The organism is Duganella qianjiadongensis (genome assembly GCF_009857915.1).
GTDB lineage: Bacteria > Pseudomonadota > Gammaproteobacteria > Burkholderiales > Burkholderiaceae_D > Rugamonas > Rugamonas qianjiadongensis.
Genome location: NZ_WWCM01000001.1, coordinates 169,266 through 226,936, shown reverse-complemented (window position 1 = coordinate 226,936; position 57,671 = coordinate 169,266). Strand labels below are relative to the sequence as shown.

Genomic DNA, 57,671 nt, shown 5'->3' with positions numbered 1-57,671 from the left:
GGCGCATGCGCGAGGTGTTCCAGCAGCACCGCAGCGCCGTAGAGAAAATCGTCAATCTGGCCAATAGCCGCGCCGCAGCGGACGAGAGCGATGCCCTGCAGATTTCCGCATCACGCGAACGGGTGCTGTGGCTGGTGTTCGTGCTGACGCTGATGGTCAGCATCGGCCTCGGGGTAGCTGTCAGCCGTGGCATTACCCGCCCGCTCAGTGCTGCCGTGAAGATTATCCGTGAAGTGTCCGTTGGCGATCTGACCCGGGTGATCGAAGTGCGTTCGAAAGATGAAACCGGACAGCTGCTGCATGCCATGGGCGAAATGTCTACCAGCCTGAAACAGACGGTCAATAAAATTCATCTCGCCGCCGATACGATAGAGCGCGGCGTGGCCGAAATCGCCTGCGGCAATCAGGACCTGTCCGACCGCACGGAAAATCAGGCCAGTGCACTGGAGGAAACGGCCGCTTCGCTGGAAGAACTGACGGCCGCAGTCCGCAAGAATGCCGATAGTGCGCTGCAGGCCGATGCCTATGCCGGTTCGGCCTCGGAGATTGCCGAGCGGGGCGGCGCCGAAGTCACCCAGGTGGTCGAGATGATGAAGTCGATTACCGAGTCGTCCGGCCGTATCGTCGAAATTATTTCCGTCATCGACGGCATCGCCTTCCAGACCAATATTCTGGCGCTGAATGCCGCCGTGGAAGCGGCGCGGGCGGGCGAGCAGGGACGCGGCTTTGCCGTGGTGGCAACCGAGGTGCGTAATCTGGCCCAGCGTTCGGCTGCCGCGGCCAAGGAAATCAAGACTTTGATCGACGATTCCGTGAGCAAGATCAAGGCAGGCAGCAATGCAGTCGATGCTGCCGGGGACACCATGAAGGCGATTGTTGCTAGCGTACATCAGGTGAGTCAAGTTATCGGTGACATTTCCAACTCTGGCAGGGAGCAGTCGCAGGGCATCGAGCAAGTGAGCCAGGCCATTATCGACATGGATCAGGTGACCCAGCAAAACGCTGCGCTGGTAGAGCAAGCCGCCGCCGCTGCGGCCAGTCTGCGCGAGCAGGCGGCGCTGCTAGTGGACGCCGTGGATATCTTCAAGACGGGCGAACCTGCTGCCAGCGCTACAGCGGGCGCATCGCCCGTGCAGCGCACATCGGCCTTGCTCGGCTACACGGCCGCCTGATGCCGCGCACTTGCGGCTGCCGCCCGGTCTGGCCAGTCCTAGAATTCCAGCGCCTGCTGCTGCATGGCGGGCGGCACTGCCGGCTGACGGCGCCGGGCGGGGCCGCTGCCCTGATGGCTGCTGCCGTCGCGCATCAGGCGCGATCCGTGCTGGTCCACGATGGCAGCGCGCGCTGCGCGGATTTCCGCCTGGGCGCGTAGCGCATGCACGCGCTGTTTGGCGCTGCGCGTGGCCTGTTCCAGCTCCACTACGGGCAGGGGAATCTGTTCACCCACCCTTACGCCGCAACGCTGCTGCAGGGCGGGTGGCATCAGCCATGGCTGCAGCAGGTAGGCATCCGGTACGCGGCGCATGGCGGGTAGCCAGCGGCGCACGAACAAGCCCTGCGGATCATGATCCTGCGCCTGTTTGATCGGGTTGTAGACGCGAGTGGTGTTGATACCGGTGGTACCCGCCTGCATCTGCATCTGGCTCCAGTGTATGCCCGGCTCGTAATCGAGAAACTGGCGCGCCAGCCACAGGCCTACCGGCCGCCAGTGCAGCCACAGCGGATAGCTGGCCACCGAAACCAGCATGGCGCGCATACGGAAGTTGATCCAGCCGGTTTCGCGCAGCATTGCTACGCAGGCATCGACCATGGGCCAGCCGCTGCGGCCCTGGGTGAGCGCCTCGAAGTGCATGGCATTCCATTCGTGCTCGCGCAAACCGTCGTAGCCGCGGTGCAGATTGCGCCATTCCAGCTCCGGTTCCGACTCCAGTTTCTGGATGAAGTGGCAGTGCCAGTGCAGCCGGCTGGCAAATGCTGCCAGTCCCTTGCGCTGCCACCCCGCCTGTGCGGACGGATGGTCTGCGAGTGCTTCGATCTGCGCCATGGTGGCCTGCACCACCTCGCGCATGCTCAGACAGCCCAGCGCCAGATACGGCGACAGGCGCGAACAGGCTGTCGGTGCGCTCAGCGGCGAGGACATGCCGCTACGGTAATGCTGGCAGCGCCGGTCCAGAAACTGGTCGAAAATCTGCCGCCCTGCGCTGCGGCCACCGCGCTGGCGTTGCGGCGGGTCGAGCGGATCGAGGCCCAGTTCGCGCGCTTCGGGCCAGCGCATCAGCGGCCATGGCAGGCTCGGGCCGTGCAGGCTGGCGGGCGCAGGCGGCGGCAGGCAGGGCGCCTGCATATGGGTTTCCCACAGAGCGTGCCAGATATCGCGCGAGGGCAGGCGGCGTGTTACGCCGTGCTGCGGCCACTCCTGCCACTGCACGCCGTTTTCCTGGCACCAGCGGCCCACCGCCAGATCGCGCGCATAGGTGTGGCCGTTGCCGGTTTCCTCGTGCGCCAGCAGGCGCGCGAACGGCGCAGCGGCGTGCAGGCGGCCCAGTACTTCAGGCAGCTCACCTACTGCCAGCTGCAGCCGCGCGCCGCACTGGCGCAGCTGATAGGTCAGGTCACGCAGGCTCTCCTGCAGGAACAGCAGATGCTGGGTGGCGCAATCGGGCTGGGCCCATAAGCTGGGTTCCAGCACATACAGGCAGAGCAGCGGCCCGCGGCTGGCGGCATAGCGCAGCGGCGCATGGTCGTGCACGCGCAGGTCGCGCTTGAACCAGACTACCGAGTAGCTCATGGCGCGCCCTGGTAGGCCGGGTCCTGCCGCTGCTGGCTGACCCAGATCAGGGCGGCGGTATCGATGCCCAGTTGGCGCGCGCTGGCCAGTATGGCGCTGCGCTGCTGCGGTGTGAGCTGGCGCTCGCGGGCCAGTATCCAGCAGTAGCTGCGGTCCGGACCGATCACCAGCGACCAGCGGTAGTCCTGATCCATTGCGGCGACATGGTAGCCGCCGTAGAACGGCCCGAAGAAGGAAACCTTGAGCGAGCCGGTGCTGGCGGCGCCGGTAAATACGGCATGCCCGATCGCTTCGCGCCAGCGTCCCTGTTCGCCGTCGTAGCCGCGATTGAGCACGCGCACACTGCCGTCGGGCTGCGGCGTATAGGTGGCGGAAACATCGCTCATGCCGCGCTCGAAACTGTGGTCCATGCGGGCGATTTCATACCAGCGGCCCTGATATCGTGCCAGTTCGAATGGCGTGACGGCCTGCACACCGGCTGGTGGCTGGGTAGAAGCGCAACCGCCCAGAGTGCCCAGCAGAACGAGCGCCAGAGCGGCCACACCTAGGCTGCGGCGTGCCGGCGTGGATGGTAGGCGGGCAGCGGCCTTGCTGCCATGGTTGCTATTCATGTTGGTGCTTTCTGTTGCGGGTTGGTGTTGCCGTCCAGCGTAATGCCTTTCAGCTCGGCTAAGCGGACCAATGCAGTTTCGAACATCGTGCGCGCACTAGCGGCGATGCGCTGCAGTTCGCCATGCAGGGCTGCATCGGCGGGGCTGTCGTGGGCGCAGCCGGCGCTATAGATTTCAAAGTCCGCCAGCTGGCGCAACAGGCCGGCGATGTGCTGCGGGCACTCGCATTCGAGGATGGGGGCCATGCCGGCAATCGCCACCAGCACCGCATTGTCGAACTGGCGCGGGGTGATGGGCAGGGGGAGCCGGCTACCGGTGGCGCTGGCAATGGCCTGACGGGCGGCTGTCTTAATCGCATGGTCGGCTGCTGGCCCGGCCGGTAGCAGGTCAAGCAGCCAGCGCGCCAGTTCCGTATCGTCGGCCGATTCGGGCAGCACGGCAACGCCAGCCGCAGCGTAGCTGGCTAGTGCGCTGGGACTGGCATAGCGGTACACCACTGCGTGCTGGCAATCGGGCCAGGTGTGCTGCGCTGCGCGCAGGTCGATGGGAAGGGTGTGCTGTAGTGCCGGCATCTGCCAGAGCATGAGCTGGTAGCCGCCAGCAGTGGCGCCGAGCAGTGCTTCGGCCAGCGTTTCGACCGGCGCCAGCAGACCCAGAGTAGGGGGCAGCTTGGCGTTAATGGGCGGGGCGCTCAGGCGCATGTGCAGCGCGCCGCCCACCACCAGTGTACGGGGCGCCACGTGCTGTTCGGGGGCGCTGGCAGCGTACTGCTGCAGCAGGGCTTGTAGCTGCGGGTCGGACAGGGCTGCGATGCTGCCGATCGCATGGCCCTGCTGGGTAAGCTGGCGCAGCATGACCACACGGCGCACATCGGTGGCGCTGTATAGCCGGTGGCCGGATGGGGCGGCGGACGGCTGTATGGCCTGATAGCGCTGTTCCCAGATGCGCAAAGTAGCAACAGGCATGGCCGCCAGCTGGGCAACCGCGCTGCTACGCAAGAGTGCAGGTTTCTCGGCTGGTGAATTGGATTTCTTCACGATTTTGAGTTGGTTATTGGGCATTATTAGCGCTATTTTACGCAATTTTGCTGATGTGAGTTGGTTTTTGAGTTGGCTTTGATGTGTGCTACCGGCTCATACTCGGCGGGTATCCAAGAGATACTCAATCGGTCTTGGACGCTGCTGCCCAAGTTCTCTACCCTGCCTCTGCGGTCCTGACAGGCTCAGTGCACCTCGCTCCGCTTGCCTGCGGCAAGCGCCACACCATGCAAAAAAAACCAAGACAGGGAGACTTCTATCATGCAGCAGATCGACATTCACAAACTGGCCGATCACGCCCGTTTCAACCGCTTCCATGCCGGCATACTGGCATGGTGCGCCATCATCATCATCTGCGATGGCTATGATCTGGCCGTGGCCGGCATCGCCCTGCCAGCCATCATGAAAAGCATGGGTGTGACTGCCCAGAATGCCGGTTTCATGGTCAGTTCGGCGCTGTTCGGCATGATGTTCGGTGCCATCTTCCTCGGCACGCTGGCCGACCGCATAGGCCGGCCGCGCACCATTGCCATCTGTCTGGCGCTGTTCAGCGTATTCACGGCCGCTGCCGGTCTGACGCACGATCCGGTGAGCTTCAGCGTGATGCGCTTTCTGGCCGGTCTCGGCATCGGTGGCGTGATGCCGAATGTAGTGGCGCAGATGACGGAATATTCGCCCCGCAAAATCCGCGCCACCATGGTCACGCTGATGTTCAGCGGCTACGCCGTGGGCGGCATGCTGGCCGCCTTGCTGGGTAAGGGGCTGCTGGAATCGTATGGCTGGTCCTCGGTGTTTCTGGCGGCAGGCGTGCCGGTGCTGCTGATACCCTTCGTGCTCAAGTCGCTGCCGGAATCCATGCCTTTCCTGCTGCGCCGCCAGCGCGTGGCCGAAGTGCAGGCGATTCTGCAGCAGGTAGATCCATCCTACTGCGCCAGTGCCGGCGACGATTTTTCGCTGGCCGCGCAGGAGCGCAGCAGCGGTGCGCCGATTAGCCAGCTGTTCAAGGACGGCCGCGGCTTCAGTACCGTGATGTTCTGGATCGCTTTCTTCATGTGCCTGTTCATGGTGTACGCCCTGAGCTCGTGGCTGGCCAAGCTGATGGCCGGTGCCGGCTACAGTCTGGGCTCGGCGCTGAACTTTGTGCTGATGCTGAACTTTGGCGCGGTGCTGGGGGCGGTGGGCGGCGGCTGGCTGGCCGACCGTTTCCACATCAAATACGTGCTGGTGGGGATGTATGCGCTGGCCGCTGTCTCGATTACCCTGCTTGGCTATAAAGTGCCGATGCCGCTGCTGTATCTGCTGGTCGGGCTGGCAGGCGCTTCTACCATCGGCACCCAGATCGTGACCTATGCCTATGCAGGCCAGTTCTATCCTGCCAGCGTACGCTCGACCGGCATAGGCTGGGCTTCCGGCGTGGGCCGCAGCGGCGCCATCCTGGCGCCTATCGTGATCGGCACGCTGGTCGGCATGGCGCTGCCGCTGGAACAGAATTTTGTCGCCATTGCCATTCCCGCGGTGATCGCCGTGCTGGCCGTGTCGATGATACGCCATGGCCGCTCTGCCACAGCGCAGGCACAAGCGGAACTGGCCAAGCCGGTAGTGGCATAGGGCGGCATAGCGCGGCAGATGAGCCTTGCGGGCGCAGCCTGCAGCGCGCAAGGCTGGCGGGGGACGCCGGATTACAGCGTCTCGCGGATATAGCTGATGCCGCTGGCGTCGTAGATCGCGTAGATCGCCGCCAGCATATCCTGCAGTTCCTCGCTCTGATCGAGCTTGCGCACGCTGAACATCACCGGCGACACCGCCTGCCGGTCGGTGAGGGGGCGGTAGACCACATCGTCGCGCCGCATCCCCTGTACGCTCTCCGGCACCACCGCCATGCCATGCCCGGCTGCCACCAGGCCGATGGCGATCTGCAGTTCTCGCACTTCGATGATCTTGTGCGGCACTATCGCCCGCTCCGACAGCACGGACAGCACCAGATCGGCGAAGCTGGGGCGCGGCGTTTTGGGATACACCAGCAGGGTTTCCGATTGCAGGTCCAGCAGACTCATAGGGTCTGAACTGGCGGCGCGCGGATGGGATGCCGGCAGTGCTATCACCAGCCGCTCGTCGCGCAGCACGATGCGGCGGATGTTGGGGTCTTCGCTTTTAACGCGGCCAAAGCCGACGTCGATCACGCCATCCTTGAGCGCCTGTATCTGCTGCATGGTGGTCATTTCGTGCAGCGCTACGTCCACTTCCGGATGCTGCTCGCGGTATTCGCGGATGATGCGCGGCAGCAGGCCGTACAGCGTGGAAGCGACAAAACCGATGGACAGGCTGCGCTCGATTTTGCCCACCCGCCGCGTCATCGATTTGAGTTCGGCCACCTTGGCTAGCAGCTCCTGCGCGTGCACGTGGAAGAAGGCGCCGGCTTCGGTCAGTTTGACGGGGCGGGTGCCTTTTTCGATCAGTTCCACCTCCAGTTCCTCCTCCAGTTGCTGGATCTGGCGGCTTAGCGGCGGCTGGGCGATGTGCAGCCGCTGCGCCGCGCGGGTGAAATTCTTCTCGTCGGCCACGGCGACGAAGTAGCGTAGGTGTCGTAGTTCCATTGCATACCTTTCAGGTATGGAAATCATGCGAAATCGGTGTTGGACGGGGTTTGTTGCGGGGGATATTGTGTATCCATCTGCCCAATTATACAAACTAAATATGATCGAACATATCGAAGTGATACTGGCCGAGGTCCCTACCATCCGTCCGCACAAGCTATCCGTCGCCACCATGAATACCCAGACGCTGGTGCTGGTACGGGTGCAGTGTGCCGATGGCATCGAAGGCTGGGGCGAGGCCACCACCATCGGTGGCCTCAACTACGGCGAGGAAAGCCCGGACAGCATCAAGGTGAATATCGAGCGCCATATCGCGCCGCTGCTGCTGGGAATGGAAGCGAGTGCCGTGGCGCAGGCCATGTCCCGCGTACGCAACACTATTCAGGGCAACCGTTTTGCCAAGTGCGCGCTGGAGACGGCGCTGCTGGACGCACAGGCGCGCCGCCTGAATCTGCCGCTGAGCGAACTGCTGGGCGGCCGGGTACGCGACGCGCTGCCGGTTGCCTGGACGCTGGCCAGTGGCGACACCGCCAAGGATATCGCCGAAGCGGAGCGCATGCTGGAACTGCGCCGTCACCGCATCTTCAAGCTCAAGATCGGTGCGCGCGCCGTGGCCGACGATGTGGCCCACGTGCTGGCAATCAAGCGTGCGTTGGGTGATGCCGTCAGCGTGCGGGTCGATGTGAATCAGGCCTGGAGCGAACTGGAAGCCATGCGCGGCATCGCCGCGCTGGAAGCGGGCGGCATCGACCTGATCGAGCAGCCGGTGCGGGCCGAAGACAGGGCCGCCATGGCCCGGCTGGCGCAGCGCTTTGCCGTGCCGCTGATGGCCGACGAGGCGCTGCATGGTCCGCAGGACGCCATGACCATGGCGCAGGCCGAAGCGGCCGATGTATTCGCCGTCAAGATCACCCAGTCCGGCGGCCTGATGCCGGCGGCACAGGTGGCCACGGTGGCCCAGTTGTCCGGCATTGCCCTGTACGGCGGCACCATGCTCGAAGGCGGGGTAGGCACGGCGGCATCGGCCCAGCTGTTCTCCACCTTCGGCGAACTGGCATTCGGCACCGAACTGTTCGGCCCTTTGCTGCTGACGGAAGAAGTGCTGCGCACCCCGCTGGTGTACCGCGACTTCATGCTGCAGCTGCCCACCGGCCCCGGCACCGGCGTTGTCGTCGATCTGGAAAAACTGCAGCGCCTGCGGCGCAAATAGCCCAACCGGATTGATTCCGCAAACAAGAGGAGACCACCATGTTATTTCACGTCCGTATGGATGTCCGCCTGCCGCTCGATATGCCGCCCGCGCAGGCCGAACAGCTCAAACAGAGCGAACGCGAACTGGCGCAAAGCCTGCAGCGCAGCGGCACCTGGCGCCATCTGTGGCGCCTGGCCGGCCAGTACGCCAACTTCAGCATCTTCGATGTGGCCAGTGTCGAGGAGCTGCATAACCTGCTGATGTCGCTGCCACTGTTCCCGTATATGCAGATCGAGGTGACGCCGCTATGCCGCCATCCATCTTCGATCCGCGAGAGCGACGCCTGAGCGCAGGCCGCCAGCCTGCACTGTTGCACCTTACATCTTTCAGCTTTAACCCAAGCCCACACCACAAGGAGACTAGCATGACCCATAATGAAATCGACACCCTCGTCAAGAGCTGGATTATCGACAGCGCCACCGGCCCGGTCAATCCGCGCGTGCAGCAGATCGTCACCGGTCTGGTGGGCGCACTGTGCAAGACCATCGAAGATCTGGACATTTCCTCCAGCGAGTTCTGGAGCGGTCTGGAATACCTGCGCGAAGCCGGCGTGCGCAATGAACTGGGCCTGCTGGCGCCCGGCCTCGGTCTGGAACGCTTCCTCGATATCCGTGCCGACGAAGCGGAAGCGCGCGCCGGTCTGGCCGGCGGCACGCCGCGCACCATCGAAGGCCCGCTATACGTGGCCGGTGCGCCCGAGAGTGTAGGCTTTGCCCGTCTCGATGACGGTACCGAAGCCGACCGCGCCGAGGTATTGTTCATGCAGGGCACGGTGCGCGACGAACAGGGCAAGCCGCTGGCCAACGCCAAAGTCGAAGTCTGGCACTGCAATCTGATGGGCGGCTATTCCTACTTCGACAAGACCCAGAGCCCGTTCAATCTGCGCCGCACCATCTTCACCGATGCCGAAGGCCGCTACCAGTTCCGCAGCTTCCTGCCGGTTGGCTACAGCTGCCCGCCGCAAGGTACTACCCAGCGCCTGCTGGACCAGCTGGGCCGCCACGGCAACCGGCCTGCCCACATCCACTTCTTCGTCACTGCCGAAGGCCAGCGCAAGCTGACCACCCAGATCAACATCGAAGGCGATAAATACCTGTGGGATGACTTTGCCTTCGCCAGCCGCGAAGGTCTGGTACCGGCCGTGCGCCACATCACCGATGCGGCCGCGATCAGCGCCAAAGGACTCGACAAGCCCTACGCCGAAATCGACTTCGACTTCAACCTGTATGCCGAACGTGCTGCTGCACCGGCGGCCGAAGTGACGCGCATCCGCGCCGCTGCCTGATAGACGCGGAGTTTGCCATGATCCCGATTCACGCTGTCAAAACCGGAAGCAAGCCAGATCTGGAGCAGTATCTGGTGGAGGACCACGCGCAGGGCGACTACCGCCTGCACCGTAGCGCTTTCACCGATCCTGCGCTGTTCGAACTGGAGATGAAATACATCTTCGAGGGGAACTGGATCTATCTGGCGCACGAAAGCCAGATCCCGCAGAACAACGATTACTACACCACGCATATCGGCCGCCAGCCGATATTCATTGCACGTAATCGTCAGGGCGAGCTGAACGCCTTCATCAATGCCTGTACCCACCGTGGCGCGCAGCTGTGCCGCCACAAACGCGGCAACAAGGCCACCTACACCTGCCCGTTCCACGGCTGGACCTTCAACAATAGCGGCAAGCTGCTCAAGGTGAAGGATCCGGAAGATGCCGGCTATCCGGACTGCTTCAACAAGGAAGGTTCGCACGATCTGAAAAAAGTGGCGCGCTTCGAGAGCTACAAGGGCTTCCTGTTCGGCAGCCTGAATCCGGACGTGGCACCGCTGGCCGAGTTCCTCGGCGAAGCGGGCAAGATCATCGACATGATCGTCAACCAGTCGGAGCAGGGGCTGGAAGTGCTGCGCGGTTCTTCCACCTACACTTTCGAGGGCAACTGGAAGCTGCAGGCGGAAAACGGCGCGGATGGTTACCACGTCTCGGCAGTGCACTGGAACTACGCGGCTACCACCAATCACCGCAAGGAGCAGATTGCGCGCGAAGACAATATCAAGGCCATGGATGCCGGCAACTGGGGCAAGCAGGGCGGCGGTTTCTACGCTTTCGAACATGGTCACATGCTGCTGTGGACCCAGTGGGCCAATCCGCAGGACCGGCCCAACTATCCGCGCCGCGAGGAGTATAGCCAGAAGTTCGGTGCCGCCACGGCAGACTGGATGATCTCGCGTTCGCGCAATCTGTGCCTGTACCCGAATGTGTATCTGATGGACCAGTTCGGTTCGCAGATCCGTCTGCTGCGCCCCATCTCGGTGGATAAAACCGAAGTGACGATTTACTGCATCGCGCCGAAAGGCGAGTCCGATGAAGCCCGCGCCCGCCGTATCCGCCAGTACGAAGACTTCTTCAACGTCAGCGGCATGGCGACGCCGGACGATCTGGAAGAGTTCCGCGCCTGCCAGCAGGGTTACAACGCCAGTGCACTGGAATGGAACGATATGTGCCGCGGTGCCAAGCACTGGGTGCAGGGAGCCGACGAGGCAGCGCGCGAAATCGGCCTGCAACCGGTGATGAGCGGCCTTAAGACCGAAGACGAAGGGCTGTACACCATCCAGCACCGCTACTGGCTCGATGTGATGAAGCAGGCTATCCGCAGCGAAGGAGGTGCAGCATGATCGAACAGATCCGCGCATTCCTGTACCGCGAAGGCCGTTTGCTGGACGACGAGCAGTGGGATGCATGGCTGGAGTGCTACCACCCCGAGGCGAGCTTCTGGATGCCTACCTGGGATGACGACGACCGGCTGGTGACGGACCCGCAGCGCGAAATCTCGCTGATCTACTACCCCTCGCGCCAGGGGCTGGAAGACCGGGTATTCCGCATCAAGACCGAGCGTTCCAGCGCCACCATGCCCGATACCCGTACCAGCCATAACGTCAGCAACGTCGAGATCGAACAACAGGATGGCCAGCTGGTCACGGTGCGTTTCAACTGGCACACGCTGAGCCACCGCTACAAGACCGACTTCAGCTACTTCGGCATGGCCCGCTATGTGATCGATTTTTCCGGCCCGCGTCCGCTGATCCGCAATAAATACGTGGTACTGAAAAACGATTACATCCATCAGGTCATCGATATCTACCACATCTAATTACCCGTAACAGGAGACCATCATGAGCTACCGGATTGCCTTGCAATTTGAAGATGGCGTAACCCGCTTCATCTCGTGCAACGAGAACGAGAAACTGGCCGACGCGGCCTACCGGCAGAAAGTCAATATTCCGCTCGACTGCCGCGACGGCGCCTGCGGCACCTGCCGTGGCCTGTGCGAATCCGGCAGCTACAGCATGCCCGCTTCGAGTTACATCGAGGATGCCTTGTCGGCAGAAGAGGCGGCGCGCGGTGAAATTCTGGCCTGCCAGATGAAGCCCACGTCCGATTGCGTGGTGCGCATTCCGGCCACCTCGGCGGCCTGCAAGAGCGGCGTGCAGCGCTATAGCGGCAATCTGGCCGAAGTGCGCCAGCTCACGCCGACTACGCTGGGCTTTGCGGTGGAACTGGAGGAAGGCTGTGATATCGGTTTCCTGTCGGGGCAGTACGTCAATGTGGAAGTGCCGGGCACCGGGCAATCGCGCTCGTATTCGTTCAGCTCCATGCCCGGCACGCGGCGCTGCGAATTTGTGGTGCGTAATGTGCCGCAAGGCCGGATGAGCAGCTATCTGGCGCAGCAGGCCAGAGTGGGCGAAGCGATCAGCTTCTGCGGCCCTTACGGCAGCTTCTACCTGCGCGAAGTCAGGCGTCCGCTGCTACTTCTGGCCGGCGGCACCGGCATAGCGCCCTTCCTGTCCATGCTGCAGGTGCTGGCGGCAAGCGGCTTCCGCCAGCCGGTGCGGCTGGTGTTCGGCGTGACTAACGACGCCGATCTGGTGGCGATCGAACATCTGCAGCGCATTGCAGCAGCCCATCCGCAGTTCAGCTTCCGTACTTGCGTGGCTTCCGACGACAGTGCCCATCCCCGTAAAGGCTACGTCACCCAGCATGTGGACGAGGCGTGGCTCAATGGCGGCGATGTCGATATCTATCTGTGCGGTCCGGTACCGATGGTGGATGCCGTGCGGCGCTGGCTGAACTCCTGTGGCGTAACGCCTGCCAATTTCTACTTCGAGAAATTCTCGGCCAGTAGCGAAGCGGGAGTGGCAGCATGAGCGCCGGCCGCTTTGCCGGACAGGCGGTAGTGGTAACGGGCGCAGGGCAGGGCATAGGGCGCGGTGTCGCGCTGGCGCTGGCGCGCGAAGGCGCGCAGCTGGTGCTGGCTGACCGTGCCGCCATCGTGGAGGAAGTCGCGGCGGAAGTGGCGGCGCTCGGTGCGCTGGTCACGGTGGCCCGGGGCGATCTGGAAACCTGGGAAGGCGCCGAGCAGCTCAATGCTGCTGCGCTGGCCGCGTTCGGCCGGGTCGATGTGCTGATCAACAACGTGGGTGGCACCATCTGGGTACAGCCGTTTCAGGAGTATGGCCCCGCCCAGATCGAGGCCGAAATCCGTCGTTCGCTGTTTCCCACGCTGTGGTGCTGCCGCGCTGTGCTGCCGGATATGCTGCAGCGCCAGCAGGGTGTGATTGTGAACGTCTCGTCGGTGGCAACCCGTGGCATTTACCGCATTCCGTATTCGGCCGCCAAAGGCGGGGTGAATGCGCTGACCGCCAGCCTGGCGATGGAACATGCGCAGCACGGTATCCGGGTGAATGCCGTAGCAACGGGCGGCACCGAGGCGCCGCCACGCAAGGTGCCGCGCAACGAACAGCCGCTCAATGCGCAGGAACATCAGTGGTATCAGGGCATTGTCGATCAGACCAAAAACAGTAGCCTGATGCAGCGCTACGGCACGATCGATGAACAGGTCGCCGCGATTCTGTTCCTGGCGTCGAAGGACGCTTCCTACATCACCGGCAGCGTGCTACCGGTTGGTGGCGGCGATCAGGGGTAAGCGCCATGCCAGTGATGCAACTCGACGGCCACGCCGTCAGCTATCAGCTTGATGGCAATCCGGCCGCACCGTGTCTGACGTTCTCCAACTCGCTGGGCACCGATTTCTCCATGTGGCAGGGGCAGATCGCCCTGCTACAGCGCGACTTCCGCATTCTGCGCTACGACACGCGCGGACATGGCGCTTCGGCATGCCATTCCGGTCCTGTCACGCTGGAACTGCTCGGGCAGGATGTGCTGAAGCTGCTCGATGCGCTGGCGATCGAGCGCACCCATTTCTGCGGCCTGTCCATGGGGGGCATGATCGCCCAGTGGCTGGCCATCCATGCACCGCAGCGGCTTGACAGGCTGGTGCTGGCAAATACGGCGGCGCGCATCGGCCAGCAACAGGCATGGCTGGAGCGTGCCGCGCTGGTGCGTGCCGGCGGCCTGAATGCGGTTGCGGACGGTGCGGCAGGGCGCTGGTTCACGCCGGCTTTTGCGCAGCGCGCGCCGCAGCGGGTGGCAGCACTGGTGGCGGGTCTGCGCCATGCCAATGCGGAGGGCTATGCAGCGTGCTGCGAAGCGCTGGCCGCAGCAGATTTGCGGGGCCGGATCGCAGACATAAAACTAGCAAGCTTGCTGATCGCAGGGGAGAGCGACCCTGTGACCACCACGGCGGATGCGCGTGCGATGCAGCAGTCCATCGCCGGCGCGGAGCTGGTCACGCTGCCTGCTTCGCATATTTCCAACATCGAGGCCGAAACGGCCTTCAATCAGGCACTGAGGGAGTTTCTGCTGCGCTGAAGCTCTCCGTTTGCACTACCACCATAACGATAATCATGGAGACACAATTGAATCAGACTCAATCACCATCGTTCCGCCCGCGCGCGCTGGCCTTGCTGCTGGCCTGTCCGGCGGCCAGCGTGCTGGCACAGAGTAATGTCGCTGTGTATGGCGTGCTCGATTCCGGCATCGCCTACACCACCAACACCAATGCCGCAGGCGCTGGCGTCACCAAAATCCCCACGCTGACAGGCTCGCTGCCTTCGCGGCTGGGCTTTCGCGGCACGGAAGATCTGGGCGACGGCCTGCAGGCCATCTTCACGCTGGAGACAGGGCTGGGTGTCGACACGGGCAATATGGGGCAGAACCGGCTGTTCGGCCGGCAGGCTTCCGTCGGTCTGAAAGGCAGCTACGGCCAGATTGCGCTGGGCCGTCAGGTGAATATGACTTTTCTCGCCACCCAGAAGGCCGATGTGATGGGGCCTAACCTGTTCTCCATCAGTTCCATCGACCTGTATCTGCCCAATGCCCGCAGCGATAACAGCATCTTCTATTTCGGCCGTTTCCGGAATGTGTCGGTGGGTGCGACCTATAGTCTGGGGCGCGACAGCTCGGCGGCAGGTGGCCCGGCCGGCACCAATTGCGCCGGCGAAGTGGCGGGCAATGCCAAAGCCTGCCGTCAGGTGACGGGATTGCTGGCATATGAAACGGAACCCTATGGCGTCAGTGCTTCCTACGACATCATGTACGGCAATGCCGGTGCTGCCGGTGGCTTGACTAGCGCCGATAATAGCGACAAGCGGGTGACGCTGAACGGCTACGTCAAACTGGGCGAGGCGCGGCTGGGCGCAGGTGTTATCGAACGCAGCACCCGTGCGGCAACGGGGCTGCAGCAGTCGGACCTGTATTACTGCGGCATCAGCTATCCGCTCCAGCCTTTGCTGACGCTCGACGCGCAGCTAGCCCGCAAGGACCAGAAGGGGAGCGATGCCGACGCGACGCTGCTGGTAGCGCGTCTGACCTATCATCTGTCCAAGCGCACGGCCACCTATGCCTCGCTGGGCCGCATGCAGAATAGCGGCGCCTCGGCGATCGCGCTCGATGCTGGCGGTACGGTAGGTGCCGGCAAAACCCAGAACGGCCTTTCGCTTGGCCTGCGCCATTTCTTCTAAAAAGTGGCTGCAAAAAAAAGCGGAGTGGCATTGCCCTCCGCTTTTTTCCATCTGGCGCCAGGCTATTTCTGTTTGGCCTGGCACCGGACGGCTTACACCCGCTCGATGATCACCGCTATGCCCTGACCCACGCCTATGCACATGGTGCACAGCGCATAGCGCCCGCCGGTGCGCTGCAGCTGGTAGGTGGCGGTGGTCAGCAGACGCGCACCGCTCATGCCCAGCGGGTGGCCTAGTGCAATGGCGCCGCCATTCGGGTTGACGCGGGCATCGTCGTCGCGCAGGCCCAGCATGCGCAGCACGGCCAGTCCCTGTGCTGCAAATGCTTCATTGAGTTCGATCAGATCCATCTGCTCCAGCGTCAGCCCGGTCTGGCGCAATACCTTCTGCACCGCCGGCACGGGGCCTATGCCCATCACGCGCGGGGTGACGCCTGCCGTGGCCATGCCGACGATGCGGGCCAGCGGCCTGAGAGCGTGCTGCTGTGCGGCGCTGCCACTGGCCAGCAGTAGCGCGCAGGCGCCATCATTAATGCCGGAGGCATTGCCAGCGGTGACCGAGCCGTCTGCCCGTACCACACCTTTCAGGTTGCCCAGTGCTTCCAGCGTGGTGGCGCGCGGGTGCTCGTCCTGGCGGAACTGCAAGGGTTCGCCGCGCTTCTGCGCAATTTCAACGGTGATGATCTCCTGCTCGAAACGGCCGGCGGCGATGGCGGCAGCCGTCTTGTTCTGGCTGGCCAGCGCAAAGGCATCCTGATCGGCGCGGCTGATGCTGTAATCCTGTGCCACGTTCTCGGCCGTTTCCGGCATGGTCTCGACGCCGTAGGCCGCTTTCAGGGCCGGATTGATGAAGCGCCAGCCCATGGTGGTGTCCTGTAGCGAGGCGCTACGGCTGTAGGGCGATTCCGCCTTGCCCATGACGAAGGGCGCGCGCGTCATGGATTCCACGCCGCCGGCGATCAGCAGTTGCGCTTCGCCAGCCATGATGGCACGGGCTGCCGAACCCACGGCGTCCATGCCGGAGCCGCACAGGCGGTTAATGGTGACACCCGGTACGGCGGCAGGCAGGCCGGCCAGCAGGGCCGACATGCGCGCCACGTTGCGGTTGTCTTCACCGGCCTGATTGGCGCAGCCGTAGTACACATCGTCCAGCTGATCCCACGGCAGTTGCGGGTGGCGCTGCAGCAGGGCGCGGATGGGCAGGGCGCCCAGATCGTCGGCGCGCAGGTCTTTCAGAGCGCCGCCGTAGCGGCCTATGGGCGTGCGTACGGCATCGCAGATAAATGCTTGATACATAGTTGTCTCTCGAAGTGAAGTGAAAAGGGCGCCCGATTGCGGCTGCAAGCGGGCGCCGTGGCAGGTTTAATCGAACAGTAGCGGCGCCGCAGTGGCCGCTTGCAGGGTCTGGGGCGTGAGGCCGGGTGCCATTTCCAGCACGCGCAAGCCTTGCGGGCCCACTTCCAGCACGGCCAGATCGGTGTAGATGCGGTCCACGCAGCCCACGCCGGTAAGCGGGTAGGTGCAGGCGGCGACGATCTTGCTTTCACCCGTCTTGGTCTGGTGCTCCATCATCACGAACACCTGTTTTGCACCGATGGCCAGATCCATGGCGCCGCCCACGGCGGGGATGGCATCGGCCGCGCCGGTATGCCAGTTGGCCAGATCGCCATTGGCAGCTACCTGAAAGGCGCCCAGCACGCAGATATCCAGATGGCCGCCGCGCATCATGGCAAACGAATCGCCGTGATGGAAATAGGCGCCACCGGTCAGCAGCGTTACGGGCTGTTTGCCGGCATTGATCAGGTCTTCGTCTTCTGCACCGGGCGCTGGTGCCGGGCCCATGCCCAGCAGGCCGTTTTCGCTATGCAGGAACACTTCGCGCTCGGGCGGCAGATAGTTGGCCACGCGGGTAGGCAGGCCGATGCCGAGGTTGACGTATGCCCCTTCGGGAATATCCTGTGCCACGCGGGCGGCGATTTCATCGCGGCTGTAGCGCTGAGTCATGCTGCCTCCTTGACGACGCGCTGGACGAAGATGCCGGGCGTGATGATGTGTTCCGGATCAAGTTCGCCCAGTTCCACCACTTCGGCTACCTGTGCGACGGTGGTGCGGGCGGCCATGGCCATGATGGGGCCGAAATTGCGCGCCGCCTTGCGGTACACCAGATTGCCCCAGCGGTCGCCGCGCAGCGCCTTGATGAGGGCGAAGTCGGCATGGATGGGCGACTCCAGCACGTACTGGCGGCCGTTGATGGCGCGGGTTTCCTTGCCCTCGGCCAGCAGCGTGCCGTAGCCGGTGGGGGTGAAGAAGCCGCCGATGCCGGCACCGGCAGCGCGGATGCGTTCGGCCAGATTGCCTTGCGGCGTCAGTTCCAGTTCTACCTTGCCGGCGCGGTACAGCGCGTCGAAGTGGTGCGAATCGGCCTGGCGGGGGAAGGAGCAGATGATCTTGCGCACGCGCCCTGCGGCCAGCAGGGCGGCCAGTCCCGTATCGCCATTGCCGGCGTTGTTGTTGACGATGGTGAGTTCGCGCGCGCCCTGTTCGATCAGTGCGTCGATCAGCGCAGACGGCATGCCGGCATTGCCGAAGCCGCCGATCATGATGGTGGCGCCATCGCGGATGTCGGCCACGGCGCTGCCTAAGGTGGAAGAAATTTTGTTAATCACGGCTCTCTTTCGGGCAGCCAGTGGCTGCATGGTGAGGATGAAGAAAGCTGTGCGATAATCGCACAACGCTTTCCGATCTGACGCTGATTCAGCGCCAATTCAGTGTAGCGGTGGCGAATTTGCTGGACAATGCTGCAAAATCGAAGTTGTGCGATTATCGAACGTTATTTGACAGAGCGGATTATATGGATAATATTTCCGAAGAAATCGACGCCCTGACGGGGCCGGATTTCATGACCTCGCTGGCCCGCGGACTGGCCGTGCTGCGCGCATTCAGCGATCAGCGGCGCAGCCTGACCATCGCCCAGATCAGCCACCGCACCGGCATTTCGCGGGCTGCCGTGCGGCGCTGCCTGCATACCCTGTGCGCGCTCGGTTATGCCGAAGCGGACGGCACGCTGTTCACGCTGCAGTCCAAGGTGCTGACGCTGGGGTATTCCTATCTGTCGTCCACCCCGCTGACCGTATCGACGGCGCCGTATCTGAATAGCCTGAGCCGCAAGCTCAATGAATCGTGCTCGCTGGCCGTGCTGCAGGACGATGAGATTCTGTATGTGGCACGCTCCGCTACGGCGCGCATCATGTCGGTTTCGCTCAATACGGGCAGCCGCCTGCCCGCCTACTGCACGTCGATGGGACGGGTGCTGCTGGCCCAGCTGGACGAGGCGGCGCTCGACGCCTATCTGGCCCGGGTCAAATTGCAGGCCTTTACAGAAAAGACCGTGGTGTCGGCCAGCCGGCTGCGCGCCATACTGGCCGAGGTGCGCCACAGCGGCTACGCCCTCAACGACGAGGAGCTGGAAACGGGCTTGCGTTCGCTGGCGGTGCCGGTGCGCGGCGCGGCGGGCAATGTGCTGGCGGCGCTCAACGTCGGGGTGCAGGCCAGCCGGGTCAGTGCGGCCTATATGCTGGAGGTGTTCCTGCCCATGCTGCAGGAAGGTGCGCAGGAGCTGTCGGTACTACTACCCTAGACCCAGGTTGCGCTTATCGTAATTGCAACAGCATCGCATGGCAGATCTTCCCGAATGCTTACATAAACGGGATTTCTGTTCATAATAGCAACTACTCATCCTCGCAGGAGTAGCAATGCCGGTATTCTCGGGAAATCCGTTTTCGTTTGCCTCTGCCGCCGAACTGGCCATGCGCCAGATCGGCTCCAGTTACGATGGCGCAGGGATTGCAGCCTCCGTGATGATCGCGATTTTTGCTTCCTTCTGCGCCTTCGAAATGGCGCGCCGGCGCCAGCAGGGGCGCTACTGGGTGTCGCTAGGCGCTGTCATGCTGGGACTGGGCATCTGGGCGATGCACTTTATCGGCATGTCCTCGTTCCGGCTTAACTGCAGCGTTGCTTATGATCCCTGGCTGACCCTGTTGTCAGCCTTGCCCGGCGTGGCGGCTGCGGCGATAGCCTTGCGCGCCACTGCGTCGCAGCGCATAGGCCACACCAAACTGCTGCTGGCCGGTGCCGTCATGGGCAGCGGGGTAGGGCTGATGCATTACACCGGCATGGCCGCTTTCCAGTTTCAGGGACGCTTGCTGTACGAACCGCAGGTATTCGTGTTCTCGCTGCTGGCGGCGGTGCTCACCGCTACGCTGGCACTGCTGCTGAACCGGCGCATCGCCAGCAGCGGCTTGCGGCGCATCCCGTATCTGGCCTCGCTGGCCGCTGCCGTGGTGCTGGGGCTGGCGATCTCCAGCATGCACTACATCGCCATGGAATCGGCCCGCTTCCTGCCGCTGGAAGGCGTGGTGATCACGTCCCCCATCAGCCAGACCATGCTGGGTATGCTCGCTGGCTGCGCTACGCTGATGCTGCTGTGTTTTGGCCTGCTGTATGTATTCCTGTATTCGAAGACGCTCAGCGCGCGCACGCGTTACGAGTCCATCCTCAGCACTACCCAGCAGGGCTTTGTCCTGATCGACGATACGGGGGCCATTGTGCAGACCAATGCTGCCATGGTGGCTCTGCTCAAGCTGCCGTCCGGCCAGATACTGGGCAAGCGGCTGGCCGATGTGCTCGACCATGTGCGCCAGGATGACCATGGCGCTTACCAGATGCAGGCCAATCTGCGCTGTGCCGATGGCAGCCTGCTGCCCTGCATGGCCTATGTGAATACCTTCGTCGACAATTCGGACGGGCGGCAGATCAGCTTTGCCCTGTTCAGCGACATCAGCAAGCGGGTAGCGGCCGAAGCGCGCGCCCATGCGCGCGAAGAACAGTTCCGCGCGCTGCTCGACTCTACGCCAGATCCGATGGTGATTACCAATGCCGAGGGTTGCATCGTCATGGTCAATCGTCAGGCCGAAGCCTTCTTTGGCTATGCCCACGCCGACTTTGTCGGCCAGCCAGTGGAAATGCTGATGCCGGCCGCGCTGACGGAACTGCATGGCCAGCTGCGGCAGGACTATATGCAGCACGCCGCGCCGCGCCGCGTAGGCAGCGACGGCATGCTGCATGCGCGCACCAGCGCAGGGAAAGAAATTCCCGTGGAAGTGAGCCTGAGCCCCATCGTCACGGCCGAAGGTCTGCTGATCGCCAGTTCCTTGCGCGATGTAACGGAGCGTCTGCGCATCGAATCGGCGCTGGTGGCGGCCAATCAGGAGCAGGAGGCGATACTGGGCACGGCATCGGTCGGTATCGCACTGTTGCAGCAGCGCGTGATCCGCCAGTGTAATCACGGGCTGGATGAATTGTTCGGCTATGCCGTCGGCGAGCTCAAAGGACAGCCCGTGCGCTGCTGGTTCCATCGTCAGGAAGACTATGACCGGGTGGGTAGCGTCGGCTATGCGCAGATACTGATGGGGAATACCTATACGCAGGACCTGCAGTTCCAGCGCAAGGATGGCAGTCTGTTCTGGGCCCGTACGGTCACCCGTGCCATCGACCAGCAGCAACCGGAGCGAGGCGTGGTGGTGATCGTGTGGGATATCACCGCCGAGCGCCATGCGCAGGAACTGATACAGCTGGCCAACGACGAGCAGCGCGCGATACTCGATACCGCTACATCCGGCATTGCCCTGATCCGCGAACGGACCCTGCACCGCTGCAACCGCCGCCTGCACGAGATGTTCGGCTGGCCGCTGTGGGAAATGGTGGGCCAGCAGACGGCGATCTGGTATGCCGACGAGGAGGCTAACCGCATCGGCGGCCTGCCCTATGAAACCATCTGGTCGGGCCAGCCGCATGTGCGCGAACAGCAGCTGATGCGCAAGGACGGCAGCCTGTTCTGGGCCCGTCTGCAGGGCAATGCAGTCGATCCGGCCGATCATTCCAAGGGCACGGTGTGGATCATCGATGATATTACGGCCGACCGCGAACTAAGCGACGCGCTGCGCATGGCCAAGGAAAAGGCCGAAAGCGCCACCCGCGCCAAGTCGGACTTCCTGTCGAATATGAGCCACGAAATCCGCACGCCGATGAATGCCATCATCGGCATGTCGCGGCTGGCGCTGCAGACCGAGCTCGATCGCAAGCAGCGCAACTACATCGAAAAAGTGGTACAGGCCGGGAACAATCTGCTCGGTATCATCAACGATATTCTGGATTTCTCCAAGATCGAAGCGGGCAAGCTGTCGATGGAACGCATCGATTTCCGGCTGGAAGATGTGGTCGACAATCTGGGCAACCTGCTGTCGATGAAAACCGATGAAAAAGGGCTGGAGCTGATCTTCGATGCGTCGGCCAATGTGCCGACGGCGCTGGTGGGCGACCCGCTGCGGCTGGGGCAGGTGCTGATCAATCTGGGCAATAACGCCGTCAAGTTTACCGAAAAAGGTGAAATCGTGGTGGGCGTCAGCTGCCTGCGGCAGGAGGCGGACGAAGTCGAGCTGCACTTCTGGGTGCGCGATACCGGTATCGGCATGACGGCAGAGCAGACCGGACGCATGTTCCAGTCCTTCACCCAGGCCGATTCATCCACCACCCGCAAATATGGTGGTACCGGGCTGGGGCTGGCCATTTCCAAGACGCTGGTGGAGATGATGGGTGGCCGCATCTGGGTGGAAAGCGTAGCGGGACAAGGTTCCGTGTTCCACTTCACGGCGCGCTTCGGGCTGCAGAGCAGCATACAGCTCAACCGCATGTTTACGGCCGACGAGCTGCGCGGCATCCGCGTGCTGGTGGTGGATGACAACGCGGCGGCGCGCGACATCCTGCAGGATATGGCGCGATCGTTCGGCTTGCGCGCCGCCACGGCCAGTGGCGGACGGCAGGCGCTGGACATGGTGGCTGCGGCACAGGCCGAAGGTGCACCGTTTGATCTGCTGCTGTCGGACTGGCGCATGCCGGAAATGGATGGCGTGCAGCTGGTGGGCGAACTACAGCGCAGCACCCGCTCGCAGGCGCCGGCAGTGATCATGGTGACGGCCTACGGACGCGAGGAGGCACTGGCGGCGGCGCGCGCGCAGCAGGTGGAGCTGAGTACCGTACTGACCAAACCCGCCACACCCTCCTCGCTGCTGGAGGCTATCGGCGCATCGCTGAAGAAGTACTCGCTGCGCCGTGCCCCGGTAGTGCAACTGGGGCAGGGTGTGCAGGATGCCATGGCGCGCCTGCAGGGGGCGCGCGTGCTGCTGGTGGAGGATAACGACCTGAATCAGGAACTGGCGCTGGAACTGCTGAGCGATGCGGGCTTGCAGGTGGTGCTGGCCAACAATGGCCGCGAGGCGCTGGATATCCTGGCTGGCGACAGCGCTTTTGACGGGATATTGATGGATTGCCAGATGCCGGTGATGGATGGCTATGAAGCGACCCGTATCATCTGCCGGACGCCGGCGCTGCAGCAGATTCCCGTGATCGCCATGACGGCCAACGCGATGGCGGGCGATCGCGAGCTGGTGCTGGAGGCGGGCATGTGCGACCACATCGCCAAGCCGCTCGACGTGGATGTGATGTTCGAGACCATGGCACGCTGGATACGGCCTAGTGGCATGGCCGCAACGCCGGTGGCGCCGCTGCGGCGTGCCTATCCCAATACGTTCGGCAGCGTGCCGGCCAGTTTGCCCGGCATCGACGTGGCAGCAGGCCTGGCGACCACTATGAACAGCGAAAAACTGTACCGCAAGCTGCTCAGCAAATTCGAAAAGAACCAGAGCCAGTTTCTGCTCCACTTCAAAGCGGCGCGGCAAAGTGATGATGCGCGCGCAGCCGAGCGCTGCGCCCATACCCTGCGTGGTAATGCCGGCAATATCGGTGCGCGCACCCTGCAGCAGCATGCCGCTCTGCTGGAGCAGGACTGCCGCGCCGGTGTGGCACAGGATCAGATCGATGCAGCTTTGCAGGCCGTGCTGGCCGAACTGGAGCTCGTGCTGAACAGCCTGCGCAGCATGGACGGTGCCCGCGCCGATGCCCAGCCCGAGCCGCCAGCTGCCCTGGCGGTGGATGAAGCGGCGCTGCTGGCTGCCTGTGAACAGCTGCTGCCCATGCTGGAAGATGGTGATCCGGAAGCCTGCCAGCTGTGGGAAAGTCAGCGCGAGCTATTCCGCGCTGCCTATCCTGCACGCTGGGCGGAGCTGGAAGCGCTGCTGGGGGACTTTGATTTCGAAGGGGCGCAACAGAGCCTGCGTCAGGCGATGGAAGCGCGTAAGATGACAAGCGGAACTCAGCCTAACTGACTGGAGTAGCGAGCATGGAAACTAGTCTGGAACTGCCAGCCAAGCCCATAGTCCTGATTGTGGACGACACGCCGGAAAACCTTGCGCTGATGAGCGAGCTGCTGCGTAACGATTACAAACTGAAGATCGCCAATAGCGGCGCGCGCGCGCTGAAACTGGCCACTACCGGCGATGTGCCGGACCTTATCCTGCTCGATATCATGATGCCGGAAATGGATGGCTACCAAGTCTGCCAGATACTCAAGGCGCATCCGGCTACACGCGATATTCCCGTGATCTTCCTCACTGCCAAGGCCGATATCGCCGACGAGGAAAAAGGCCTGCAGATCGGTGCGGTCGATTACATTACCAAGCCGGTCAGCCCGCCGATCCTGATGGCGCGCCTGAAAATCCATCTGGCGCTGAAAGCTCACGCCGATTTCCTGCGCGACAAAAGCGCGTTTCTGGAGCAGGAAGTGGCCAAGCGTACGCGCGAGGTCACTGCCATCCAGGATGTGACGATACTGGCCATGGCTTCGCTGGCCGAAACCCGCGATGCCGATACGGGCAACCATATCCGCCGCACCCAGTACTATGTGCAGGCGCTGGCCCGGAAGCTGAGCAGCCACCCGCGCTTTGCCGCTTTGCTGACGGACGAATATATCCGCATGCTGTTCAAGTCGGCGCCGCTGCACGATATCGGCAAGGTGGGCATACCGGACCGCATACTGCTCAAGCCCGGCAAGTTCGACGCGGCCGAATTCGAGATCATGAAGACCCATACCACACTGGGACGCGACGCTATCGACCACGCGGAGAAGCAATTGGGAACGCAAGTGAGTTTCCTGTCCATGGCCAAGGACATCGCCTACAGCCACCAGGAAAAATGGGATGGCTCGGGTTACCCGCAAGGTCTGTCTGGTGTAGCGATTCCGCTGGCGGCGCGGCTGATGGCGGTGGCCGACGTGTATGATGCGCTGATCTGCCGCCGCGTCTACAAGGAAGGCATGGGCCACGATCTGGCCGTGCAGCTGATCGTGCAGGGGCGCGGCAGCCATTTCGATCCCGACGTGGTGGATGCCTTCCTGAGTCTGCAGGACGAATTCCGCGCTATTGCCGCGCGCTTTGCCGACAGCGATGAAGACCTTGAGCAGAAGCGCGAGCAGCTGAACCGGATCAGCGCTCAGTGACGCTAGTCCAGTTCGAACCTGCCCGCATACGGCAGCGCCACGCATACAGACGCACGACGGACTCGCCTACAGAATCAGGCTGCTAATCTTTCAGCTTGCGGCTTCCGTCTAGACTGATTTTGATCTCGCGTCCCACCACGCTGCCAACCCACTGGGGCTGGTCCGCCAGAACATAGGTGGATAGGGCCGGGTAAAAAATCAGCTTTCCTTCCATGGCCCATTTGTTCATCTTATTGGAAAAAGCCGCCGGATACTGGTCGATAGTGCACGCTAGATTAGCCCAGGGATCGCAGACGGCAATATCAGCGGGCCAGTCGCAAATTTTTTCCGGCAGTGCAGCGGGGTGAGTAATGCCTATCACTGCAAAGGCATGGGTCGCCGTATAGGCCTTAAATGCGGGAATGTCGGCAGACCGAAGATGGTAGACAGCCGCCTCGGCGAGCTCGCCGCAGTTATGGGCCTGGGATTTGTATGACACGACGTACCCTGCACCTTTCGAGCGAGCCGTTCGAGTTTTTAATAAAGCCGGATGCGCTTTCTTTCTTCGTCCGCTAACCTGCACGTATTTGGGGCGATGTTTCTGATAGGTTTTGTTATAGGATTTATGGTTCGCTTTGTAAACCTCCGTACGTATATGCTGCAGAGTTTCTTTAGCTATGTCGAGATTGGACATACTCCCATTGCTTTCCTTTAAATCATTACTCTGCCTCAAAATGGCGAGAGAGTTCAGACGTGCGTGCAAGCTGTGTGTCTGAGTCGTAAAGTCGCGTTTGGCAAATATATTTTTTGTAGCCGCCCGCAAGCGCGCAGCGATGCCTGTCTGCAGACAGCGCGCCATAGCTGGCCTTACCTGGTTGGCGACAATTGAACCTACCGCCTCGCCATATAGGCTGCCGGTAGATTGGCCTGGCTTTAATTTTTGCGATTCAAAGAAGCTATCCCGATTCATACTAAGTGAATTCATTGCTGGTGTTTTCTGGCAGTTTTTAAAAGAATGCCTATTTTGTAACGACTGGGACCATGTTGGTTCCATGCTGCGGCATCCGCGCAATTGCGCGAAGCGCGAGCAGCAGAACCGGATCAGCGCTCAGCGACGCTTGACCAGTTCGAACCAGCCCACGCACAGCAGCGCCACGGCTACGCTGCCCAGCAGGATATCTGCCGCCGGCAGGGCAAAGGCAAACAGCGTGCGGATGGCCGGTACGCCGAGCACGGCGGCGAGCAGCAGCAGCGCAATGGCGCTGATCCAGTAGAACGGCCGGTTGGACTGGTGGCTGCGCTGCCATGCGGGCAGGCGCCAGCTCAGATTGCTGAATATGAGGCCCAGATTGGCTAGTACCAGCGCTACGAAGGTGCTGGTACGCGCAGCGTTGTGCGGCACGCCCTGCCGGCGCAGCAGCGCATGCCATATCAGCAGTATCAGCAGCAGCGCACCGCCCTGCAGCAGGCCGCGCTGGAGGATGCTGCGGTCGAATAGATGCTGCTGCGGCGAACGGGGCGGGCTTTGCATGGCGCCCGGTTCGATCGCTTCCGCCTCGAACACCAGCGAACAGGCCGGGTCGATGACCAGCTGCAGAAACAGTATATGGACGGGCATCAGCAGCATGGGCCAGCCGAACAGCACCGGCAGTATCGACAGCCCGACGATGGGCACGTGCACGGCGACGATGAACACGATGGCCTTGCGCAGGTTGGCAAACAGGCGGCGGCCATGCTGCACGGCCAGCAGCAGCGAAGAAAAATCATCCTGCAGCAGCACCAGTGCTGCCGCTTCGCGTGCCACATCGGTGCCGCGCGCGCCCATGGCCACGCCGATATGCGCCGCTTTCAGTGCCGGTGCATCGTTGACGCCATCGCCCGTCATGGCGACGATCTCGCCGCGCTGGCGGAACGCCTGCACCAGCCGCAGCTTCTGCTCGGGTGCGATGCGGCAGAATACCCGGCAGTCCTGCAGCCGGCGCGACAGCTCTGCATCATCGAGCGTCGCCAGTTCCGGGCCAGCCAGCACGGCGCCATGTATGCCCGCCTGAGTAGCAATGGCGCTGGCCGTCGCGGGGTGGTCGCCGGTAATCATCACTACCTGCATGCCGGCGGCATGGCACTGCGCTACTGCCCCGGGTACTTCGGGCCGTATCGGGTCCTGCAGGGCCACCAGACCGAGGAATTCGAATTCGAACACATGCTGGTTGTCCGGCAGCGGCGGCGCGGCAAAGCTGGCACTGGCCACGGCAATCACGCGCAGGCCCTGTGCTGCCATCAGGCTGACCTGTGCAGCGATACTGGCGCTACCGGCTGCATCCAGATGGCATAGATCGATGATGGCCTCGGGGGCGCCTTTGGCAGCCACCAGATAGGCGTCGCGGCGCGGCGATTGCCACACGCGCGACATGGCCAGCAGCTGGCGCGACAGCGGATAGTCGTCGATCAGCTGCCAGTCGCTATGCAGGTGTTCGGTGTTGGCGAGCCAGCTGGCACCCGCGCTGGTGATGGCCTGCTCCATGGGGTCGAAGGCTTGCCGGTGGCTGGCCAGTACGGCATATTCGAGCAGGCCGTGCAGCTGGTCCGGCATGGTGCTGGCACTGGCCGCATCAAAACTGGCCTGCCGGCTCCACAGCCCGCGCACTTCCATGCGGTTGGCCGTGAGCGTGCCGGTCTTGTCGACGCACAGGACGGTGGTGGCGCCCAGCAGTTCGATGGCAGGAATGCTGCGCGCCAGGATGCGCGCGCGCCCCAGCCGCCATGCGCCCAGGCCGAGAAACAGGGTGAGAATGACCGGCAATTCCTCCGGCAGGATGGCCATGGCCAGCGTCAGTCCGGCCAGCACGCCTTGCAGCCATGCGCCGTTCAGGTACCAGTAGGCCAGCGCCAGTGCCAGCGCCAGCAGGGCGCCGCAGCTGGCCACGGTCTTGACCACGCCGCGCGTCTCCTGCTGGATAGGGGTAAGTTCGCCGCCCAGTGCGGCCAGACTGGCACCTATCCGCCCCAGTGCGCTGGCTGCGCCGGTGGCCACGACGAGTCCGCGTGCCGTGCCTTGCGTGATCAGGGTGCCGGAGTAGATGCGGCCCTGTTCCGGCGTGGCAGCCTGATCACCGGGGAGTTTGCTGACGGGGACGGATTCGCCGGTCAGCAGCGATTCGTCCACCATCAGGTTGGAGCAGTTCAGCAGATCGATGTCGGCCGGTACGCGGTCGCCCTCTGCCAGCAGCACCACGTCGCCGGGCACCAGTTCGCGCCCCGCAATGCGCATCTGCTGGCCGTCGCGCAGCACCAGTGCGCGTGGCGAAGACAGGTCGCGCAGCGCATGCAGCGAGCGCTCGGTGCGGCGCTGCTGGAAAAAAGTCATGATCACGACGATGGCCACAAAGCCCAGCAGCATCAGCGCTTCGTCCGGATCGCCTAGTAGCAGGTAGATGGCGCCGCAGGCTACCAGCAGCAGAAACATGGGTTCGGCCACCACATCCACCAGCAGGCGGACGTTGCTGCGCGGGCGCGAGACGGGTAGTTCGTTAGCGCCCACCTGCTGCAGCAATTGCTGCGCTGCCTGGCTGGAAAGCCCCGGATAGGTCGACGGCGATGGCGTGTTTTCCATAAGTGGGAGTGGCTCGCAACAATCAGTGGAAAGCTTAGGGTCTGCCTCGAGTGTATTACATCCGGCTGCCGATTTTGCGGACTGCCGGGGGAACAGAAAAAATAGTCAGGTCAGTGCGCAATTTTCCGCTTTGCTCAGAATTTCTTAATAACTGCGCGCCACCATCAGGGCGAGATCACCCACAGCAGGAGCCTGATATGCCATCGAGCCAAGCCAAGATTGCGCCAGCCACAGGCGCTATTGCACCTATCCGTGTTTGGGATATGCCGCTGCGAGTGTTTCACTGGCTGCTGGCACTATGTTTCGGTGGCGCCTATCTGAGCGCCGAGCTGGATGACTGGCGCCTGCTGCACGTGACACTCGGTTATACCGTGGCGGGACTGGTGCTGTTCCGTCTGCTATGGGGCGTATTCGGCACACGCTATGCCCGCTTCAGCAGCTTTGTGCGAGGGCCGCAAGCGGTACTGACCTATCTGCGCGGTCTGGCGACAGGCCGGCCGCAGCACTACACCGGCCATAATCCCGCCGGTGCGCTAGCCATCGTGCTGATGCTGGCACTGGCCTTGCTGCTGACGGCGGCAGGATGGCTGCTGTACGCGGAACTGGTGGGCGACTGGATGGAAGAAATACATGAGACGCTGGCCAACCTGCTGCTGCTGGTGGTGCTGGTGCACATCGCTGCGGTGCTGCTGGCTAGCCGCCTGCATGGCGAAAATCTGATACGGGCGATGTGGAGCGGAATGAAGGCCGGGGCTGCAGGTGATGCCAGCCAGCCGGCGTGTGTGCTGGCCGCGCTGCTGCTATTGCTGGCCGTGGCGGGATTCTGGTGGATCCAGCTGGGTTAATGGGCGCAAAGCGGCGCCAGGCAGGACGGAAAATTAACTTTAAAATTGAAAGTTTCTACAACGAAAGTTAATCTGGACGATATTTCAGTTGCCAATGGCCTAGTACAATTGCATTTTGGAAATTTGATCCATCGCAGGCTATGGTCGGCGCACGCTAGGTGGATAAGTAACAAGAAGGAGTGAGCATGCGCCAGAATCTGCCCGTCACGGGCCATGAATACGTTTTACCGCCCCAGCGTCCGCTGGTCTCCAAGACCGATCTGGCCGGGCGCATCACCTACGCCAATCCCGCCTTTATCGAAGCCAGCGGCTACAGTCAGGAAGAATTGCTGGGCGCGCCCCATAATCTGGTGCGCCACCCTGACATGCCGCCGGCGGCGTTTGCCGATCTGTGGCAGACCATACAGCGCGGCATGCCGTGGACCGGTCTGGTCAAGAACCGCCGCAAGAATGGCGATTTCTACTGGGTCGTGGCGAATGTAACGCCCACCATGGAAGGTGGCCGCGTGAATGGCTACCTCTCCGTGCGCACCGTGCCGGAACGCCATCAGATCACCCGCGCCGAGCAGCTATACCGGCAACTGGCCCGTGGTGGCGCGGCTGCCGGCGTGCTGCATCAGGGGCGCCATGTGGCGCCCGGCATGGCCGGCTGGCTGACGCGCTTGCGGCGCGTGCCGGCGCGTCTGTGGTGCCACAGCCTGCTGATGCTGCTGGCACTGCTGCTGGCCACGCTGGGTGTGGCTGGCTGGAGTAGCCATAGCGACGGCGCGGCGACGGCTTACGCGCTGGCCGGTAGCGCCGGTGTCGCCATCACGCTGGCACTGGCACTGGTACTGGAGCGCAGCGTGCTGGCGCCTTTGCGCGCTGCGCTGTATAGCGCCCGGGCGCTGGCGGCGGGCGACCTGAGTGTGTCGATCGAAGTGGCTGGTGACGAAGAAGTGGCCCAGTTGCTACGCGCTTTGCGCCAGATGAGCATCAATCTGGTGGCCATCATCGGCGATGTACGCAGCAGTGTGGAATCGATCAATACGGCCACACGCGAAATCGCCGCCGGTAATCAGGATCTGTCGCTGCGCACGGAAGCCCAGGCCGCCAGCAATGCCCAGCAAACCAGCGCGCTGGTGGCCGAGGCCTGTACGGTAGCGAGCGAAGGCGGTGCCGTGGTGACGCAGGTGGGGCTGACGCTGGCCGACATCAGCCAGTCGGCGCAGAAGATCTTCGACATTATCGGCCTGATCGACGGTATCGCTTTCCAGACCAATATACTGGCCCTTAATGCCGCTGTGGAAGCCGCACGCGCCGGAGAGCAGGGGCGCAGTTTTGCGGTGGTAGCGACGGAAGTGCGCCAGCTGGCCCAGCGCGCTACGGCGGCGGCCGGCGAAATCAAGCAGCTGATCAGTGCCTCGGTGGAGAAGATCGCCCATGGCGACCAGCTGGGCCGCACGGCTGGCGCTACCATGACGGGTGTGGTGGCATCGGTGCAGAGCGTGGCAGACATCGTCAGCGACATCGCGCGTGACAACCTGCAGCAAAGTAGCGGTGTGGACCAGATTAACCGCACCGTGCTGGAGATCGATGCCGGTACCCAGCAGAATGCCGCGATGGTGGAGCAGGCCGCCGCTGCAGCAGCCCAGCTGGACGAGCAGGCTGCCCATCTGGCGCAGGCGGTGGGGCTGTTCAAATTTTCGTCGCGCCGCGGCCGGCTGGAAGGCGCGGGTCCGCCGGCATTGCCGCAGCGCCGTGCAGCCGGCTAGCGCAGGGCAGCAGTTGGCGTAGCTGATAAGCGCACCACAGGTGTTGCAGCAAGCTTGATAACGTTAACGATTTTCTGTCTGCCGTGGTGGAAAATCTGTACAATCAGCCGCTGATATGCATCTCTGTGAGTGGATAGGCAATGGCAAATAAAAAGGCCAGCGTTACGCTGGTGGATGTGGCGCGCGAAGCGGGCGTCTCGGTGATGACGGCGTCGCGCGCGCTGAGCGGCGAAGGCTACGCTTCGGAAGAAACCCGCAGCAAGGTGCAGGCGGCGGCCAAGCAGCTGGGCTATGCGCCCAACGCGCTGGCGCGCATGATGAAGGGCGGTAAAACCAATGTGATCGGCATCGTCGTCAACGATCTGTCCTCGCAGGTGGTGAATGCCTTCGTGACGGCGCTCAGCGTGGAAGTGCGCAAGGTGGAGATGGATATGTTCATCTACAGCACCATGGGCACGCTGGGCGAGGGGCGCGGCGCCGCTGTCAGCCAGATGCTGCACGGCCTGTGGGATGGCCTGATCTACGTGCTGCCCTGCATGACCGACGACTTCCTCAAATCGCTGGAGAATGCCAGCAGTCCGGTACTGCTGCTGAACTACTTCCGCCACGAGACGCCGTTGCCGGTGGTGCGCGGCGATAACTATAACGGTGCGCAGGACGCCGTATCGCATCTGATCGAACTGGGGCACCGCCGCATTGCCTTTGTTGGCGGCACAGCTTTCACGGGGCAGAGCGATCTGCGCGAGCGCGGCTATCTGGCGGCGCTGGCCGATGCCGGTATCGCCGCCGATCCATCGTTAATCTATCAGGGTAATTTTCAGGAACTGTCCGGGCTGGAAGCGGGGCGCCATCTGCTGGCGCTGGAGCAGCCGCCAACGGCGATTTTTGCGGCCAGCGATACCATGGCGCTGGGCTGCATGAACGCCATCCGCGAACGCGGGCTGGCCATACCGCAGGATATCTCCGTAGTGGGCTTCGATGATATTCCCGCTGCTTCGCTGGCCCAGCCGCCGCTCACCACGCTGCGCCACCCGTTTCAGGCGATGGCGCAGGCCGCTGTGCAGGAACTGCTGCGGCGTATCCGCAGCGAGCCGGGGCGGCGCCAGCGGGTTGAATTCCCCAGCGAATTCGTGATCCGCGAGAGTACGGGGCCCGCGCCCCGTACGGCTGCCGCGACGCCGCGCAAACGTGCGGCGGCACGTAAAGCCGATAGCGCGTAAGCGATGCACGGCATGCCCGGCGTAGCGCCGCGCCAGCGCTGGTTCAGTGCCGGCCTGCTGGCCGTGTACGTCTTGCTGCTGCTGGGCGGGCTGGGCTGGTCGCTCAAGGAGCGCGCCATTCCCGATCTGTTCAAGGTGCAGCTGCGCCAGTTCAGCGACAACCCCGTTCTGCTCAATAGCCTGCTCGGTGCGCTGCCGGCTTTGATCAGCATGCTGGCAGGGCCGCTGATCGGTGCATGGAGCGACCGTACCCGCAGCGCGCTGGGACGGCATATTCCGTTTCTGCTGGCTTGCGCACCGCTGATTGCCCTCAGTCTGGTGGGGCTGGCCTACAGCCATACACTGGGCGTGTTGCTGTGGCAGTTGTCCGGCGCGGTGCCGGACGAGCAGAATTATTTTGTACTGGCCTGCATGTGCGTCTGCTGGACCAGCTATTCACTGTTCACCATCATCGGCAACGCCCTGTTTATCGGCCTGATTAACGATCTGGTGCCGCATGCAATCATCGGCCGTTTTTTTGGCGTACTGCGCATCGTCAGTCTGGCGGTGGGGGTGCTGTTCTTCTACTACTACTTCGGCAACGAGCTGACCGAAGTGGCGCAATCCATCGTGCTGACGATAGCCGCGCTTTACCTGCTGTGCTTTCTGCTGGTCTGCTACGGCATTGTCCGGCTGCGCGCGCGCGGAGTGGTGCACGAGGCGGCGCGGCAGGCGCTGGATGCGGCCGGCGTAGCGCAAGGCGGCGCCGATGGCTGGACCTATACGCTGCTGTTTCTGTCCATTGCGATGGGCGCCATCTGCGTGCTGCCGGCGAATATCAACAGCTATCATGCCATCGGCCAGTTCGCGGTGGACTTCCGTGCCTATGGCCGGGCCACTGCCGCTGGCTACAGTGTGTCCATACTGCTGGCGTGGCCGATAGGCTGGCTGGCCGACCGCTACCATCCGGTGCGCATCGGTTTTGCTGCCATGCTGGTGTATGCCTGCTGCATGCTGGCCGCGTGGTGGCTGGTGACGGGGCCTACCTCGTATCTGATCTGGCTATTCGTGCATGTGGTAGTGGCCGGGGTGTTCCTGACTGGTACGGCATCGCTGCTGCCGCTGACTTTGCCGCGCCAGCAGTTTTCCTCGCTGGCGGCGCTGTCGGCGGCGCTTACCGCGCTGCTGACCGTATTTTTCTCTATCCTGCTGGGCTATCTGCTGGGCCGCAATGGCCACGATTACCGTCTCGTGTTTCTGGCGGCGGGACTGGTGGCGCTAGCTGGCGCAGGCTGCTGGTACCGTCTGCTGCGGGCTTTGCGCCGCCGCTGAGGCGTGTGCGCGCAAGGGGCGGCTATCGTAGCTTTGCCAGCCGTGCTGCCAGCGTGCCAGCGCTTCCAGATAATAGTAGTCGCCCCATAACGTGCATTCATCCACGCCCAGTCCGATTTGGCGGTGGTAAGTACCATGCAGCAGCAGGCCGCCGGCCTGCGGCATGCGTGCTGCGCACAGCTTCTGCAAGGCGCCCAGCAGATCGATGGCAGCCTGACGGTAGTGCTGCTGGCGCGGGCCGGCCGGTAGCTGCGCGGCCAGATCGAACAGGCCGCAGGCGGCAATCGCACAGGCCGAGCTGTCGCGCGGTTCGTTGCTGTCGACCGGCAGGCTCAGGTCCCACAGGGCGATGCGGTCTGGCGGCAGGCGCGCGAGGAAGTAGTCGGCGATGTGGCAGGCCGTGTCGAGCAGATCCAGATCGGGCAGGTGGCGGTGGTTGAGCGCGAAGCCGTACAGTGCCCACGCCTGACCGCGCGCCCAGCACGAATCGTCCGACCAGCCCTGATGGGTGCTGGGCCGCAGTGGCGTGCCGCGCAGCGTGTCGAAGAAATAGGTGTGGTAGGTGGCGCCGTCGGTCCGCACCAGATGCTCGCGCGTGCGCAGCGTGTGGATGCGCGCAACCTCGGTGTAGCGGCGCTCGCCGCTGACGCGCGCCGCCCAGTGCAGCAGCGGCAGATTCATCAGGCAGTCGATGATGGTGCGGCCATGCTCGTGCGGATCATCGAGCCTGCCCCAGGCCTGTATCACGCCGGCGCCCGGCAGAAAGCGGCCCAGCAGCCGATCTGCTGCTGCCAGCGCGGTGCTGCGGGCGCCGGGCAGGGCGCACAACTGATCGGCGGCGACATGGCTGAGCAGGTAGAGAAAGCCCAGATCATGGTGGTCAAGATCGCGTCCGGCCTGCAGGCGGTGGGCAAAACTGGCGGTCTGCGCACGTGCCGCCTGGGCGAACTGCGGCTGGCCGCTCAGTTCATAGGCCAGCCACATCAGGCCGGTCCAGAAGCCGGTAGTCCAGCCCACGTTGGCGCCTAGCGCGGTCCCCTCGACCTGCCGTGGCAGGTAATGCTGCTGCTCGCTGGTATCGGCAGGGAAGTGCTGGCCGAGACGGCGCAGGGTGGCCGCTAGTTGTTGCAGGGCTAAATCCAAAGGGGTATCCATCTTATAAGAACAATAAGGGAACGTTACCATTGTAACTACCGATAAGCAAGAAAATTCACTAAGCTGACGCCGGAAAACTGGCTAAACAGGGCAGGAATCCCTCTTCATCAGGAATTCTGCAGATCTGCAGGGCACGGTTCAGGGCGATGGCTAGCCCGGAGCGGGGTGCAGCGTGTGCCCATTACGACACGGCGCAAGTTTTTTTGGCGCTTACAAGTAGCCATTTCGTAATTTTGTGTGGTATCGTTAACTCACTTGATCGCCGTACTTACTGTTCCATCACCTGTCAGGATCTTTGATGCCCACTACCCGTCGGACTTACGCTACGCTGGCCGCACTGTGTGCCGCTGCCTATCTCACTTCGGCCAGCCCGTGGCTGGCTACGCTGGCGCTTGCCGGCGAACCTGCGGCGCAATTGGCGGTAGCGGCGCAGCAGCCTGCCGTGGTGTTGCGCACCATGGAGCGCGTGGCGGACTGGCAGCTGGCGCACCCCACCGGCTATCCGCTGGAGGACTGGACCGAAGCCGTTGGCGATGCCGGCATGATGGCGCTGGCCGGTATCTCCGGCAGTGACAGATATCTGCTGGCCATGCGCAGCGCTGCCGAGAAAAACGCGTGGCGGCTGGGCCCCAGCATGTACCACGCTGATGATTATGCGGTGGGCCAGACTTACGCCGAGCTGTATCAGCACTTCCGCGAACCGCACATGCTGGCGCCCATGCGCGCCCAGTTCGACTTCATGCTCGAGCATCCCCGTGCCGGTTCGCTTAACTGGAAAACCCCGGGGGTGCAGCACCGCTGGTCGTGGTGCGATGCGCTGTTCATGGGCCCGCCGGCATGGGCGCGCCTGAGCGCCGTGACGGGTGATGCCCGCTATCTGGACTTCGCTATCCGTAACTGGTGGCTCACTTCCGACTATCTGTATGACCGCGATGAACATCTGTACTTCCGCGACAGCCGCTACTTCGGTCAGCGCGAAGCCAATGGCGCCAAGGTGTTCTGGGGCCGTGGCAATGGCTGGGTGATGGGCGGGCTGGTACGCATGCTGCAGTACATCCCGCAGCAGCACCCCGAGCGTGTGCGCTTTGTGGCGCAATACCGCGCAATGGCGCAGCGTTTGCTGGGCTTGCAGCAGGCCGATGGCCTGTGGCGTTCCAGTCTGCTCGATCCGGCCAGCTACCCTAGCCGCGAGAGCAGCGGCACCGCGTTGTACACCTACGCGCTGGCGTGGGGGCTGAATCAGGGTCTGCTGCCGCGGGGCGAATTCGAGCCCGCCGTGCGCAAGGCCTGGCAGGCGCTGAATAGCCATGTAACGGCGGAAGGCAAGCTGGTACACGTGCAGCCGATAGGCGAAGACCCGCGCAAATTCGATCCGCAGTCGACCGACGTATTTGCGGTAGGCGCTTTCCTGCTGGCCGGTAGCGAGCTGTATCGCCTGGGGCTGGCCGATAGCGGCGTGCACGAAATCAGCGTGACCAACCCGTCCGCCGAAGCGCGGCTGGAACAGTCGGTGGAGTGGCCGCAGACGCAGGACGTGCTGGTGATGGATGCGCTGACCTCGCGCATCCTGCCTAGCCAGCGGCTGGCGCAGCGTGTGCTGTTCCAGACCGATCTGGCTGGCGGCGATACGCGCCGCTTCCTGCTGCTGCCGCGCCAGCGCGTGCCGGCCGCGCCGCCAGTGCGGGCGCGCGCCCATGCCCGCTTCGTGCCCGAACGGCTCGACGATTTCGCCTGGGAGAATGACCTTGTAGCGCACCGTACCTATGGCCCCGCCGTGATGCGCGACCCCAAGGAATTGCTGGTTTCCAGCGGCATCGATGTGTGGTCCAAATCGGTGCGCAAGCTGGTGCTCGATGACTGGTACCGCCGGGGCAACTACCATATGGATCAGGGCGAGGGGCTGGACTTCTACCATGTAGGGACTAGCCGTGGCTGCGGCGGGCTGGGCATCTATGCGGGCAAGCAGCTCTACACCTCGCAGAACTTCAGCCAGTGGAAAGTGCTGGCCGATGGGCCGCTGCGCGCCGAGTTCGAATTGCGTTTCGAACGCTGGGATGTGGCAGGCCGGCCGGTGGCGGAGGTGCGCCGCGTGCAGCTTGATGCGGGCAGCCACTTCAGCCGGGTGGAGAGCCGCTTCAGTAGTCCGCAACCGGAGCCGCTAGAGGTGGGCGTGGGCATCGCCCAGCGCGAAGGGCAGGGCCAGTATCAGCAGAGCGCCAGCAGCATGAGTTACTGGGAGCCGGCGCTGGGAGCCAATGGCAGCAATGCCTGCGCGGTGATCCTGCCGCAGGCCAGCGGTTTTGTCAGCCAGCAGGGCCATTATCTGGCGCTGGCCAGCACACCGCCGCAGGCGCCGTTTGTGTATTACCTTGGCTCGGCCTGGAGCAAGGGCGGAGATGTGGCCGATGCTGCCGCGTGGCAGGCAATGGTGGCCGCCGCAGCGCGGCGCTATGCGCAGCCGGTGAGTGTGCAGCAGCTGCGCTAGCGGCCCGCTGCGCGGCTGGGGAATCGAGGCGGGCGGCTGGCCGTGTTCCGCTTAGTGCCTGTGGCAGCAAGCGATGTGGTTTTTTGGCGGTAGAGGTGAAAAGGGCGTGACAGTCTTGAAATGTGGGTGTTATCCTTACCACATTGATAGTCGCCAAGCAGGGCGGTTTTTTTTAAGGGTTGTGAGATAACGTTATCATTTAGTCGAATCTAAATTCTACGAGGAGAGGTAGTAATGAGCAGTCATAACAACGAAAGCAAAAATATGATGCTGGCGGTGCGTCCGCTGACACTGGCCGTAGCGCTGGCCATGGCCAGTCTGGCCCACGCCGACGATGCGGCCCAGAGCGCCGCCAGCACGGATAACGCTCCGCTGCAGGTCGAGAAGGTTGTGGTGACCGCCAACAAGCGCGCCCAGAATCTGCAGGATGTGCCGATGGCGATTACGGTACTCAACGACGCCACCCTGCAGCGTAACAATGTGCGCGGCATGGATGATCTGCCTTCGCTGTCGCCGGCGCTGACGCTGAGCTACGGCACCCAGCCGGCCAACTTCAGCATCAATATGCGCGGCATCGGCACCTTCTCGCTCGGTATCGGCGTCGAGGCCGATGTGGCCGTGGTGGTGGACGATGTGCCCTACGCCATGCAGGCCAATGCCTTCAAGGATCTGGCCGACGTGGCCCGGATCGAAGTGCTGAAAGGCCCGCAGAGCACCATGCTGGGCAAGAGCTCGATCGCCGGTGCGGTGAATATTAGCACCAAGCCGATCGAAGCAGGCTGGAAAGGCCGTGCGTCCACCTATCTGAGTAACGATGGCGAATGGCGTGCCAGCGCCGCCATGTCCGGCGCGCTGAGCGATACCGTGCGCATGCGCCTGTCGGCCAGCAAATCCGATTTCGACGGCGTGGTCAAGAATCTGGCGGACGGCGGCCACCTCAACGGCCAGCGCAACAGCAGCGTGAACGCCAAGATCGAATGGAGCCCCAGCGACAATCTGCAGCTGGTGCTGACCCCGCGTGCGGCCAACTTCGTCAACAACTGCTGCGTTTCGCCATTCAACTCGATGACGTCGGGTGGCCTGTATCAGAACATCGCCAGCCTGCCGGCCTCGCAGCTGCTGAAGGGGATTAACCCCGGCCCCGGCAATGTCAGCGTGCGCAACGACTATCCGGCCGGCGGCAAGGCGGAAGACCGCGGCACCGGCCTGAAACTGGTGTACAACTTCGACGACGACAGCCTACTGGCCAAACACACTTTCACCTCCGTCAGCTCGTGGTCGCACTACAAGATGAGCGACTTCCAGGATGGCGACGCTACCGACAGCGATGTGCTGAGCGCTACGCTGGTCAATGGCAAACCTAGCGGCTTTAGCGGCGGCCTGTATCAGTACGGTAAATTCGATGTGCGCTCCAAGACCCAGGAATTCCGCCTGACTTCGCCGGAAAAAACCAGCCTGCGCTACGTGGCTGGCCTGTTCTATGCCGATAACCGTCTGGGCCGCGAACTGACCCGCGCGCCGATCACCACCTACGTCACCGACTGGGCCTCGACCGCCTACAACACCAACTACGCCGTGTTCGGTCAGGCCAACTACGATCTGACTGCACAGACCAGCGTGCTGCTGGGGCTGCGCTACAACAAGGAAGACATCGGCTATACCTTCAGCCGCTACAACCCGCCACCTGCCACCAGCCGTGTACTGACCGAATATCTGCAGGGCGATAACAGCGAAACCAAGGCGACCGGCAAAGTCGGGCTGGAACACCGCCTCGATGCGGCCACCATGGGCTATGTGAGCTATTCGACCGGCCATAAGGGTCTGGCTTACGACCTGACCAGTTCCTTCACGGGCGCGGTGGCCAAGAGCCAGCCGGTACCGGGCGAGGATGCGCGCAATATCGAAGCGGGCCTGAAACTGAGTCTGCTCGACAACCGCATGGCGCTTGATCTGGCAGCCTTCCGCACCACCTTTACCGGTTTCCAGCAATCGGCCGGTTTCTATGATCCGGACGGTACTTTCCGCACCACGCTGCACAGCATCGGCGCGCTGCGCACCAGCGGCATCGAGGCGGATCTGAACTGGCGCGTATCGCGTCCACTGAGCGTGAATGGCGCGTTTGCCTACACCAAGGCCGTGATCACAGATTTCGAAAACGGCCCTTGCTACAGCGTGCTCAATGCTGCCGGTACCGCTGCCGTGCCGGGCGGGAACTGCGCGGTCAATCCGAAGTTCAACAACACGGCGGTGCAGAATATGTCGGGCAAGACCATGCCGAATGCACCCAAGTTCAAGCTCAACCTCGGTGGCCAGTATGACATCGTCACCGGCCGTAGCTACGACGCTTTCGTCACGGCGGCCTATCGCTGGCAGAGCGCCACCCAGTTCAACCTGAATCAGGATCCGATGACGGAGCAGGGTGCTTTCGGCATTCTCAATCTGGGCGCAGGCATCAAGGACCGTGGCGATGGTTTCAAGCTGTCCTTCATGGTGAACAATGTGTTCAACAAATCGTATGCGGTCGGTCTGGGCAACAACTGGGCGAACGGCACGTGGAGCAGCCGCGCACCCAATCCGGTGCTGGCGGTGAACACCACCAGCTGGACGCCTGCCCGCGACTACCAGCGTTACTTCGCCGTGCGTGCCGATATGGCGTTCTGAGCGCAAGGACTGCGTTGATCTGAAGTTCCAGTGCCGAGGCTCCCCCTCGGCTTGCGTTCAGGGCCACGCTCTGAACGCTTTTTTTGCTTGTAACGGGAAGGATGAGTTGATGAAGACACTGCGCATAGCGCTGGGCTGGCTGGCATTGCTGGCAAGTCCGGCATGGGCCGCGAACGGGACGGGCAGCAAGGCGGCGCTCATCCATGTCGATTGCAGCGTTGCTGGTGATGTCGCTGGCGATGGCAGCCTGAAGGCGCCGCTGCGTAGACTGGACGCGCTCAATGCGCTGGTGCTGCAGGCGGGCAGCCATGTGCGCTTCAGGCGCGGCAGCGTGTGCCGTGGCACGTTCAGCCCTGCGCCAGGCAGCAGCGGTACGGCGGCAGCGCCTATCGTGGTCGATAGCTACGGGCCGCCAGCGCTGCCGCGCCCGCATATTGCGGCCGGCTGCTTGCCGACTGTGCCAGTAGTGCACCCGTCGCAGCAGGGTGCTGCCATGCGGTATGCGCCACTGTGCCAGCGTGACGATGGACCGGTACGGCGCGCGGCGCTGCACCTGTATAACACCCAGTACTGGGAAATCCGTGATTTGGAACTGAGCAACGATGGCCTGAGCGAAGCGGGACGGGTGGGCTTGCTGGTCCAGCTGGAAAACTACGGCACGGGCGTACATTACCGGCTCGATAAGCTGTTGGTGCACCATGTGCGCGGCTATCTGAAGGACGAAGCGGGACGCGCACTGGCCTACAAGGCGACTGGCGGCATCCTGTTCGAAGTCACGCGCGATGCCGAGACGCCGGAGCAGACGGGCCAGCCGACCCGTTTTGCCGACGTGCGTATCGAAAACAGCGAAGTGTATCAGGTCGATGGCATCGGCATTTCCAACCGCTCGGCATGGATGTGCCGCAGCGGCGGCGCGCCTTGCGGCGACTACGCCCCCTACAAGGGCCGGCCCGAGCTGCTCGAGGCGCGCGCGCCGCAGGTGCAGCAGGAATACACGCCGTCCACCGGTCTGGTGATCCGCAATAACCGGGTGCATAACATCGGCGGCGACGGCATCATCGTGCGTACCGCCAGTGCGCCGCTGGTGGAGTCGAATCTGGTGTATGACATCTGGCTGCGCGCACCGGGCAATAGTGCCGGTGTGTGGGCGATTAACACGGACGATGCGCTGTTCCGCTACAACGAAGTGCATGACGTACGCCTGCCGCAAGGCGACAAGCTGTTTGACGGTATGGCCTTTGATGCCGATATGGGCACGCGCAATACCCGCATCGAGGCCAATTTCAGCCATGATAACGGCGGCGGTCTGGTGCTGTTCTGCGCCTGCGGACAGGATGGACTGGGACGGCAGGCCATGGTCAGCGGCGCCGTGGTGGTGAATAATCTGAGCCTGAACGACCGCCGCCGCGCCATCATGGTAGCGGGGCTCGATGATGCGCTGGTCAGTCACAATCTGGTGGTTGCCGCGCCGGAGGCCGCGCTGCTGGAAGTGCATGACTATCCCACGCCCGACCGCCTGACCCTGCGCAGCAACCGCTTCATCACGCGCGGCACGGCACCTGCCGCCCTGTATCACACTGTCAGCGTCGCCGGTGCCGGTAGTGCATTTATCTGGCAGGATAACCGCTACAGCGGCTATGGCACCGATGTGCAGGGCCAGCGCGAGTCGCTGGCACAGGCGGAGGTGGACCGGCTGGTGCAGCGCTGGATGCAGACCAGCGGTTTCCGCCAGCACGCCTACCGTGCGCTGGCGCGCTAGGGAGGGGATGATGGCGATAGTCCCGCAATGGCTGGCGCAGCCGCGCCACTACCAGCGTTTTGTGCTGTGTATCGCAGGTCTGGGCGGCCTGCTGTATGGTATCGACGTGGGCATCATAGCCGGTGCCTTGCCGTATCTGGAAGCCTCGGCGGCGGCCCGCTGGGGCCTCACGGCCCAGCAACTGGGGCTGGTGGTGGCGGCCGTGCTGCTCGGTAGCGTACTGTCCTCGCTCGCTGCGGGCGCGCTGGCCGACCGCTTTGGCCGTCTGCCCGTCATGGTGCTGGCGGGCGCGCTGTTCTCGCTCAGCATACCCGTCATCGCACTGGCCGATGCCTATCTGCCGCTGTTGCTGGGCCGGCTGCTGCAGGGCATCAGCGGTGGTCTGATCGGCGTGGTGGTGCCGCTGTATCTGGCCGAATGCCTGCCGGCCGACCAGCGCGGCCGCGGCACCGGCCTGTTCCAGCTGCTGCTGACGCTGGGGCTGGTGCTGGCGGCGCTGCTGGGCCTGCTGGTGGCCCAGCAGATCGACCAGCTGGCAGGGCAGGCCTCCGCGCTGGTCATTGCCGCCAAGGACAGGGCGTGGCGCCAGATCTTCTGGCTCAGTCTGCCGCCGGGCCTGCTGTTTACGGGCGGCGCCTGCCTGCTGGCGGAATCGCCGCGCTGGCTGCTGCAACGCGCTGGCGGGCCCGCAGAGCAGACCCACCAGCGCGCGCAGGCAGCAGCGCTGGCGGCGCTGTGCCGCAGCGCTGCGCCCGCGCAGGCACAGGTCCAGCTGGCGGCCATGTTGCAGCAGACCCCTGCGCAGGCGCAGCAGGGGCGAGGCAGCCTGCTGCAGTGGCAGTATGCCGCGCCGTTCCTGCTGGCCTGTAGCATACTGGCGCTGAATCAGGCCAGCGGCATCAATTCCATACTGGCGTATTCCGTCACCATCCTCGATCAGGCCGGCCTGCCCGGTGCGCTGGCTAATTCGGGCGACGTACTGCTCAAGCTGGTGAATGCGCTGATGACGGTGCTGGCCGTGCTGCTGGTTGATCGCAAGGGACGCAAGTTTCTGCTCACGCTAGGCAGTGCCGGCATGGCGCTGGCATTGCTGGCGGCGGGCCTGCTGTTTGCCGCTCAGGAAAGTGGTCAACAGGATGTACGGCCCGCGCTGGCGCAAGCCGTGCAGGGGCGCAGCCTGCAACTTGGCAGCGCCCAGCTGGCCGCGCTGGTTCCGGCGGGCGACTGGCAGCTGACGCTGGCCTATTCCTACGGTCCTTACAAGGCCACGCGCCAGTTACGCGGCGCGGGCGGTAACATCGCTGGCGTAGGGCTGGCGCTGGCGCCGCCCGTACAACTGGAAGGCGATAGCGTGATCGGCGCAGCGTTCCGCCGGCTGCACCTGAATCCCTTCCCTGATCTGGCGCTGGCGCAGCAGGCCCCGCTGCTGCTGGAGCGGGCCACGCTGGGCAGCTTGCCGGCGCAGCGCCACGGCTGGCTGATGCTGGGCTGTCTGCTGCTGTTTATCGCCAGTTTTGCCGTGGGTCCCGGCGTGTGCGTGTGGCTGGCGCTGTCGGAGCTGATGCCCACCCGCATACGTTCGAACGGCATGAGCGTGGCGCTGCTGATCAACCAGTTTGTCTCCACCGCGATTGCTGCCGTGTTCCTGCCCACGGTGGTGCAGTTCGGCTATGCGCCGATGTTCTACAGCTGGGCTGCTTGTGCGCTGCTGTATTTTCTGGTGGCTGCCTTGCTGCTGCCCGAAACGCGCGGCAAGACGCTGGAGGAAATCAGCCTGCATTTCCGGCTGGCACGGGATAAGCCGGCCGAGGCGGCTCAGCCCGGGGGAGTGCCGGAGTAGGTGAACCGGGCGGCAGGCGGCATGTTTACAACGTTGCAGCGCGGCCGGTGAGCGCATACAATTGCGCCCGTTGGGATTTTATAACCGTCTGAGATAAGGAAAATGATGAGTCTGCCGCAATACATTACGATCAACGGAACGTCGTATGCTTCCGAAAAACTGAACGACGTAGCAAAAATGCAAGCACTGAACGTTCAGGTTGTCGAAGCAGAGCTGGCCCGTCTGCAACAGCAGATCGCAATTGCCCAGACGGCACGTAATGCCTATGTTGCTGCACTGATCGAAGCGGTTAAAGGCAAGGACGAAGCCGCAGTTGCTGAAAAACCGAAGAAGCCACGCGCACCGCGCAAAACCAAGGCTAAGGCCGAAGCCGCCGCCTGAAGCTAGGCCGCGGGCACGGAAGGCAGGGTACGCCCTGCCTTTTTTATTGGGCTGCGTGCAATGCAGGCTGACGTTCGGCGTGCATCTGCTGCTGTAGCGCCGCGATCTGCTGCGCCTGTTCGAACACGCTGCCGGCCGTCAGATTGATGCCGCTGACCGGCAGGTCGGCCGCGCGCAAGGCGCCCACTATCCAGGAATTGCAGTTGCTGAACAGGCTGTAATGACCATTGCCGCGGTAGAAGCGGTCGGGGTGGTCGGCTTGCTGGCCCAGATAGATGGGCTGTCCCGCTGCATCGAGCGCGATGCTGCGCTCGATGTATGCCACCAGCTGGTCCATGCCATGGCTGGTGATGGCCAGTGCCAGACTGTCCTGTGGTGCCACACCGAGCGGCGGATTGCTGTCGCGCCGGCCTGCCTGCAAGGCAGGGTAGTCCGAGTTGACCAGCGCCTTGACGGCCTTCGACCATGGCGCATCGTCGCGTACAAAATACTCGCCATCGCCCCAGCCTATCAGGATGTAGCGGGCCGGACGCAGGTCCGCTTGCAGGCGCGGGCTGCGGCTCCGGATGTCATTGCCATCGAATAGCAGGGCGGTGTGCCAGCCGTAGCGCATCAGGTGGATGGTGTGGCCGGCGTCGGCAGCGGGAACGCTGGAACGGCTAGGCGCGAGCGCGCAGCCGGTGAGGATCAACAGGCAGCTCAGTAACAGCAGCTGCCTGATCAATGCAGGCAATCTCATAGTCGGGGAAGGGCATGGGGGATGACCATTCTACAACATTAGAGTTCTCTCACGGCAATTAATGGGCGCCGCTGCTAGTAGTCGACTGCATAGTCTTTGGCAAACGGTTGGCCCGACCATGCGCGCTGCTGGGTCCATTCCTGCGCCGCTGCGCGCCAGTAGCTATCGTCGGCAGGCAGGCCCAGTGCCAGTAGGCTGGTGGCGGCAATGTACATGCTGCCGTTATTCGAATACCAGTCGGCCAGTTGCGGGTTGTGGCCGGCAAAGCCCAGCGTGAGAAAACCGTCGGCAGTGAAATTGCTGGGATGGCGCCACACCGCCTGATGGACGGCATGCAGTACAGCGCGCACCTGACCTTCCGGCAGCGAGGCAGGCAGACGCTTCTGCCAAGCCAGCAGGGCCAGCGGCTGGAAGGCCGCCGTGCGATAGGTCAGCGAGCGGCCTATGGTGGGGTAGGTGCCCTCGGGTGACACCAGCCGTTCCAGATGCTCGCAATAGCGCTGGGTGCGCTGCAGGGTCTGGGCCAGCATGGCGCCGGCTGGCTGGTGGAAGATGCGCTGGCCGGCAGCGTCGAGCTGCTGCAGGATTTCCAGCAGCATGGGCCACATCACGTAGGAGTTGTAATAGTCGAAGTGGAAGCTGTCGCCATCCTTGAGCCAGCCGTCGCCCGCGTACCATTCCTGCGCCTTGCGCAGCCCCGTATTGAGGCGCAGGATATCGGCCTGCTGACCGACGGAGAGCAGCCATGCTTCGTTCATGGAGGCGAACAGCACCCAGTTGTTATACGGTAGTTCGTAGCGGCGGGCGGCCTTGATCTCGGCGATCAGGCGCGACTTGGTGGTGGCATCGAGCGGCTGCCACAGCGCTTGCGGCGCGCGCAGCAGGGCATTGCACAGATAGGCAGAATCGACCAGCACCTGCGGCCCCGAGGCCCAGCCCAGATAGTCGGCATGCTGCGGGTTGACGGCGTTGGCGAGGCAACGCTGGGCCAGCGCGCGCACTTGCTGGCGCAACTGGCCTTCGCTGCTGCCGTCATCGGGCAGAGCCAGCCACGGCGCGATGCCGGCCAGCAGACGGCCGAACGCTTCCAGATAGCAGACATCGGCCGGACGATCGCGCCAGGTCGGGCTGTATTCGATGGGGAAGTTCTTTTTGAGCGTGCCGGCCGCCAGATTTTCCAGTATGGGCAGGGCCATTTTATGCAGCAGCGCCAGCAGGTATGCGCGTTCGCCTCCCTGGTTGTCGGTGCTGCTGGTGCTGCCGGCTGTGGCGCCCTGCGCTGGTGCCAGACCCATGCTGGCGCCCATGCCGGCCATCAGATTGGCGAAAAAACTACGTCGTTTCATGCTGTCTCCCTATGCTGATCTTTTTACGGATGTGGTTCCGCTGGTTTATTCATGCAGTGCAAATTCATCGATCAGGACGATTGTAATCAGGAAAAGTGAACGTTACCACATCTGTTTCAAAAAAGAGCGCCGGACACTGCCGAGGCAGACGGTGCGGCGCCCAGGCAGGAGGCGAGCAGGTTCAGGCAATACAGCCCTGTTTGCGGAACATCAGCGTTACCTGCCCCAGTTCGAGGCCGAATTTGCCCATGCTGGCGCGGTTAATCATGGTGCACTGATCGATCAGGAACATCCAGTCGTCAAAGCGCATCGCATAGGTGCTGCCATCGACCGGCAGCATCAGCGTGTATTGCCAGTGCAGGGCGTTACCGGCTACTTCCCCCTCTGCTACGCCGTCGACATCGTCGGCGCGGCCCAGCCAGCGGCCATCGGCGGCACGCGACAGCCGCCAGACGCGGCGCTGCGTGCTGCCATCGTCGTAGCGGAAGCGTTCGTCGAGGGTCAGCTGGCTGGCGTCGCCACTGCCGGTAATCTCGACATGGAAGCGCTTGACCACTGCTCCGCCGCGGCGCTGGAACATGCCCCAGGCGTGGGTAGTGCCGATGAAGTAGCCGGGCAGGTCCAGCCTGGGTTGCTGCGCCTGATATTGCTGGACGTTAGGGCTGCTGCAGGCAGTGAGCAGGGCCGTTGCTGCCACTAGCAGGGTTTGGGTTTTCATGCAGTACTCCGGAGTTGAGGGACGGGTTCGGAATCGGCGCGGTGCAGGGTCAATAGCGCCAGCAGTTTGAGTGCGCAGGGCAGCACGGCATATACCAGCGGCAGGGCAAGCTGGCCGGCAGGGCTGGACTGCCCCGGCTGGTAGCCCAGCATTGCCAGCAAGGGCAGGGACAGACCGGAAAGCGCTAGTGCCAGTTTGCCCAGCAGGGTGAGCACGCCAAAGTAGGCCGCTGCTGCCTGCTCGGCAGGAATGGCGCGCGCCGCCAGTACGCTAGGCATGGCCAGATCGGCCCCCAGCGCGGTGCCGGCGGCGATGCAGATCAGTTCATATTGCCAGACGTCGCCCGGCCCCAGCAGAGCGGTGCCGGCAAAGCTGGCTATGGCGAGCAGCATGCCGCCGCGCCAGCAGGCCAGCGCGCCGTAGCGTCGGGCCAGCCGGGTCCAGAGCGGCAGGCCTGCCGCCGCGGCGACGAAATAGCTGCCGAGGAAGAGACCGGCCAGCCCTGCTGCTTGCAGCTGGTCGCTGATAAAGAACAGGGCCAGCGTGGCAGGCAGGGCTACCGCACAGGAGTTGAGCAGATAGGGCAGCAGCAGGCGGCGGAAGTTCTGGTTGGCCCATATCTGCCGTGCTACGCCGCGCCAGTGCGGGGTGGCCTGCGCGGTGGCGGGCCATGGCGGCGCCAGCGTGAGCAGGGCGAGCACGGCAAGGCCCAGCAGCACGGCAAACGCCAGACTGTACCAGCCCATCCGGTAGGCCACCTGTGCGGGTGACTGGCTCAGTATGGTAGCCGGTACGGTGCTGCCGATGATCAGCCCTAGCAGTCCCCAGCCTTCGCGCCACGCAGTAGCCGACAGCAGCGGCGCAGTACCGTGGCCAGCCTGCGCGGGCAGGCGCGAACCCCAGGCCAGATAAGTGATATTGAGCAGACTGTGGGCGCTGTAGGCAAGGCATAGCATGATGGCCAGCCAGAGTGCGGGCGCCAGCAGCGCGGTGGGCGCCTGCCACAATGCCGCAAAGGCGGCACCCAGCAGCAGCGCCCCTGCCAGTAGCCAGCGCTTCACGTGGCGCAGTCGGTCGATCAGGTAGCCTATGCACGGGTCCTGCAGTGTATCGAGCAGGCGCGCAGCGAACATCACCCAGCCCAGTAGTGCCAGTTCCGTACCATGCAGCTGGTGGTAATACGCTGCCACCTGCACATACACGGGCAGGGCGGCCATGGCAAGCGGCAGGCCGGGCAGGCCATATGCCGCCAGCTGCCACCAGCGCGGTGCGGCCAGATTCATGGCGTGGCGCCCATTAGTTGCTGGCGCAGGGCCTGATCGTGGCTGCGTTCATCGAGCCAGATACCGAAAAAGGCCTGCGCCAGTGCAGGATCGTCGATCTCGGCCAGTAGCTGGTGCTGATTGTAGAGACGCATGCCGAGGCCGGGGCGGTACACGCCTATCAGTTCGTCGCCGGCGCTGACATCGGTGAACGCATTGAGCAGAGTGCTGCGCCAGCGGGATAGGGTGGCGCTGTCGGGCAGCTTGCGGCTCAAGCGGCGGATTTCATCGAGGCTGGTATCCGCTAGCCGTTCGCGGCTGATGCTGCGGTGGTATTGCAATTGCAGCGCAAATGCCCGCTGTGGCTGAAACGGCTGCTGTTCTGCCCACAGTGTGGCATGGTAGATACGCAAGCCGAACCAGCGCAGTTCGCCGCCGCCGAGGCGGATGGCGGCTGGCAGTTCTGCGCGCCAGCTCGCCGCTATCGCGGCCGGCGCCGTTACAGCGCAGGCTTGCTGGTTTGCGCCCATGCCGTATAGGGTCAGCAGACCAAGCAGCAGACCATGCAGCCAGCTACGCAGCGCAGGCCCGATAGCGGGCTGGCAGATCGAGGCGAACGGGCGGCAGTGAGGCATAGCGGTATCGTCAGGTGGGTGGTGTTGCGGCGGAAGGCGCAACTACTTGATTGATAATATTAATACCGATTGATTAAAAAATCTACTAATCAGTAACTTTGCTGTTAGGACAGAATATTCAAAAAGCCGCTGTAAGGAATCGCCGTGCCGGCCCGACCCATACGGATCAGCCCGAAAAAGGAAGCCCCTATCATGCAATGGTCCAGTATCCTCCGCGCGCCTTGGCGCACCAACCCCGAACCGCAGCGTCAATTGCTGGCCAGTCTGCTGCAACTGGCGTGGGTAGTGGAAGCGCGCGATCCCTACACGGGCGGCCACCTGTGGCGGGTGGCGCAGTTTTCCCGCTTGCTGGCGCAGGCTGCCGGCCTGTCCGAGGCTGAAGTGGCGCGGGTGGCGCTGGGCGGCTTCCTGCATGATCTGGGCAAGATTGCCATTCCCGATGCCATACTGGGCAAGAAGGAAAGGCTGAACGATGAAGAATATGCGGTGATCCGCACCCATCCCGAAAGCGGTCTGCGCCTGCTAGGCGCGCACCCGCTGGCGCAGCTGGCGCGCGATGCCGTGCTGCTGCACCATGAAACCCCCGATGGCAACGGCTACCCCTATGGCTTGCGCGCCGAGGCCATACCGCTGGTGGCGCGCATCGTCGGCATCTGCGATGCGTTCGATGCCATGACCAGTACCCGGCCGTATCGCGCCGGTATGCCGATAGCCAAGGCGCTGTCCATCATCCGGCTGGAACTGGGGCGCCAGTTCGATGCCGAAATGGGCGAACTGTTCCTCACGCTGGGCGAGAGCGATGCGCTGGCCCACATCGTCGGCCATAGCGATGAAGGCATACCGCTGGAACGCTGCCTGTCGTGCGGGCCGACCATCGTGCGCCCGCGCGAGGCCCATGCCGGCGATGCGCTGTACTGCCCCGCGTGCCATAGCGAATACACGCTGGCCGCAGGCGGTGCGGGCGTGCTGCCTAGCGGACGGCAGGATCCGGCGCGGGCGCTATCGATAGCGCCAGACGCGGCGCTGATCGACCGGCTGGTAGAGCAGCACCGCGCCGCGCTGGTCTGAGGCAGCGCTGCTAGACCACCACGCTGCTGCTCTGGCCGGGATGGCGCGCCAGCAGATCGGAGAGCTTGCGCAGCGCGGCACGCAGGCGCATTTCGTCGGCGATGGAACCGAGCGCGATGCGGATGGCTTCCGGCGCGCGCGGGCCGGTGCTGAAAGCGCTGGCCGGACTGACGGCCAGCCCCTCGGCCTGCGCTACCTGCGCCAGTTCCTGTGCACGCCAGTAGGCCGGCAGTTCTAGCCAGATGTGGATGGCGCAAGCGTGCGCACCGTCGGCGCGGCCAGCCAGCAACTGGCTGGCAAGGCGCTGGCGCTGGCGTGCTTCCTGCCGTACGCCTTGCAGCAGGCGCTGGGCCGAACCGTCGTGTATCCATTGCGTGGTCAGCGCGCTGGTGAGCGGGGTGGCCATCAGCACCAGTGCCCGCAGGGCCGTCATGAAGCGCGCGCGCAGTTCCGCCGAGTGCAGCAGTACGAAGGCGGTACGCAGGCCCGGTGCCAGACACTTCGACAGCGTGGCGATATGGGCCACCTGCGCGGGTGCGCTGGCAGCCAGCGGTGGCGGCGCATCGTCTGCCAGCAGCGAATACGGATCGTCTTCGATAATCATCACGCCGTGGCGCGCGCACACGCGCAGCAGTTCCAGCCGGCGCGCTGCGGGCATGGTGTGGGTGGTGGGGTTCTGCAGCGTGGGGTTGAGGTAGAGCAGGGTGGCGCCATGCTGGCGGCAGGCCTGCTCCAGCGCCTCGGGGCACATGCCGCTGGCATCGGTGGCTACCGGCTGCACGCTGCGTCCCAGTGCCTGCGCCGCATTCAGCAGGCCCGGATAGGCCAGCGGTTCGGCCAGTATGCTGCTGCCGGGCAGACTGAGTGCCATGATCAGCGCCGCCAGCGCCGACTGGGCGCCCGAGCAGACGCTGATGCTGTCGTGCTCCAGAGCGCCGAACAGGGGCGCTAGCCAGAGCGCACCGGCGGCACGGTCGGCGGCACTGCCGCCGCCGAGGTGGTAGTTCATCAGCATGCTGCTATCCGTATGCAGCAGCACTTGCGCCAGCCCTTGCCGGAGCAGTTCGGCGAAATCCAGTCCTGCCGGTGCGGGCGGAATGATCATGCTGAGGTCCAGCAGCTGCCCCAGTTCTGTCTTGGCGGCGGCCGCATAGGTGCCGCGTGCGCCCCGTCCTTCCAGCAGGTGACGCTGGCGTGCCACGTCGTAGGCGCGGGTCACCGTGGTCAGGTCTACCTGCAGCAGCGTGGCCAGACGGCGCTGGGCCGGCAGGCGGTCGCCCGGACGCAGCACGCCGTTGGCCAGTGCCTGCTCGATGAAGCGGGCGATCTGCAGGTAGCGCGGCCCGGCATGCTGGGCGAACTGGCCCACCCATGCGAGTGCATGCTCTTCATCTTGTATGGATCTGGATTGGGGCATTATTCTTAATGTATGGATTTTGTTTTGCCATAATATGGCTTTATGCCTGTACTTTATCCATACATAAGCGCGCTGTCTATGGCTTTGTCAACTTGCACTGCGCTGCCCTGAAGCGAGACCTATCATGACTCAGACTACTCCCGATGTTGCCGTCATCCGCATGTATGCGCCGCGCGAGCAGATCTACGCGCGCGAGGCGCGTGGTATGTTTGCCCGCTGGCGCTGGCTATGCGTCTGGCTTACCCAGCTGGCCTTTTACGGTCTTCCATGGCTGCACTGGAACGGCCGGCAGGCCGTGCTGTTCGACCTCGGGGCGCGCAAGTTCTACCTGTGGGGACTGGTGCTGTGGCCGCAGGACCTGATCTATCTGGCGGCCCTGCTGATCATCTGCGCGCTGTCGCTATTCCTGTTTACCGCCGTCGCGGGGCGGGTGTGGTGCGGCTTTGCCTGTCCGCAGACGGTGTACACGGAAATCTTCATGTGGATAGAGCGCCAGTTCGAGGGCGAACGCAGTGCGCGCATGCGGCTGGACCGCCAGCCATGGGGCACGGCCAAAGTGCTGCGCAAAGGCGGCAAACATCTGGCATGGCTGCTGTTTGCCCTGTGGACGGGTTTTACCTTCGTGGCCTATTTCACGCCGCTGCACGCGCTGGCCGGCAGCAGCGTGGCGCTGGCGCTGGGGCCATGGGAAACCTTCTGGGTGCTGTTCTATAGCGTGGCCACCTACGGCAACGCTGGCTGGATGCGCGAGCAGGTGTGCCGCTACATGTGCCCCTATGCGCGCTTCCAGAGCTCCATGTTCGATCAGGATACGCTCATCGTCAGCTACGACGCGCGGCGCGGCGAACCACGCGCGCCGCTGGCACGGGCCACACCGGCCAGCCAGCAGGTCGGCAAGGCGAGTGGCAGCTGCATCGACTGTTCGCTGTGCGTGCAGGTCTGCCCGACCGGCATCGATATCCGCAACGGCCTGCAGTATGACTGCATCAGTTGCGCCGCCTGTGTCGATGCCTGCGACAGCGTGATGGACAAGATAGGCGCGCCGCGCGGCCTGGTACGCTTTACTACCAGCCGTTCGATGCAGCCGCAGGCGGTGCAGCAGACACTGGCGGCACGGCTGCTGCGCCCGCGCGTACTGGTGTATGTTGCCTTGCTGGCGCTGGTCACGGCCGCCTTGGGCTGGACTATGCTGCACCGTAGTCCGCTCAGGCTGGACGTGATACGCGACCGTGGCGTGATGGCGCGTGTAGTGGAGGATGGGCAGATCGAAAACAGCTTCCGCCTGCAGTTCATGCATGCGGAGGAGCAGGCGAGGCGCTACCGTCTCTCGGTGCATGGCCTGAACGGACTGACGCTGCTGACGCCTGCCGAACTGCTGCTGGAACCGGCCAGCACCCGCTCCGTTCCCGTCACCGTACGGCTGGCCCCGGGGCAGGGCGTGCATGGCGCCAACCGCATCAGCTTCCGTCTCGTGGCGGTCGATGCTGCGGGGGCACCCGTTCAGGTGGAAGAGAAAGCCATGTTCTTCATTCCCCGTTCGTGATGCCCATGCTGGCCAGCACGCGCGCGGCATTGTCCTGACAGTCGATATCGTCAGGCCGCGCGTTGATCAGCGCGATCAGGTGCTGCAAATGCTCCCGGTTCTGTGCCAGCCGCGCCTGTAGCGCTTCGATATCGCGGACCTTCTGCTGCAGCGCCGCCATCAGTCCGGCGTGCTGCCAGTGGCGCAAGTCCTGCGGCAGCAGCTGGCGGATTTCATCGAGCGTGAATCCGGCGCGCTGGGCGCCGCTGAGGATGGAGAGCAGCGTGGCCGATTCAGGCGGATAGTCGCGGTAGCCATTGGCCAGCCGCTGCACCCCTTTCAGCAGCCCCTGCGCTTCATAAAAGCGGATGGCCGAAGCCGCCACGCCCGTACGCCGGGCCAGTTCGCCGATTTTCATTGCCGTCTCCCTACTTGCCGATCGCTGCACTATAACCTTCAACCATACTTGAAGGTCAAGCACGCTAAAAAGTACTTGACCTTCAAGTGCGCTTTAAACTTATCGTGACGGGACTGTAACCACGGGAGTGATGATGCAAGTCTTTAGCGAACTGCGCCTGCCTAACGGTAGCGTGCTGCCTAACCGGCTGGCCAAGGCGGCCATGGAAGAGAATATGGCCGATGCCGATCAGGCGCCATCCGACGACCTGATCCGGCTATATCAGCGCTGGGCCGAAGGCGGCGTAGGGCTGATGATTACCGGGAATGTGATGATAGACCGGCGTGCCATGACGGGGCCGGGCGGGGTGGTGCTGGAGCAGGGCGCCAGCCTTGAGCGCTTCCGCCGCTGGGCCAGTGCGGCGCGCGCGCACGGCGGCCAGATCTGGATGCAGCTCAATCATCCGGGCCGGCAGATGCCCGCTGCGCTGGGCCAGCCCACGCTGGCGCCATCGGCGCTGGCCATGGATCTGGGCAAATTCAGCGCCGAGTTTGCCCTGCCGCGCGCTATGACCGAGGCGGAAATCGCCGAGGTGATCGAGCGCTTCGTGCGCAGCGCCATGCTGGCGCAGCAGGCCGGCTTCAATGGCGTGCAGATCCACGCGGCGCACGGCTATCTGCTTAGCCAGTTCCTGTCGCCGCTGGCCAACCGGCGCAGCGATGGCTGGGGCGGTTCCATCGCTGGCCGTGCAAGGTTGCTGATCGAAGTAGTCAAAGCCGTGCGGCTAGCCGTGTCGGCGGAGTTCGCCGTGGCCGTCAAGCTCAACTCGGCCGACTTCCAGCGCGGCGGCTTCAGCGCCGAGGATGCGCGCGCCGTGGTGGAAATGCTGAATCCGCTGGGCATCGATCTGCTGGAACTGTCGGGCGGCAGCTATGAAGCGCCGGCCATGATGGGGCTGGCGCGCGACGACAGAACGCTGGCGCGCGAAGCCTATTTCCTCGAATTCGCTCAGCAGCTGGCGCAGGTCGCCGCCATGCCGCTGATGGTGACCGGCGGTATCCGCCGCCTGCCCGTGGTGGAGCAGGTACTGGCCAGCGGTGTGGCACTGGCGGGCATGGCGACAGCGCTGGCCATTGCACCGGATTTGCCGCGGCGCTGGCGCGACTATCCTGCCGAGCACCCGCAGCTACGGCCCGTCACCTGGCAGGACAAGGTGATGGCGTCGGCGGCGCACATGGCCATGGTCAAGCACCAGCTGCGCCGCCTCAGCCGCGGCAAACGTAGCGCGCCCGATGTATCGCCGCTGTATGCGCTGATTGCGCAGCAGCTCACCGGCAAACTGCAGAACCGGCGCTACCGCCAGCGCATGCGCCAGCTGGGAGCTGCAGCATGAGCGGCGCGCGCCGGATGCCGGGTGCGGGGCGGATCCGTGCCATGCAGCGGGCGGCGGGCACGCTGCTGCTGTCTGCTGTGATGCTAGCGCCGACGCAGGCCGCGCCGGTCAGCACCATTATGCTGGCCGGCCAGTCCGTGCCGGTGCAGGCTGGTGGCCTGTATGAGCGCTATCGTTCCAATCCGCCGCTGTCAGTGGTGGCGGCCGAACATCCGGAACTGGATCTAAGCTGGTTCAAAACCCTGCCCAAGCAGAAGGTAGAAATAGGCTTTACCTCCTACAGTCCCAATTACTATTACCGCAACAGCAAGATTACGCTGGTGTACACGGCCGATCTGGCGCGCCTGCGCAGCCTGATCCCGGCAGCCTTGCGGGCGCAGGTGCAGCCGCTGCAAGTGTGGCCGGGACGCGGCGCCGTGGCGATCACTGCCTATGCCTACGAGCTGTGCGACAACGACAGCTATAACGAACTGTCGCTGGCCATCGTCACCAATGCGCCGGGGCAGCGCAGCTACGGCCCACTGAGTCTGCTGGCGCAGTCGCGTGCCGGCCAGTTCTGGGGTTATGTGCTCAAACTGCCCGTCAATACCGAACTGGCCAGAGTGCGCGGCGTAGTGGGCTACAAGCTGCCCAAATGGCTGGCGCGGATCGATTACACGGCAGCGCAGGGGAGTGTGCGTTATGCACTGTACGAGGGGCATGACGCTGCGCCGGCGCTACTGCTGGAAGGGCAGAAGCTGGCCGATACGGCGCCGCAGATGCAGGTGCTGCGGCATAGTTTCGTCAATCTCGACCATGCGGGCCGGCCCAGCGTCGGTTATGCCCTGTCGCGCCATGTGCGTGCTGCCAGCAGTAGCCGGCAGGAGGCGGCCACGCTCAGCCTCGGCAAAGGCGAACTGGCTGATTATGTCAGGAGTCTGCAGCTGGGACGATTGCTGAAATACGAATATGTGCCGGAGTTCCAGAGTGCGCTGTACGCGCCTGTACCACTGGGCCGGAACGGAGCGACGCAATAGAAAACGGAGCGCCAGACAGGCTGGCGCTCCGCTAGGCCAACTGGCCGTGGCTTACCAGCCTATGTCGCGCAGCAGCGAGTAGGACAGGTCGTTCGGAGCCGTGACTTCATGAGTGAGGTCGCCATTGATGGCCGGTTCCATCAGCTGGTTGGGGAAGGCCCCCGTATCGAAGTGCGAAACCGACGAGCCGCCCTGATAAGGGTTAGGTGCAAACATCTGCATCCGTCCCTGCAGGTCGGCGCCGGCGCGCAGCGCCATATTCACCCCGAGGTTGGCGTACACGTTCGAGTGCAAACGGGTGCGCTTGGCCAATGCTGCCTTGAGTGCGATGCCGTCATCGAGCGTGATGCGCACGGCAGGTATCACCACGCTGGCGTCCGTTCCGCCCAGACCGGGCGGCGGTGAACCCGCGGCATTGTCGGCGACGATCACCCCGATCGCACCGGCATTCTGCACGTTCTTGGCCTTGATGGTGAACGCGCAGACGCCACGATCGACCAGCGCGATCTTGCCGCTGACGGCGGCGGCATTGGCGGCCGACAGAGGGTTGCAGGCCAGTCCAGTGCTGATGCCGCTATCGACCACCGGCATGATTTCACCCGTCATGCCGGGACTGCTCAGGGCCGGACCGAACGAGGCCGCGCCGACCTGCATCGAACCGGCTATGCTGGCCGGGCTGATCAGGGTCAGAGCGGGAGCGCCTTGCTGCAGCACGCCAGCCAGAGCGTTGTTGGTGATGGCGCCAGTCCAGACCAGCTTGCCCGACTTGAGCGAGGACGCAGCACGCTCGCTATCGCTCATGTCTTTCCACAGCTTGCCGGTGCTGGAATCCTTGAGGTAGAAGTCCCAGATGCTGGGCACACCGCCCAACTGCTCGCCGGTGCTGCCGTCGGTGTAAGTCTGGAAGCCCAGTCCGTGACCGAATTCGTGGGTCAGCACCGTGACCAGGTCGATCTTGCTGCCATGGTTGTTATCGAGCCCAAGATAGAATGGTGTGCCGGGCAAGCAGTTGGCGTTGCCCAGATTGACATTGAAGCGCGCACGGATGTCGGCGGTAGTGCTATCGGGGTCGCTGCCAGTCAGTTTGGCCGTCTGGGCTTTGCCATACCATGCGCCAGCCTGCGGTGCGCCAGCGAAATCGCTGAACACCTCGGTGGCGCCGGCACTACCCAGCACGGCGCTGGTGCTAGTGCAGGTCAGTGGGGCCCAGGTGGCCATGACGCGGATGGTGACGCTGCTGCTCAGAGTCGCGCCCCATTTGCTGGCGGCCGCCTGGAAGGCGTTCAGGCGCTGGGCGCCCAGCGTGGTGCCGGTATTGCCGCCCACAGGTGCAACCACGGTGGGGTCGTTGAAGCCGACCCCGGCCGGATCACCGTTGACGATGATGATGGTGGCGCCGGAAGGCACCGGGGTCACGGCGGAACTGGCGCTGGTGTAGAGACAGGCGGCTGCTGCAAGGGTGGTCAGGACGAGACGTTTCATTGCAGGGCTCCTTTCGCGGCTGGCAGCTGGGCGTCATGGGCCAGATGTTGTTCGGCGTCTTCACCGGGCATGCAGGACTGGACCAGCGTACCATCGGCGGCCTTCTGCACGATGGCAAAGCTGGCTTTGCTATCGTCTAGCCGCCTGCCGACACCGCCTTTGGCAGTGCTCAGCGGCTGCACTTTGGCGCCCTGGGCGATGCGGCCGCTGCTGACGCGGCTAGACGTGCTGGCTGCGCTCAGCGCTGCCAGCTCCGCGGCCTGCTCGGCCGTCGGGCCCGTCAACTGGCCGGTGACGGGATCTTTGTAGGCCATCAGGCCGTTGGTGCCCGAGGCCGGCGTCACATCGAGCTGCAATTCGGCGGCCGTCATCACGCGGGTGTGAGGGAAAGTCATCAGGCCGTTGGCTGCCTGCGGCTCGGCTTGCGCGACCAGTGCCGTGGCCGAGGCGCCAGCAAAGGCCAGCCAGCGCGCCCGTTTGCGGTTGAACACCAGCACGCCCAGGCCCGCCAGCAACAGCAACGCGCTTGCTGGTTCCGGTACGGCGCTGACGTTGACGGAATCGATGGCGATGGCGTCACCGGCGGCATTGGTATCGCCCACCACGTAGCGGAAGGCAAACCGGCCCGTGGCGGCAGCGCCCAGACCGGACAGGGTCAGCGCTTTATTGGTCCAGCCAGTGTCATTGGTGGCGCTGTAGGTGCCCAGCAGGACAAAGTCGCCGGTGGAAGAGGTGCTGCTGCCCACGTTGTGGCTGGCGCCTGCCAGGCTGTAGTACACCTCTACCGTATCCTGAAAACCTTCGCCCATCAGACGCAGGGAGAAGTTCAGCGTATTGCCGTTGGCCATGGCCAGTTCAGGCGTGATCAGCCAGTTGCTGATCGCGCCGCCGGCGGCTGCATTCAGGTAGTTGGCGCCTATGGCCGAATTGGCCGGGCCAGCAGCGGCACCCAGCACGTCACTCTGGAACCAGCCACTCTGGCCGGCCGGACTGCTGTTGTTGGTAAGGAACCAGCCACTGGAACTCAGTGTG

General features: G+C 63.6%; 46 protein-coding genes (2 of these 46 cut by a window edge). 27 read left to right on the top strand and 19 right to left on the bottom strand.

What is annotated here, in order from left to right; translation table 11 throughout:
- Positions 1-1,172, top strand: partial view of a methyl-accepting chemotaxis protein gene (locus GTP27_RS23985; RefSeq protein ID WP_161037338.1) — the 3' portion only. It extends 457 nt beyond the left edge of the window; 1,172 of the gene's 1,629 nt are visible here — the last part of the coding sequence; the start codon falls outside the window, past its left edge; it ends in the stop codon at positions 1,170-1,172.
- Between the two features lie 38 nt (positions 1,173-1,210).
- Here GTP27_RS23985 and GTP27_RS01040 read toward each other — a convergent pair whose 3' ends face one another.
- The 3 genes from GTP27_RS01040 to GTP27_RS01030 are packed head-to-tail and all read right to left on the bottom strand — an operon-like array spanning position 1,211 to position 4,460.
- A complete protein-coding gene (locus tag GTP27_RS01040; RefSeq protein ID WP_161037337.1) occupies positions 1,211-2,788 on the bottom strand; it encodes a cryptochrome/deoxyribodipyrimidine photo-lyase family protein in 1,578 nt (525 codons plus the stop codon).
- The gene (locus GTP27_RS01035) at positions 2,785-3,399 is read right to left on the bottom strand and encodes a lipocalin family protein (RefSeq protein WP_161037336.1); all 615 of its coding nucleotides are present in this window, start codon (positions 3,397-3,399) and stop codon (positions 2,785-2,787) included. Before GTP27_RS01035 ends, GTP27_RS01040 begins: the two co-directional genes overlap by 4 nt.
- Positions 3,396-4,460, bottom strand: coding sequence for a MerR family transcriptional regulator (locus GTP27_RS01030; protein WP_161037335.1), 1,065 nt, complete (start codon positions 4,458-4,460; stop codon positions 3,396-3,398). The genes GTP27_RS01035 and GTP27_RS01030 overlap by 4 nt, the downstream gene beginning before the upstream one ends.
- Before the next feature lie 237 nt (positions 4,461-4,697).
- On the opposite strand from GTP27_RS01030, the gene GTP27_RS01025 reads away from it, so the two are divergent.
- Complete coding sequence (locus GTP27_RS01025) at positions 4,698-6,044, top strand: MFS transporter (protein ID WP_161037334.1); 1,347 nt, start codon at positions 4,698-4,700, stop codon at positions 6,042-6,044.
- A gap of 71 nt (positions 6,045-6,115) precedes the next feature.
- Here the strand turns inward: GTP27_RS01025 and GTP27_RS01020 are convergent, their stop codons facing one another.
- Entirely contained in the window at positions 6,116-7,030 is a 915-nt protein-coding gene (locus GTP27_RS01020; protein ID WP_161037333.1) for a LysR family transcriptional regulator, read from the bottom strand.
- Positions 7,031-7,130: 100 nt separating this feature from the next.
- Between GTP27_RS01020 and GTP27_RS01015 the strand changes: the two genes are divergently transcribed.
- From GTP27_RS01015 to GTP27_RS00975, 9 genes are all read left to right on the top strand, one after another.
- The gene (locus GTP27_RS01015; protein WP_161037332.1) at positions 7,131-8,240 is read left to right on the top strand and encodes a muconate/chloromuconate family cycloisomerase; all 1,110 of its coding nucleotides are present in this window, start codon (positions 7,131-7,133) and stop codon (positions 8,238-8,240) included.
- Between the two features lie 38 nt (positions 8,241-8,278).
- A complete protein-coding gene (gene catC / locus GTP27_RS01010) occupies positions 8,279-8,569 on the top strand; it encodes a muconolactone Delta-isomerase (protein WP_161037331.1) in 291 nt (96 codons plus the stop codon).
- Positions 8,570-8,646: 77 nt separating this feature from the next.
- Positions 8,647-9,567: a catechol 1,2-dioxygenase gene (gene catA, locus GTP27_RS01005; protein ID WP_161037330.1), complete on the top strand. Its 921-nt coding sequence runs from the start codon at positions 8,647-8,649 to the stop codon at positions 9,565-9,567.
- A 17-nt stretch (positions 9,568-9,584) separates the two neighbouring features.
- Positions 9,585-10,952 carry a benzoate 1,2-dioxygenase large subunit gene (gene benA / locus GTP27_RS01000; protein WP_161037329.1) on the top strand — a complete coding sequence of 456 codons (1,368 nt, stop codon included), beginning with the start codon at positions 9,585-9,587 and terminating at the stop codon, positions 10,950-10,952.
- On the top strand, positions 10,949-11,428 hold the full coding sequence (gene benB, locus GTP27_RS00995) for a benzoate 1,2-dioxygenase small subunit (protein WP_161037328.1): 480 nt from the start codon (positions 10,949-10,951) through the stop codon (positions 11,426-11,428). Before benA ends, benB begins: the two co-directional genes overlap by 4 nt.
- 22 nt (positions 11,429-11,450) lie before the next feature.
- Positions 11,451-12,482, top strand: a complete 1,032-nt coding sequence (benC, locus tag GTP27_RS00990) for a benzoate 1,2-dioxygenase electron transfer component BenC (RefSeq protein WP_161037327.1) — start codon at positions 11,451-11,453, stop codon at positions 12,480-12,482.
- A complete protein-coding gene (gene benD, locus GTP27_RS00985; protein WP_161037326.1) occupies positions 12,479-13,261 on the top strand; it encodes a benzoate diol dehydrogenase BenD in 783 nt (260 codons plus the stop codon). The genes benC and benD overlap by 4 nt, the downstream gene beginning before the upstream one ends.
- A 5-nt stretch (positions 13,262-13,266) precedes the next feature.
- Positions 13,267-14,046: a 3-oxoadipate enol-lactonase gene (gene pcaD / locus GTP27_RS00980; protein ID WP_161037325.1), complete on the top strand. Its 780-nt coding sequence runs from the start codon at positions 13,267-13,269 to the stop codon at positions 14,044-14,046.
- A gap of 86 nt (positions 14,047-14,132) precedes the next feature.
- Entirely contained in the window at positions 14,133-15,197 is a 1,065-nt protein-coding gene (locus GTP27_RS00975; protein ID WP_229633338.1) for a porin, read from the top strand.
- A 92-nt stretch (positions 15,198-15,289) separates the two neighbouring features.
- Here the strand turns inward: GTP27_RS00975 and pcaF are convergent, their stop codons facing one another.
- The 3 genes from pcaF to GTP27_RS00960 all read right to left on the bottom strand — a co-directional run bounded on the left by pcaF (position 15,290) and on the right by GTP27_RS00960 (position 17,862).
- A complete protein-coding gene (pcaF, locus tag GTP27_RS00970) occupies positions 15,290-16,492 on the bottom strand; it encodes a 3-oxoadipyl-CoA thiolase (protein WP_161037323.1) in 1,203 nt (400 codons plus the stop codon).
- Between the two features lie 66 nt (positions 16,493-16,558).
- Positions 16,559-17,200 carry a 3-oxoacid CoA-transferase subunit B gene (locus tag GTP27_RS00965; protein WP_161037322.1) on the bottom strand — a complete coding sequence of 214 codons (642 nt, stop codon included), beginning with the start codon at positions 17,198-17,200 and terminating at the stop codon, positions 16,559-16,561.
- Complete coding sequence (locus GTP27_RS00960; protein ID WP_161037321.1) at positions 17,197-17,862, bottom strand: 3-oxoacid CoA-transferase subunit A; 666 nt, start codon at positions 17,860-17,862, stop codon at positions 17,197-17,199. The genes GTP27_RS00965 and GTP27_RS00960 overlap by 4 nt, the downstream gene beginning before the upstream one ends.
- Positions 17,863-18,047: 185 nt before the next feature.
- On the opposite strand from GTP27_RS00960, the gene GTP27_RS00955 reads away from it, so the two are divergent.
- From GTP27_RS00955 to GTP27_RS00945, 3 genes are all read left to right on the top strand, one after another.
- Positions 18,048-18,833: an IclR family transcriptional regulator domain-containing protein gene (locus GTP27_RS00955; protein ID WP_161037320.1), complete on the top strand. Its 786-nt coding sequence runs from the start codon at positions 18,048-18,050 to the stop codon at positions 18,831-18,833.
- Between the two features lie 115 nt (positions 18,834-18,948).
- On the top strand, positions 18,949-23,475 hold the full coding sequence (locus tag GTP27_RS00950; RefSeq protein ID WP_161037319.1) for a PAS domain S-box protein: 4,527 nt from the start codon (positions 18,949-18,951) through the stop codon (positions 23,473-23,475).
- 14 nt (positions 23,476-23,489) lie between these two features.
- Complete coding sequence (locus tag GTP27_RS00945; protein ID WP_161037318.1) at positions 23,490-24,644, top strand: response regulator; 1,155 nt, start codon at positions 23,490-23,492, stop codon at positions 24,642-24,644.
- Between the two features lie 82 nt (positions 24,645-24,726).
- Here GTP27_RS00945 and GTP27_RS00940 read toward each other — a convergent pair whose 3' ends face one another.
- Both GTP27_RS00940 and GTP27_RS00935 read right to left on the bottom strand, forming a co-directional pair.
- Positions 24,727-25,677, bottom strand: coding sequence for a hypothetical protein (locus tag GTP27_RS00940; RefSeq protein WP_161037317.1), 951 nt, complete (start codon positions 25,675-25,677; stop codon positions 24,727-24,729).
- Positions 25,678-25,731: 54 nt separating this feature from the next.
- Complete coding sequence (locus GTP27_RS00935; RefSeq protein WP_161037316.1) at positions 25,732-28,233, bottom strand: cation-translocating P-type ATPase; 2,502 nt, start codon at positions 28,231-28,233, stop codon at positions 25,732-25,734.
- 197 nt (positions 28,234-28,430) lie between these two features.
- On the opposite strand from GTP27_RS00935, the gene GTP27_RS00930 reads away from it, so the two are divergent.
- From GTP27_RS00930 to GTP27_RS00915, 4 genes are all read left to right on the top strand, one after another.
- Positions 28,431-29,078 carry a cytochrome b/b6 domain-containing protein gene (locus GTP27_RS00930; protein WP_161037315.1) on the top strand — a complete coding sequence of 216 codons (648 nt, stop codon included), beginning with the start codon at positions 28,431-28,433 and terminating at the stop codon, positions 29,076-29,078.
- A gap of 185 nt (positions 29,079-29,263) precedes the next feature.
- Positions 29,264-30,832 carry a methyl-accepting chemotaxis protein gene (locus GTP27_RS00925; protein WP_161037314.1) on the top strand — a complete coding sequence of 523 codons (1,569 nt, stop codon included), beginning with the start codon at positions 29,264-29,266 and terminating at the stop codon, positions 30,830-30,832.
- Between the two features lie 140 nt (positions 30,833-30,972).
- On the top strand, positions 30,973-32,052 hold the full coding sequence (locus GTP27_RS00920; protein ID WP_161037313.1) for a LacI family DNA-binding transcriptional regulator: 1,080 nt from the start codon (positions 30,973-30,975) through the stop codon (positions 32,050-32,052).
- A gap of 3 nt (positions 32,053-32,055) precedes the next feature.
- On the top strand, positions 32,056-33,363 hold the full coding sequence (locus tag GTP27_RS00915) for an MFS transporter (protein WP_161037312.1): 1,308 nt from the start codon (positions 32,056-32,058) through the stop codon (positions 33,361-33,363).
- Here GTP27_RS00915 and GTP27_RS00910 read toward each other — a convergent pair.
- Positions 33,310-34,506 (bottom strand): glycoside hydrolase family 88 protein, encoded by a 1,197-nt coding sequence (locus GTP27_RS00910; protein WP_202416467.1) that lies wholly within the window; start codon positions 34,504-34,506, stop codon positions 33,310-33,312. The two genes, GTP27_RS00915 and GTP27_RS00910, sit on opposite strands and share 54 nt — an antisense overlap.
- Before the next feature lie 310 nt (positions 34,507-34,816).
- Between GTP27_RS00910 and GTP27_RS00905 the strand changes: the two genes are divergently transcribed.
- From GTP27_RS00905 to GTP27_RS00885, 5 genes are all read left to right on the top strand, one after another.
- The gene (locus GTP27_RS00905) at positions 34,817-37,003 is read left to right on the top strand and encodes a glycoside hydrolase family 88 protein (protein ID WP_161037310.1); all 2,187 of its coding nucleotides are present in this window, start codon (positions 34,817-34,819) and stop codon (positions 37,001-37,003) included.
- Between the two features lie 234 nt (positions 37,004-37,237).
- Positions 37,238-39,664 (top strand): TonB-dependent receptor, encoded by a 2,427-nt coding sequence (locus tag GTP27_RS00900; protein ID WP_161037309.1) that lies wholly within the window; start codon positions 37,238-37,240, stop codon positions 39,662-39,664.
- 109 nt (positions 39,665-39,773) lie between these two features.
- Positions 39,774-41,423, top strand: coding sequence for a right-handed parallel beta-helix repeat-containing protein (locus GTP27_RS00895; protein ID WP_161037308.1), 1,650 nt, complete (start codon positions 39,774-39,776; stop codon positions 41,421-41,423).
- Between the two features lie 7 nt (positions 41,424-41,430).
- A complete protein-coding gene (locus GTP27_RS00890; protein ID WP_229633272.1) occupies positions 41,431-43,263 on the top strand; it encodes an MFS transporter in 1,833 nt (610 codons plus the stop codon).
- Positions 43,264-43,365: 102 nt separating this feature from the next.
- The gene (locus GTP27_RS00885) at positions 43,366-43,644 is read left to right on the top strand and encodes a DUF6447 family protein (protein WP_202416465.1); all 279 of its coding nucleotides are present in this window, start codon (positions 43,366-43,368) and stop codon (positions 43,642-43,644) included.
- A 43-nt stretch (positions 43,645-43,687) separates the two neighbouring features.
- Here GTP27_RS00885 and GTP27_RS00880 read toward each other — a convergent pair whose 3' ends face one another.
- The 5 genes from GTP27_RS00880 to GTP27_RS00860 all read right to left on the bottom strand — a co-directional run bounded on the left by GTP27_RS00880 (position 43,688) and on the right by GTP27_RS00860 (position 48,344).
- A complete protein-coding gene (locus GTP27_RS00880; RefSeq protein ID WP_161037307.1) occupies positions 43,688-44,368 on the bottom strand; it encodes a DUF2459 domain-containing protein in 681 nt (226 codons plus the stop codon).
- Between the two features lie 89 nt (positions 44,369-44,457).
- Positions 44,458-45,729, bottom strand: a complete 1,272-nt coding sequence (locus GTP27_RS00875; RefSeq protein WP_161037306.1) for a DUF2264 domain-containing protein — start codon at positions 45,727-45,729, stop codon at positions 44,458-44,460.
- A 181-nt stretch (positions 45,730-45,910) separates the two neighbouring features.
- The gene (locus tag GTP27_RS00870; RefSeq protein WP_161037305.1) at positions 45,911-46,447 is read right to left on the bottom strand and encodes a DUF3833 domain-containing protein; all 537 of its coding nucleotides are present in this window, start codon (positions 46,445-46,447) and stop codon (positions 45,911-45,913) included.
- On the bottom strand, positions 46,444-47,730 hold the full coding sequence (locus GTP27_RS00865) for an MFS transporter (RefSeq protein WP_161037304.1): 1,287 nt from the start codon (positions 47,728-47,730) through the stop codon (positions 46,444-46,446). The genes GTP27_RS00870 and GTP27_RS00865 overlap by 4 nt, the downstream gene beginning before the upstream one ends.
- Positions 47,727-48,344: a chalcone isomerase family protein gene (locus tag GTP27_RS00860; RefSeq protein ID WP_229633270.1), complete on the bottom strand. Its 618-nt coding sequence runs from the start codon at positions 48,342-48,344 to the stop codon at positions 47,727-47,729. The genes GTP27_RS00865 and GTP27_RS00860 overlap by 4 nt, the downstream gene beginning before the upstream one ends.
- A 192-nt stretch (positions 48,345-48,536) precedes the next feature.
- On the opposite strand from GTP27_RS00860, the gene GTP27_RS00855 reads away from it, so the two are divergent.
- Positions 48,537-49,412, top strand: a complete 876-nt coding sequence (locus GTP27_RS00855) for an HD domain-containing phosphohydrolase (protein ID WP_161037303.1) — start codon at positions 48,537-48,539, stop codon at positions 49,410-49,412.
- 10 nt (positions 49,413-49,422) lie between these two features.
- On the opposite strand, the gene GTP27_RS00850 is transcribed toward GTP27_RS00855, so the two are convergent.
- Entirely contained in the window at positions 49,423-50,829 is a 1,407-nt protein-coding gene (locus GTP27_RS00850; protein ID WP_161037302.1) for an aminotransferase-like domain-containing protein, read from the bottom strand.
- Positions 50,830-50,953: 124 nt separating this feature from the next.
- On the opposite strand from GTP27_RS00850, the gene ccoG reads away from it, so the two are divergent.
- Positions 50,954-52,372, top strand: coding sequence for a cytochrome c oxidase accessory protein CcoG (ccoG, locus tag GTP27_RS00845; protein ID WP_161037301.1), 1,419 nt, complete (start codon positions 50,954-50,956; stop codon positions 52,370-52,372).
- On the opposite strand, the gene GTP27_RS00840 is transcribed toward ccoG, so the two are convergent.
- The gene (locus GTP27_RS00840) at positions 52,356-52,769 is read right to left on the bottom strand and encodes a MerR family DNA-binding transcriptional regulator (protein WP_161037300.1); all 414 of its coding nucleotides are present in this window, start codon (positions 52,767-52,769) and stop codon (positions 52,356-52,358) included. The genes ccoG and GTP27_RS00840 overlap by 17 nt on opposite strands.
- Positions 52,770-52,902: 133 nt before the next feature.
- Here GTP27_RS00840 and GTP27_RS00835 point away from each other — a divergent pair, with 133 nt between their 5' ends.
- The gene (locus GTP27_RS00835) at positions 52,903-54,141 is read left to right on the top strand and encodes an NADH:flavin oxidoreductase/NADH oxidase family protein (RefSeq protein WP_161037669.1); all 1,239 of its coding nucleotides are present in this window, start codon (positions 52,903-52,905) and stop codon (positions 54,139-54,141) included.
- Entirely contained in the window at positions 54,138-55,157 is a 1,020-nt protein-coding gene (locus GTP27_RS00830) for an acetoacetate decarboxylase (ADC) (RefSeq protein ID WP_202416463.1), read from the top strand. Before GTP27_RS00835 ends, GTP27_RS00830 begins: the two co-directional genes overlap by 4 nt.
- 51 nt (positions 55,158-55,208) lie before the next feature.
- Here the strand turns inward: GTP27_RS00830 and GTP27_RS00825 are convergent, their stop codons facing one another.
- Together GTP27_RS00825 and GTP27_RS00820 are read right to left on the bottom strand one after the other, a co-directional pair.
- Complete coding sequence (locus GTP27_RS00825; RefSeq protein ID WP_161037299.1) at positions 55,209-56,639, bottom strand: PA domain-containing protein; 1,431 nt, start codon at positions 56,637-56,639, stop codon at positions 55,209-55,211.
- Positions 56,636-57,671, bottom strand: partial view of a choice-of-anchor J family PEP-CTERM protein gene (locus GTP27_RS00820; RefSeq protein WP_161037298.1) — the 3' portion only. 98 nt of this gene lie beyond the right edge of the window; the window shows 1,036 of its 1,134 coding nt (coding positions 99-1,134); its start codon lies off the right edge, out of view; its stop codon occupies positions 56,636-56,638. The genes GTP27_RS00825 and GTP27_RS00820 overlap by 4 nt, the downstream gene beginning before the upstream one ends.

What these genes read in the sequence shown, in the direction of transcription:
- GTP27_RS01040 (WP_161037337.1), bottom strand. Translation starts at nt 2,788, where the DNA reads ATGAGCTACTCGGTAGTCTGGTTCAAGCGCGACCTGCGCGTGCACGAC.
- GTP27_RS01035 (WP_161037336.1), bottom strand. Translation starts at nt 3,399, where the DNA reads ATGAATAGCAACCATGGCAGCAAGGCCGCTGCCCGCCTACCATCCACG.
- GTP27_RS01030 (WP_161037335.1), bottom strand. Translation starts at nt 4,460, where the DNA reads ATGCCCAATAACCAACTCAAAATCGTGAAGAAATCCAATTCACCAGCC.
- GTP27_RS01025 (WP_161037334.1), top strand. Translation starts at nt 4,698, where the DNA reads ATGCAGCAGATCGACATTCACAAACTGGCCGATCACGCCCGTTTCAAC.
- GTP27_RS01020 (WP_161037333.1), bottom strand. Translation starts at nt 7,030, where the DNA reads ATGGAACTACGACACCTACGCTACTTCGTCGCCGTGGCCGACGAGAAG.
- GTP27_RS01015 (WP_161037332.1), top strand. Translation starts at nt 7,131, where the DNA reads ATGATCGAACATATCGAAGTGATACTGGCCGAGGTCCCTACCATCCGT.
- catC (WP_161037331.1), top strand. Translation starts at nt 8,279, where the DNA reads ATGTTATTTCACGTCCGTATGGATGTCCGCCTGCCGCTCGATATGCCG.
- catA (WP_161037330.1), top strand. Translation starts at nt 8,647, where the DNA reads ATGACCCATAATGAAATCGACACCCTCGTCAAGAGCTGGATTATCGAC.
- benA (WP_161037329.1), top strand. Translation starts at nt 9,585, where the DNA reads ATGATCCCGATTCACGCTGTCAAAACCGGAAGCAAGCCAGATCTGGAG.
- benB (WP_161037328.1), top strand. Translation starts at nt 10,949, where the DNA reads ATGATCGAACAGATCCGCGCATTCCTGTACCGCGAAGGCCGTTTGCTG.
- benC (WP_161037327.1), top strand. Translation starts at nt 11,451, where the DNA reads ATGAGCTACCGGATTGCCTTGCAATTTGAAGATGGCGTAACCCGCTTC.
- benD (WP_161037326.1), top strand. Translation starts at nt 12,479, where the DNA reads ATGAGCGCCGGCCGCTTTGCCGGACAGGCGGTAGTGGTAACGGGCGCA.
- pcaD (WP_161037325.1), top strand. Translation starts at nt 13,267, where the DNA reads ATGCCAGTGATGCAACTCGACGGCCACGCCGTCAGCTATCAGCTTGAT.
- pcaF (WP_161037323.1), bottom strand. Translation starts at nt 16,492, where the DNA reads ATGTATCAAGCATTTATCTGCGATGCCGTACGCACGCCCATAGGCCGC.
- GTP27_RS00965 (WP_161037322.1), bottom strand. Translation starts at nt 17,200, where the DNA reads ATGACTCAGCGCTACAGCCGCGATGAAATCGCCGCCCGCGTGGCACAG.
- GTP27_RS00955 (WP_161037320.1), top strand. Translation starts at nt 18,048, where the DNA reads ATGGATAATATTTCCGAAGAAATCGACGCCCTGACGGGGCCGGATTTC.
- GTP27_RS00950 (WP_161037319.1), top strand. Translation starts at nt 18,949, where the DNA reads ATGCCGGTATTCTCGGGAAATCCGTTTTCGTTTGCCTCTGCCGCCGAA.
- GTP27_RS00945 (WP_161037318.1), top strand. Translation starts at nt 23,490, where the DNA reads ATGGAAACTAGTCTGGAACTGCCAGCCAAGCCCATAGTCCTGATTGTG.
- GTP27_RS00940 (WP_161037317.1), bottom strand. Translation starts at nt 25,677, where the DNA reads ATGGAACCAACATGGTCCCAGTCGTTACAAAATAGGCATTCTTTTAAA.
- GTP27_RS00935 (WP_161037316.1), bottom strand. Translation starts at nt 28,233, where the DNA reads ATGGAAAACACGCCATCGCCGTCGACCTATCCGGGGCTTTCCAGCCAG.
- GTP27_RS00930 (WP_161037315.1), top strand. Translation starts at nt 28,431, where the DNA reads ATGCCATCGAGCCAAGCCAAGATTGCGCCAGCCACAGGCGCTATTGCA.
- GTP27_RS00925 (WP_161037314.1), top strand. Translation starts at nt 29,264, where the DNA reads ATGCGCCAGAATCTGCCCGTCACGGGCCATGAATACGTTTTACCGCCC.
- GTP27_RS00920 (WP_161037313.1), top strand. Translation starts at nt 30,973, where the DNA reads ATGGCAAATAAAAAGGCCAGCGTTACGCTGGTGGATGTGGCGCGCGAA.
- GTP27_RS00915 (WP_161037312.1), top strand. Translation starts at nt 32,056, where the DNA reads ATGCACGGCATGCCCGGCGTAGCGCCGCGCCAGCGCTGGTTCAGTGCC.
- GTP27_RS00905 (WP_161037310.1), top strand. Translation starts at nt 34,817, where the DNA reads ATGCCCACTACCCGTCGGACTTACGCTACGCTGGCCGCACTGTGTGCC.
- GTP27_RS00900 (WP_161037309.1), top strand. Translation starts at nt 37,238, where the DNA reads ATGAGCAGTCATAACAACGAAAGCAAAAATATGATGCTGGCGGTGCGT.
- GTP27_RS00895 (WP_161037308.1), top strand. Translation starts at nt 39,774, where the DNA reads ATGAAGACACTGCGCATAGCGCTGGGCTGGCTGGCATTGCTGGCAAGT.
- GTP27_RS00890 (WP_229633272.1), top strand. Translation starts at nt 41,431, where the DNA reads ATGATGGCGATAGTCCCGCAATGGCTGGCGCAGCCGCGCCACTACCAG.
- GTP27_RS00885 (WP_202416465.1), top strand. Translation starts at nt 43,366, where the DNA reads ATGATGAGTCTGCCGCAATACATTACGATCAACGGAACGTCGTATGCT.
- GTP27_RS00875 (WP_161037306.1), bottom strand. Translation starts at nt 45,729, where the DNA reads ATGAAACGACGTAGTTTTTTCGCCAATCTGATGGCCGGCATGGGCGCC.
- GTP27_RS00870 (WP_161037305.1), bottom strand. Translation starts at nt 46,447, where the DNA reads ATGAAAACCCAAACCCTGCTAGTGGCAGCAACGGCCCTGCTCACTGCC.
- GTP27_RS00865 (WP_161037304.1), bottom strand. Translation starts at nt 47,730, where the DNA reads ATGAATCTGGCCGCACCGCGCTGGTGGCAGCTGGCGGCATATGGCCTG.
- GTP27_RS00860 (WP_229633270.1), bottom strand. Translation starts at nt 48,344, where the DNA reads ATGCCTCACTGCCGCCCGTTCGCCTCGATCTGCCAGCCCGCTATCGGG.
- GTP27_RS00855 (WP_161037303.1), top strand. Translation starts at nt 48,537, where the DNA reads ATGCAATGGTCCAGTATCCTCCGCGCGCCTTGGCGCACCAACCCCGAA.
- GTP27_RS00850 (WP_161037302.1), bottom strand. Translation starts at nt 50,829, where the DNA reads ATGCCCCAATCCAGATCCATACAAGATGAAGAGCATGCACTCGCATGG.
- ccoG (WP_161037301.1), top strand. Translation starts at nt 50,954, where the DNA reads ATGACTCAGACTACTCCCGATGTTGCCGTCATCCGCATGTATGCGCCG.
- GTP27_RS00840 (WP_161037300.1), bottom strand. Translation starts at nt 52,769, where the DNA reads ATGAAAATCGGCGAACTGGCCCGGCGTACGGGCGTGGCGGCTTCGGCC.
- GTP27_RS00835 (WP_161037669.1), top strand. Translation starts at nt 52,903, where the DNA reads ATGCAAGTCTTTAGCGAACTGCGCCTGCCTAACGGTAGCGTGCTGCCT.
- GTP27_RS00830 (WP_202416463.1), top strand. Translation starts at nt 54,138, where the DNA reads ATGAGCGGCGCGCGCCGGATGCCGGGTGCGGGGCGGATCCGTGCCATG.
- GTP27_RS00825 (WP_161037299.1), bottom strand. Translation starts at nt 56,639, where the DNA reads ATGAAACGTCTCGTCCTGACCACCCTTGCAGCAGCCGCCTGTCTCTAC.